48 protein-coding genes, 1 other RNA gene and 1 pseudogene (2 of these 50 cut by a window edge) are annotated in these 57,671 nt (G+C 43.9%); 21 read left to right on the top strand and 29 right to left on the bottom strand.

All coding sequences use genetic code 11. The features are described 5' to 3' along the window. The 4 genes in view from G3R48_RS08450 to G3R48_RS08435 are tightly spaced (at most 8 nt apart) and all read right to left on the bottom strand, a layout consistent with a single transcriptional unit that may run on beyond the window. On the bottom strand, nucleotides 1–2,026 hold the 5' portion of the coding sequence (locus G3R48_RS08450; RefSeq protein ID WP_153664270.1) for a type I restriction endonuclease subunit R. It extends 1,232 nt beyond the left edge of the window; only the first 2,026 of its 3,258 coding nucleotides appear in the window; it begins with the start codon at nucleotides 2,024–2,026; its stop codon lies off the left edge, out of view. After that, entirely contained in the window at nucleotides 2,023–3,075 is a 1,053-nt protein-coding gene (locus tag G3R48_RS08445) for a PDDEXK nuclease domain-containing protein (RefSeq protein WP_153664272.1), read from the bottom strand. Before G3R48_RS08445 ends, G3R48_RS08450 begins: the two co-directional genes overlap by 4 nt. Nucleotides 3,076–3,083: 8 nt before the next feature. Beyond that, the gene (locus tag G3R48_RS08440) at nucleotides 3,084–4,376 is read right to left on the bottom strand and encodes a restriction endonuclease subunit S (RefSeq protein WP_153664274.1); all 1,293 of its coding nucleotides are present in this window, start codon (nucleotides 4,374–4,376) and stop codon (nucleotides 3,084–3,086) included. Beyond that, nucleotides 4,366–6,147 (bottom strand): type I restriction-modification system subunit M, encoded by a 1,782-nt coding sequence (locus tag G3R48_RS08435; RefSeq protein WP_153664276.1) that lies wholly within the window; start codon nucleotides 6,145–6,147, stop codon nucleotides 4,366–4,368. Before G3R48_RS08435 ends, G3R48_RS08440 begins: the two co-directional genes overlap by 11 nt. 136 nt (nucleotides 6,148–6,283) lie before the next feature. On the opposite strand from G3R48_RS08435, the pseudogene G3R48_RS17230 reads away from it, so the two are divergent. From G3R48_RS17230 to G3R48_RS08415, 5 genes and pseudogenes are all read left to right on the top strand, one after another. Beyond that, nucleotides 6,284–6,427, top strand: a pseudogene (locus G3R48_RS17230) (integrase); the annotation flags it as partial. A gap of 9 nt (nucleotides 6,428–6,436) precedes the next feature. After that, a complete protein-coding gene (locus G3R48_RS08430) occupies nucleotides 6,437–6,610 on the top strand; it encodes a hypothetical protein (RefSeq protein ID WP_169731095.1) in 174 nt (57 codons plus the stop codon). A 2-nt stretch (nucleotides 6,611–6,612) separates the two neighbouring features. Then, complete coding sequence (locus G3R48_RS08425) at nucleotides 6,613–7,206, top strand: hypothetical protein (RefSeq protein ID WP_212593275.1); 594 nt, start codon at nucleotides 6,613–6,615, stop codon at nucleotides 7,204–7,206. A 109-nt stretch (nucleotides 7,207–7,315) separates the two neighbouring features. Beyond that, a complete protein-coding gene (locus tag G3R48_RS08420) occupies nucleotides 7,316–7,642 on the top strand; it encodes a hypothetical protein (RefSeq protein WP_153664280.1) in 327 nt (108 codons plus the stop codon). A gap of 48 nt (nucleotides 7,643–7,690) precedes the next feature. Then, a complete protein-coding gene (locus G3R48_RS08415) occupies nucleotides 7,691–8,296 on the top strand; it encodes a hypothetical protein (protein WP_153664282.1) in 606 nt (201 codons plus the stop codon). A 409-nt stretch (nucleotides 8,297–8,705) separates the two neighbouring features. Here the strand turns inward: G3R48_RS08415 and gcvP are convergent, their stop codons facing one another. The 6 genes from gcvP to G3R48_RS08385 all read right to left on the bottom strand — a co-directional run bounded on the left by gcvP (nucleotide 8,706) and on the right by G3R48_RS08385 (nucleotide 17,325). Next, on the bottom strand, nucleotides 8,706–11,594 hold the full coding sequence (gene gcvP / locus G3R48_RS08410; RefSeq protein ID WP_153664284.1) for an aminomethyl-transferring glycine dehydrogenase: 2,889 nt from the start codon (nucleotides 11,592–11,594) through the stop codon (nucleotides 8,706–8,708). A gap of 401 nt (nucleotides 11,595–11,995) precedes the next feature. Then, complete coding sequence (gene gcvH / locus G3R48_RS08405; RefSeq protein ID WP_153664286.1) at nucleotides 11,996–12,385, bottom strand: glycine cleavage system protein GcvH; 390 nt, start codon at nucleotides 12,383–12,385, stop codon at nucleotides 11,996–11,998. Nucleotides 12,386–12,624: 239 nt separating this feature from the next. Then, nucleotides 12,625–13,719 (bottom strand): glycine cleavage system aminomethyltransferase GcvT, encoded by a 1,095-nt coding sequence (gcvT, locus tag G3R48_RS08400; RefSeq protein WP_153664288.1) that lies wholly within the window; start codon nucleotides 13,717–13,719, stop codon nucleotides 12,625–12,627. 215 nt (nucleotides 13,720–13,934) lie between these two features. After that, nucleotides 13,935–15,161 (bottom strand): FAD-dependent oxidoreductase, encoded by a 1,227-nt coding sequence (locus tag G3R48_RS08395; RefSeq protein WP_153664290.1) that lies wholly within the window; start codon nucleotides 15,159–15,161, stop codon nucleotides 13,935–13,937. Between the two features lie 51 nt (nucleotides 15,162–15,212). Continuing rightward, the gene (ubiH, locus tag G3R48_RS08390; RefSeq protein ID WP_228497428.1) at nucleotides 15,213–16,601 is read right to left on the bottom strand and encodes a 2-octaprenyl-6-methoxyphenyl hydroxylase; all 1,389 of its coding nucleotides are present in this window, start codon (nucleotides 16,599–16,601) and stop codon (nucleotides 15,213–15,215) included. A gap of 151 nt (nucleotides 16,602–16,752) precedes the next feature. After that, the gene (locus G3R48_RS08385; protein ID WP_153664292.1) at nucleotides 16,753–17,325 is read right to left on the bottom strand and encodes a UPF0149 family protein; all 573 of its coding nucleotides are present in this window, start codon (nucleotides 17,323–17,325) and stop codon (nucleotides 16,753–16,755) included. Between the two features lie 212 nt (nucleotides 17,326–17,537). Here G3R48_RS08385 and G3R48_RS08380 point away from each other — a divergent pair, with 212 nt between their 5' ends. From G3R48_RS08380 to G3R48_RS08370, 3 genes are all read left to right on the top strand, one after another. Then, nucleotides 17,538–17,846, top strand: a complete 309-nt coding sequence (locus G3R48_RS08380; protein WP_153664294.1) for a cell division protein ZapA — start codon at nucleotides 17,538–17,540, stop codon at nucleotides 17,844–17,846. A gap of 43 nt (nucleotides 17,847–17,889) precedes the next feature. Beyond that, nucleotides 17,890–18,071, top strand: a non-coding RNA gene (ssrS, locus tag G3R48_RS08375) — 6S RNA. A gap of 212 nt (nucleotides 18,072–18,283) precedes the next feature. After that, nucleotides 18,284–19,006 carry a 5-formyltetrahydrofolate cyclo-ligase gene (locus G3R48_RS08370; RefSeq protein WP_228497430.1) on the top strand — a complete coding sequence of 241 codons (723 nt, stop codon included), beginning with the start codon at nucleotides 18,284–18,286 and terminating at the stop codon, nucleotides 19,004–19,006. 158 nt (nucleotides 19,007–19,164) lie between these two features. Here G3R48_RS08370 and G3R48_RS08365 read toward each other — a convergent pair whose 3' ends face one another. Together G3R48_RS08365 and folM are read right to left on the bottom strand one after the other, a co-directional pair. Beyond that, nucleotides 19,165–20,472, bottom strand: coding sequence for an O-acetylhomoserine aminocarboxypropyltransferase/cysteine synthase family protein (locus G3R48_RS08365; RefSeq protein WP_153664298.1), 1,308 nt, complete (start codon nucleotides 20,470–20,472; stop codon nucleotides 19,165–19,167). 142 nt (nucleotides 20,473–20,614) lie between these two features. After that, nucleotides 20,615–21,331, bottom strand: a complete 717-nt coding sequence (folM, locus tag G3R48_RS08360) for a dihydromonapterin reductase (RefSeq protein WP_153664300.1) — start codon at nucleotides 21,329–21,331, stop codon at nucleotides 20,615–20,617. A gap of 216 nt (nucleotides 21,332–21,547) precedes the next feature. Between folM and G3R48_RS08355 the strand changes: the two genes are divergently transcribed. Next, nucleotides 21,548–21,937 (top strand): thiol-disulfide oxidoreductase DCC family protein, encoded by a 390-nt coding sequence (locus G3R48_RS08355; protein WP_153664302.1) that lies wholly within the window; start codon nucleotides 21,548–21,550, stop codon nucleotides 21,935–21,937. A gap of 163 nt (nucleotides 21,938–22,100) precedes the next feature. On the opposite strand, the gene G3R48_RS08350 is transcribed toward G3R48_RS08355, so the two are convergent. The 4 genes from G3R48_RS08350 to G3R48_RS17380 all read right to left on the bottom strand — a co-directional run bounded on the left by G3R48_RS08350 (nucleotide 22,101) and on the right by G3R48_RS17380 (nucleotide 28,388). Next, entirely contained in the window at nucleotides 22,101–25,220 is a 3,120-nt protein-coding gene (locus tag G3R48_RS08350; RefSeq protein WP_153664304.1) for an efflux RND transporter permease subunit, read from the bottom strand. A 12-nt stretch (nucleotides 25,221–25,232) separates the two neighbouring features. Continuing rightward, a complete protein-coding gene (locus tag G3R48_RS08345; protein WP_228497432.1) occupies nucleotides 25,233–26,363 on the bottom strand; it encodes an efflux RND transporter periplasmic adaptor subunit in 1,131 nt (376 codons plus the stop codon). A gap of 569 nt (nucleotides 26,364–26,932) precedes the next feature. Continuing rightward, on the bottom strand, nucleotides 26,933–27,868 hold the full coding sequence (mdh, locus tag G3R48_RS08340) for a malate dehydrogenase (protein WP_153664308.1): 936 nt from the start codon (nucleotides 27,866–27,868) through the stop codon (nucleotides 26,933–26,935). A gap of 286 nt (nucleotides 27,869–28,154) precedes the next feature. Next, nucleotides 28,155–28,388: a hypothetical protein gene (locus G3R48_RS17380; protein WP_380713726.1), complete on the bottom strand. Its 234-nt coding sequence runs from the start codon at nucleotides 28,386–28,388 to the stop codon at nucleotides 28,155–28,157. A 277-nt stretch (nucleotides 28,389–28,665) separates the two neighbouring features. Here G3R48_RS17380 and G3R48_RS08330 point away from each other — a divergent pair, with 277 nt between their 5' ends. Together G3R48_RS08330 and G3R48_RS08325 are read left to right on the top strand one after the other, a co-directional pair. After that, nucleotides 28,666–29,106: a GNAT family N-acetyltransferase gene (locus G3R48_RS08330; RefSeq protein ID WP_153664310.1), complete on the top strand. Its 441-nt coding sequence runs from the start codon at nucleotides 28,666–28,668 to the stop codon at nucleotides 29,104–29,106. A 260-nt stretch (nucleotides 29,107–29,366) separates the two neighbouring features. Continuing rightward, complete coding sequence (locus tag G3R48_RS08325; RefSeq protein WP_153664312.1) at nucleotides 29,367–30,098, top strand: hypothetical protein; 732 nt, start codon at nucleotides 29,367–29,369, stop codon at nucleotides 30,096–30,098. Nucleotides 30,099–30,102: 4 nt separating this feature from the next. On the opposite strand, the gene G3R48_RS08320 is transcribed toward G3R48_RS08325, so the two are convergent. Further along, nucleotides 30,103–30,885 (bottom strand): ribonuclease H family protein, encoded by a 783-nt coding sequence (locus G3R48_RS08320; RefSeq protein ID WP_153664314.1) that lies wholly within the window; start codon nucleotides 30,883–30,885, stop codon nucleotides 30,103–30,105. 439 nt (nucleotides 30,886–31,324) lie between these two features. On the opposite strand from G3R48_RS08320, the gene yjjX reads away from it, so the two are divergent. The 7 genes from yjjX to fliB all read left to right on the top strand — a co-directional run bounded on the left by yjjX (nucleotide 31,325) and on the right by fliB (nucleotide 37,900). After that, nucleotides 31,325–31,867 (top strand): inosine/xanthosine triphosphatase, encoded by a 543-nt coding sequence (yjjX, locus tag G3R48_RS08315; RefSeq protein WP_153664316.1) that lies wholly within the window; start codon nucleotides 31,325–31,327, stop codon nucleotides 31,865–31,867. A gap of 4 nt (nucleotides 31,868–31,871) precedes the next feature. Then, entirely contained in the window at nucleotides 31,872–32,411 is a 540-nt protein-coding gene (locus G3R48_RS08310; RefSeq protein ID WP_228497433.1) for a GNAT family N-acetyltransferase, read from the top strand. A gap of 157 nt (nucleotides 32,412–32,568) precedes the next feature. Next, complete coding sequence (locus G3R48_RS08305; RefSeq protein WP_153664318.1) at nucleotides 32,569–33,609, top strand: NADP(H)-dependent aldo-keto reductase; 1,041 nt, start codon at nucleotides 32,569–32,571, stop codon at nucleotides 33,607–33,609. 87 nt (nucleotides 33,610–33,696) lie between these two features. Beyond that, nucleotides 33,697–34,992, top strand: a complete 1,296-nt coding sequence (locus G3R48_RS08300; protein WP_153664320.1) for an aminotransferase class V-fold PLP-dependent enzyme — start codon at nucleotides 33,697–33,699, stop codon at nucleotides 34,990–34,992. Nucleotides 34,993–35,032: 40 nt separating this feature from the next. Then, nucleotides 35,033–35,482, top strand: coding sequence for a SufE family protein (locus G3R48_RS08295; RefSeq protein WP_153664322.1), 450 nt, complete (start codon nucleotides 35,033–35,035; stop codon nucleotides 35,480–35,482). 20 nt (nucleotides 35,483–35,502) lie between these two features. Continuing rightward, nucleotides 35,503–36,666: a membrane dipeptidase gene (locus G3R48_RS08290; protein ID WP_153664325.1), complete on the top strand. Its 1,164-nt coding sequence runs from the start codon at nucleotides 35,503–35,505 to the stop codon at nucleotides 36,664–36,666. A gap of 58 nt (nucleotides 36,667–36,724) precedes the next feature. Further along, nucleotides 36,725–37,900 (top strand): flagellin lysine-N-methylase, encoded by a 1,176-nt coding sequence (gene fliB, locus G3R48_RS08285; RefSeq protein WP_153664327.1) that lies wholly within the window; start codon nucleotides 36,725–36,727, stop codon nucleotides 37,898–37,900. Nucleotides 37,901–38,115: 215 nt separating this feature from the next. On the opposite strand, the gene cysC is transcribed toward fliB, so the two are convergent. The 5 genes from cysC to cobA form a co-directional block, all read right to left on the bottom strand. Next, the gene (gene cysC, locus G3R48_RS08280; protein ID WP_153664329.1) at nucleotides 38,116–38,739 is read right to left on the bottom strand and encodes an adenylyl-sulfate kinase; all 624 of its coding nucleotides are present in this window, start codon (nucleotides 38,737–38,739) and stop codon (nucleotides 38,116–38,118) included. Nucleotides 38,740–38,777: 38 nt separating this feature from the next. Next, nucleotides 38,778–40,502, bottom strand: coding sequence for an SLC13 family permease (locus G3R48_RS08275; protein WP_153664331.1), 1,725 nt, complete (start codon nucleotides 40,500–40,502; stop codon nucleotides 38,778–38,780). A gap of 3 nt (nucleotides 40,503–40,505) precedes the next feature. Continuing rightward, on the bottom strand, nucleotides 40,506–41,951 hold the full coding sequence (gene cysN / locus G3R48_RS08270) for a sulfate adenylyltransferase subunit CysN (RefSeq protein ID WP_153664333.1): 1,446 nt from the start codon (nucleotides 41,949–41,951) through the stop codon (nucleotides 40,506–40,508). An 82-nt stretch (nucleotides 41,952–42,033) separates the two neighbouring features. Next, nucleotides 42,034–42,942, bottom strand: a complete 909-nt coding sequence (gene cysD / locus G3R48_RS08265; RefSeq protein WP_153664335.1) for a sulfate adenylyltransferase subunit CysD — start codon at nucleotides 42,940–42,942, stop codon at nucleotides 42,034–42,036. An 85-nt stretch (nucleotides 42,943–43,027) separates the two neighbouring features. Beyond that, a complete protein-coding gene (gene cobA / locus G3R48_RS08260; RefSeq protein WP_153664337.1) occupies nucleotides 43,028–43,858 on the bottom strand; it encodes a uroporphyrinogen-III C-methyltransferase in 831 nt (276 codons plus the stop codon). Nucleotides 43,859–44,184: 326 nt separating this feature from the next. On the opposite strand from cobA, the gene G3R48_RS08255 reads away from it, so the two are divergent. Further along, a complete protein-coding gene (locus tag G3R48_RS08255) occupies nucleotides 44,185–45,108 on the top strand; it encodes a phospholipase A (protein ID WP_153664339.1) in 924 nt (307 codons plus the stop codon). 312 nt (nucleotides 45,109–45,420) lie between these two features. Here G3R48_RS08255 and G3R48_RS08250 read toward each other — a convergent pair whose 3' ends face one another. From G3R48_RS08250 to G3R48_RS08235, 4 genes are all read right to left on the bottom strand, one after another. Beyond that, a complete protein-coding gene (locus G3R48_RS08250) occupies nucleotides 45,421–47,133 on the bottom strand; it encodes a hypothetical protein (protein ID WP_153664341.1) in 1,713 nt (570 codons plus the stop codon). Nucleotides 47,134–47,871: 738 nt separating this feature from the next. Continuing rightward, nucleotides 47,872–48,723: a phosphoadenylyl-sulfate reductase gene (locus tag G3R48_RS08245; RefSeq protein WP_153664343.1), complete on the bottom strand. Its 852-nt coding sequence runs from the start codon at nucleotides 48,721–48,723 to the stop codon at nucleotides 47,872–47,874. Further along, nucleotides 48,716–50,407 carry an assimilatory sulfite reductase (NADPH) hemoprotein subunit gene (gene cysI / locus G3R48_RS08240; protein ID WP_153664345.1) on the bottom strand — a complete coding sequence of 564 codons (1,692 nt, stop codon included), beginning with the start codon at nucleotides 50,405–50,407 and terminating at the stop codon, nucleotides 48,716–48,718. Before cysI ends, G3R48_RS08245 begins: the two co-directional genes overlap by 8 nt. 198 nt (nucleotides 50,408–50,605) lie before the next feature. Next, nucleotides 50,606–52,390, bottom strand: a complete 1,785-nt coding sequence (locus tag G3R48_RS08235) for an assimilatory sulfite reductase (NADPH) flavoprotein subunit (protein WP_153664347.1) — start codon at nucleotides 52,388–52,390, stop codon at nucleotides 50,606–50,608. 436 nt (nucleotides 52,391–52,826) lie between these two features. Here G3R48_RS08235 and G3R48_RS08230 point away from each other — a divergent pair, with 436 nt between their 5' ends. Then, nucleotides 52,827–54,353 carry a Re/Si-specific NAD(P)(+) transhydrogenase subunit alpha gene (locus G3R48_RS08230; protein ID WP_153664349.1) on the top strand — a complete coding sequence of 509 codons (1,527 nt, stop codon included), beginning with the start codon at nucleotides 52,827–52,829 and terminating at the stop codon, nucleotides 54,351–54,353. Between the two features lie 11 nt (nucleotides 54,354–54,364). After that, nucleotides 54,365–55,852: a Re/Si-specific NAD(P)(+) transhydrogenase subunit beta gene (gene pntB / locus G3R48_RS08225; RefSeq protein WP_212593274.1), complete on the top strand. Its 1,488-nt coding sequence runs from the start codon at nucleotides 54,365–54,367 to the stop codon at nucleotides 55,850–55,852. Between the two features lie 202 nt (nucleotides 55,853–56,054). On the opposite strand, the gene G3R48_RS08220 is transcribed toward pntB, so the two are convergent. From G3R48_RS08220 to hldE, 3 genes are all read right to left on the bottom strand, one after another. After that, entirely contained in the window at nucleotides 56,055–56,516 is a 462-nt protein-coding gene (locus tag G3R48_RS08220) for a TetR family transcriptional regulator (protein WP_153664351.1), read from the bottom strand. A 124-nt stretch (nucleotides 56,517–56,640) separates the two neighbouring features. Beyond that, nucleotides 56,641–57,528, bottom strand: a complete 888-nt coding sequence (locus tag G3R48_RS08215; RefSeq protein ID WP_153664353.1) for a hypothetical protein — start codon at nucleotides 57,526–57,528, stop codon at nucleotides 56,641–56,643. After that, nucleotides 57,529–57,671: the final stretch of a bifunctional D-glycero-beta-D-manno-heptose-7-phosphate kinase/D-glycero-beta-D-manno-heptose 1-phosphate adenylyltransferase HldE gene (gene hldE, locus G3R48_RS08210; protein WP_153664355.1), read on the bottom strand. 1,285 nt of this gene lie beyond the right edge of the window; only the last 143 of its 1,428 coding nucleotides appear in the window; its start codon lies off the right edge, out of view; the stop codon is at nucleotides 57,529–57,531. It abuts the gene before it with no gap.

The following is a 57,671-nucleotide window of genomic DNA, read 5'->3' as shown; positions in this document are numbered from 1 at the left end:
CGCGAACAATCACCAACTGAAGCTCATCGTCAGTATCTTTATAACGCTTCTCAAATAACTTTTTGGTTTTCTTATCATGAATGTGAGGCTGCATCTTCTCTTTGTCTGATGCGCTGCCTGTCATCACAACCTTTATTGCGCCCTTATCTGTATCTGGGTGATGCCATTCAGGTTTAATCGCTACGATGGCGTTATAAAGGTCAACACAGATTTCACGGCTCATCGACACAATCATGGCTTTTCCAGGAAATGTCGATGTTCGAGTCGTAAAGTGTTCAACCAGATCTTTTGCAACTTGGTCAATACGGGGCTGTGCACCAACAAGCTTTTCAAGCGTCGCCCATTGTGATTTCACCTTTTCGCGAGTTTCAGTTTCTTCATCTTCACCAATCTCATCTTCAACTTGTTCGTTAAGCTGTTCAATTTCATCTTGATTAATATCAAGCTTAGCTAGACGAGATTCGTAATAAATTGGAACAGTGGCACCATCATCAACGGCATCTTGAATATCATAGATAGAGACATATTCACCAAAAACACCACGCGTGTCTTTGTCATCCATTGCAATCGGTGTTCCTGTAAAGCCGATGAACGAAGCATTAGGTAAAGCGTCACGCATATACTTGGAATAGCCATAAACATACTTATGACCCGTTACCGTGCCGTTTTTGTCCTTCACTTCCACCATCTTTGACTTATTGCCGTACTGGCTTCGATGCGCCTCATCCGACACCACTACGATATTACTTCTTTCAGATAGCCTGGGGTGCTCTGTCTCTTCATCTAATAGAGCAAACTTTTGAATCGTCGTGAAGATGATGCCGCCAGATTGGCGATTAAAAAGCATCTCTCTAAGAGAATCACGGTCATCAGCTTGCTGAGGTATTTGTTTTAACGTCTCTTGCGCCATCCCGAAGGTATTGTAAAGTTGACCATCTAAATCATTTCGGTCAGTCACCACAACAATCGTCGGATTATTCATTGAGGCTTGCTGTAACAACTTACTTGCGTAGCAAACCATAGAGATACTTTTACCACTACCTTGAGTGTGCCAAACAACTCCAGCCTTACCAGAACCGGCCTTAATTTTATCAAGCCCTTTTGTCGTCTGAACTTGGTACTTAGCAATATTATCTGCCACCATTGGCAGTTCATTATCGAACTGTTTTGCTTTCACAGTCGCCTCAACAGCTGCTCTCACCGCATGGAACTGATGATAGCCTGCAATTTTCTTGATAATGTTATCGTTGTCAGTTTCAAACAAAACAAAGTAGCGAATGTAATCAAGTAATAAATCTTGTTTGAAAAAACCACGAATCATGGTTTCTAATTGAAAGTCTAATAGCGGTCTGTCATCTTCTGTAGCGACAGTTTTCCACGGTAAGAATCGCTCTTTATTAGCAGTTAAAGACCCAACACGCGCCGTCCAGCCATCGCTGACAATCAAAGCTTCATTGAAAACAAACAGATCTGAAATTTCATCTTTATAGGTTTGAAGTTGATTAAAAGCATTCCAAATATCGGCATGTTCATCTGCTGGATTTTTTAACTCAATAACAGAGATGGGTAGGCCGTTAATAAACACCACAACATCAGGGCGGCGATTAATTTTTGTGCCAGTGATGGTAAATTGATTTACAACTAAAAATTCGTTGTTATCTGGATTCGCAAAATCCATTAAGCGAGCATGGGTGTGTTTAGAGGTCGGCTGACCATCTTCAATCACAGTGTATTCAACAGGTACACCCTCAATCAAAAGCTTATGGAATGCTTGGTTATTTTTGATAAGCACTGGAGTTTCAGGTGTGCTAACGGTGTTCACTATCTGATTGAGCGTTTCTTCTGGCAATTCAGGATTCAAAATCTCTAGTTGATTAAGCAAACGTTGCTTCAGCACCACCTGGTGATAGTCATCACGTTCGGGCGAGTCTCCATCCGGTGCGATATCATAGCCACTCTTGTAGAGGTAGCCTTGGTCTATGAACCAATCGAGGCATTGCTGTTCTAGTTGGTCTTCGGTGATCATGCTGAGCCCTTGCCTCCCTCACTAATGTCATTTGATAGTGTTGCTTCTATATCTTGTACCGATGGTAACTGACCTTGAATCTCACTAGGGAGAGTTTCGGCAAGCTTGTACTCTGCAATGCCTATTGGTGAAGTCTTATTGCGAACCGCATATTCCGCTACGATTCGGTTACGCTCTTTGCAAAGCAACAAACCAATGGTTGGAGCATCATCTTCACGCTTTAGTTCGCCATCTACCGCAGATAGGTAGAAGTCTAATTGCCCGATATCTTTTGGGGTGAGCTTGTCGGCTTTTAATTCAATCACCACATAACATCTCAGGTTTAGATGGTAAAAGAGCAGATCGATAAAAAAGTCATCACCACCTACATTCAAGTTGTATTGCTGACCAACGAGAGCAAAGCCACTGCCCAGTTCGAGCAAGAAAGCTGTGATATGTTTCATCAACGCATTTTCAATATCTCGCTCTTTAGCTTCAACCTTCAGATCGAGAAAATCGAAGTTATAAGGATCTTTAAGAGTTTGCGCGGCTAACTCTGAGTTAGGTTGTGGCAAAGTCATCTCAAAATTATTCACCGCGTTGCCTGAGCGTTGAAGTAAGCCACTCTCAACTTGGTGAGTCAGCACAGCCCTAGACCAACCATGCTTAACCACTTCACTGGCATACCATAATCGCTCTGTTGGCTCTTCAAGCTTTTGAATCAACGCAATATTGTGGCCCCAAGGAATTTGTCCAACAGCTTGTTGGACAATTAGATCAGATTTAAAATCAGGCCAAGCTAACGCGAATGCACGCATATTCATCAAGTTACTTCTCGATAGCCCTTTCATGGCCGGAAAGGCATGCTTAAGATCTTGAGCAAGCTGTTCAATAACCTTTGTTCCCCAGCCTTGATTCTGTTGCTTACTGGCAATCTGATCGCCAATAGACCAATAAAGCATAATTAACTCAGCATTAACGGCAAGTGACGCTTTCTGCCGTGACTGCTGTACTTGTTGTTTTAGTGCTAAGAGCCAATTCTGATAATCAAGATTAGTGGTTAAAGTCATGTTGGCCTCTATTTTGTCTCTAACTCGATTTCGCCGGAAAGCAATTTAGGGAGTAGCGTGTCGCGTAACGATTCCAAAGATGCATTCTGTGCTCTATTTTGAGGAATCAACTGATAAAACTTATCGACGATAGCGGAGAAAGCTTCACGTAGCTCAACTGGTGGTACAGCCATTTCCCAGTTCATGATTGCAGTCTTATCACCTCGCGGCATTTTTGCGCCTTTCGAGGTTCTAGTCATGTACTCGAAGAATGTATCTTGATAGAGCAAGTTCATCAGGTATGAGTCAGTATTTTTACTGACTGATTCAAAACCAAGAACATCATTGGAGCGACCACCACTTCCCTCAGCCAGCCAGATCTTCTTAAAGTAAGGACGGATGTTTGAAACTAAGATGTCTCCCGACTTATATGCTGCGACAGTTTTAGCTGTTGGAAGCTTAGATGCAACGGTTACACCTTTCTTTTCAGCGAGCATATTCTCTGTAGAAATATAATTTTCAAGTGTAATTGTGTCGATGTTGGTTCTTGCTGAACAGTATTTTGCTACGTTGCTCAGTGTGCCTACACCCCAGCCTTCAGGAATCAAACCTAACTCAGACTCAACGAGCTTTTCTGGGAATAGCGAGGCAGTGGCGGCATCCATACCCTCTGGCAGTTCACCATTCATCTTGGCTTTAACCGGATCGAAATCGACAAACCAAGATTTGAAGATGGCTTGCGCCATTTCTTCAAGAGTTTGGTTAGTTTGTTGATTGTTCGAAATTTTCTTATCAATAGAGGCTAAATGGTTTCCGATTATTTCTCGTTCGAATTCATTTGGGTATTGAAGTTCATAACCATATATATCTTTAAGAGTAATACTAGCCTGACTCGCACTACCTTGAGCAGTAGATACGATATAGTCAGCGAAATCTTGGCTCTTGAGTAAGTAATAAAGAAATGTTTGATCGGATAAACTCTTGTTTTTGACCCTTAATCGAACTGCATTCTGGTTAAGAAGACTACCATCTACACTGTGAGGAACTCGGATTGTTTTACCAACTACAGAAGCTGGGTTAGTTGGCCATGATCCTACTGTTGCAATTACGACATCACTTTCTAACAACGTTACCGTTTTGTTTTTAACAGCTATTTCATCATTAACAAATTTCAAATCACTTGTGTCGATACTGTTTTGCGTAAAGTTACTAACCCTGACAACAGGAGTTCCAGACTCAACGTAATCTTTAGATTTAAAAGCAAAGCCTTTTTGATGTTCAACAATCTCGTTAAGAGTGATGGTCGACCATTTAGATGTCATAACCTAACCCCGCTAGGTTCTTCTTAATCTCGACCTCTAACGTTGCTGATTCAGCAAGCTGCTCTCCCAGCTTAGAAGTCAGTGTTGCCATCTTCTCGGCAAAAGGAACGCCATCGTCTTCTTCTTCCACAGCACCAACGTAACGGCCCGGTGTCAGCACAAAGTCATGTTTGGTGATTTCTTCAAGCGTTACTGATTTGCAGAAGCCTTGAATATCACGATATTCATCGCTTGGGCCGAAAATTGCTCCTGCATTTTCGGCACTTCCGCCATCCATGGCGGTCGTCTTCATAAGCTCTTCACTTTTTTTCATTTTCCAAGCATGGAATATGTCGGCTACTTTCTTAATATCATCAAAGCTAAAGTCACGTAGCACGCGGTCTTTCATGAAGCCAAGGTTACGCGCGTCGATAAATAGCACTTCACCTTTACGTTCACGCAGCTTGCGACCAGCTTTATCAACACGAGGGTTCTTGTTCTTGGTTAAGAACCAGATACATGCAGGAATTTGCGTGTTGGTAAACAATTGACCGGGTAACGCGACCATACACTCAACAAGATCGTTTTCGATAAGTGCTTTACGGATTTCGCCTTCGTTGTTGGTCGTTGAACTCATCGAGCCATTTGCCAACAGAAGCGCCTGAGAGCCTTCTGGTGCTAGGTGGTGAAGCATGTGCTGCATCCATGCGAAGTTCGCATTACCTGCTGGCGGTTGACCGTATTTGAAACGAGGATCGTTATCATCAACACCTGTGTTCCACTCTTTCATGTTGAATGGAGGGTTAGCCATGATGAAATCAGCACGAAGATCAGGGTGCTGCACGTTAGTGTAGGTACTTGCAGGCGCTTTACCGAAGTCGTAATCAAGACCGCGAATCGCCATGTTCATCGCCGCTAGTTGCCAAGTGGTGTGGTTATATTCCTGACCGTAGATAGAGATACGCTGCTTCTGCGTTAACGCATCGACTTGCCTTTCGTTGGCGTGACGCTCGATAAATTTTTCCGACTGCACAAAGAAGCCACCACTGCCCATAGCTGGGTCATAAACTCGCCCTTCATATGGCTCAATCATCTCAACGATAAGGCTAACGATAGAGGCTGGTGTATAGAACTGACCACCTTTTTTACCTTCCGCGAGGGCAAACTGACCAAGCATATATTCGTACACATGACCAAGAATATCTTTACTGTTTAGATTCGCATGAACAAACGGAATTGTCGCAATCAGGTTGATAAGCTCGTTTAGCTTTGCCTGATCGATCTTCAAACCTGAGTATGATTTGTTTAGCACGCCTTTAAGTTTAGGGTTATCACGCTCAATGCCTTCTAGGGCATTATCAATCAAATGACCAACGGAGGTGATCTTCTTCGTCACTTTCTTGTTATTTGGGCCATCAATCTCAAGATCTGCGCCACCAATAACCAGTGGTGCGTTATCTTGCAAGAACTGCCAACGAGATTCGGTCGGTAGCCAAAATACGTTCTTCTCGGTGTAAAAATCACGCTGCTCAAGCTCGATAGCGATCTCTTCGGCTAGCTCTTCTGCGCTGAAAGCGGCAGGATCGAGATAGTAGTCATGATCGGGGTTAGCAAGATCGGCCTTAATCTCATCTTGACGCAATGTAAAGGCATCTGAAACGTATTTAACGAAGATTAAGCCCAGTACAGCGTGTTTGTAGTTGGCGGCATCAAGTGTAGAGATAAGCTTATTGGCGGCTGTCCAAAGCTTGCTATTAAGGTCTTTTAAGAATTGCTGTTCTGTTTGTTTCATAATGTTTTTTTAATTAATTTTCTTGTATTAAAAGAATTGCCTACAGCATATCACTCAATGCTCAAAAGTCTTTGATTTATGCCTTACTTAATAGTGGATTTTTGAAGTAAGGAGCATGAAATTGAAGCTTGGAATAAAGGCTTCTTTGATCTACGCTAAGACGAAGAATCTTAGAGCTATTCAGTTACTTCTGGGTCATGCTAAGCTCGAAAGCACGATTGAATACCTTGGTGTCGAGATTGAAGATGCACTAAGGATTTCTGAGAGTTGTGAGACGTGAGGAACCGCTATGCAATGCCCTGAATGTGAGAATCATTTTGGTTGGGATTGGATTGAAGATGAATGCATCGAGCCAAATGAAACCTTTGAATGCCCTAGTTGTGGGGTGATGCTGCGTTACACCATCGATGAAGGCACCTATTACGGAGCTCAACATAAAACCGTTGAAGTGGTGGATGATTAATTATGATGAATTCACTACCTGATGATAAAGAACTGTTCGTTGAGTGCCCTCGATGTAAAACTGAGATCAAACAGAAGAATCTTAAGCGCCATTTAAGGAAAATACATGGCGTGAGCAAGGCATCTATAAAAATCACTTCAATCCCAGGCACCACTGCAACTGTATCAAGATCTGAACGTATCGCGGCTCTATTCTCTAAAATAAATCAAGGGCAATACGATACAGAAGGTAGTCTCATGACACTGATGAAAAATGCAGAGACTAAAGGTGAAGATAAAATATTGAAAGCCGTGCAACAACGTTTAAGGAAAGTGTTTCCGAAACTATATCGTAGATATGTTGGCCCAATAACATTACGTGACCCATTAGGCAGTAAAAGTTGTTACTGCACTAAGCCTATATCACTCCATAGTATTGCACATGACATTTTAAGTATGAGCATTCCAACAGAGGCATTGCAGTGCGATCTTTGTTGGGACGAGGACATTTCAGTTGCTTGGGGCATCTATGGGCCGTTTGGGGCAAAAATGATTGATAAACGAACATGGACCGCTATTTGCCATGAGCGTGGTGATGTGAAGTATGCTACTCATTAGCATAACTGTAATCAAACCGTACCATATAACCCAAATAGCTGTGGATATCAGGCTATATTTAGATACATTCGCTAAGACACTTTAAGTTAAAAAATTGGAAACATAAAAAATGAAAATGCTATCTGTATTCTTCTTTTTAATTGCATCAACTGGCGCATTAGCGTCTACCGTAATAACTTGTAACGATGCTATGTCAGTTGGCGGTGAAGCAAGAACTGTTTTACATAAGCAAGCCCAACAAAGAGCGCAACATGAAATTGAGAGCTTTATGGAAAAAGCTCTGATGAAGCCGTATGTAGATGTATTTGGCCTGCAAAGCTCTGCTGATGGGATGGCTGATTTAATTGAGATTTACTGGTGTGAAACAACTAATACTCCGCTTCACTCCGCTTATTATCGATTTTACTCATCAAATAAGAGTGTATTTAATAAGTAGCGTCACCTGTTTGGCTATTCACTCTAATGACCTTAAACAAGAAAAAATATGACCACCTATAACGTTAAACGCACAACAGACGCATCAGACTTAACAGTCTACAATATCTGCTTGGGGGATATCGAATTACATACTGAATACAGTAAAAATTCCGCAAACGCTGTTAAGGAGAGGCTTGAAGGCGGAGAAAAGTTATCAAGTATTTTAAGTGACTTCTTTGACAAACAAACGAGAGCCTTTCACTCTGAAATAGAAGCTTTAAAGTGCTCACAACAAGAGTGGGCACAAGTGGAAGCACAGTTAAAAAATACTATCGTTCAGCTAAGAGCAACTATTGAAACTCTAGCTTCACAGAAACCTCTCATTCAGCATAGGTTGTCGTCTATGTCATCCTTCACACTTGCTGAAGTTCGGGAGTTAACTGCTTATTGTGGGTTATTCATAAAACATGGTTTTCAGCGTCACTGGGATGTTAACGAATACCTCGACAAGACTAACGGCTGGGGTAATTTTCCTACAATCCGCTCACTAAACACACATGCTAACGGATACACCGTTAATGGAATACTCAAACGTTACTATGCTATTGTCTGCGAAATATTAGAGATAGGCTCTGATAACGGGACACCATTGATTAGTTCTGACCATTACTAAAGTTACCGCCCAACTTTCCCTAACTTAAAATATTGATTTTGTGTATCCAGCTCATAAAAGACCCTAAGGCGCTTTTGTCCCAAAGCAATTCAGCAAAACTTAAACCCTGATAAAATTTAAGCCAACAAAAAGGCGAATCATTTCTGATTCGCCTTTAGCTTGTTTTGTATTCTACTCAGTCACAAACTTAATTCCCGACTTACATCAACGCCTGAAAAAAAAACGACCCTAAGGTCGCTTTTTCTCTTTATAAGTTTCTAAACTTCAATGAAGCAAGCTACCTCGATAATGGCGTTACTGCCGATGATAAGACAAGGAAGTTTGAGGTTTTCACCGCGGAGTTGACTGGTGTCAATGAGCAGCGAAAAGCTTAAACTGAAGCCGTATTATCGAGGCCAAGTAGCCATTATTACTCGTAATCAGAGATAGGGACACAACTACACATTAGATTGCGGTCTCCGTACACATCATCAATACGATTCACCGTCGGCCAAAACTTATTCGCCTTAACTGCTGCTGTCGGGAAAACGGCTTCTTCACGGCTGTAAGGGCGTGAATCAAACTCGCTGTCCATAATGTCGGCTAGGGTATGCGGCGCATTGTGCAGTGGGTTGTTGTCCGCTGGCCACTCGCCTGCTTCAACTTTAGCGATTTCGCTGCGAATTGAAATCATCGCTTCAACGAAACGGTCTAGCTCAACTTTTGACTCGGATTCTGTTGGTTCAATCATCAGCGTGCCCGCGACGGGGAAGCTCATGGTTGGTGCGTGGAAGCCATAGTCATTAAGACGCTTAGCAATGTCCATTTCGGTCACGCCGGATGACTCTTTAAGCGGGCGCAGGTCGATAATACATTCGTGCGCCACGCGGTCGTTACGGCCAGTAAATAATACTGGGTAATGGCCTGATAGCTTTTTCATCACGTAGTTGGCATTTAACAGTGCCATTTGCGTAGACTGTTTCACGCCTTTAGTACCCAGCAGTTTAATGTACATCCAGCTGATTGGGAGGATGCTAGCACTGCCGTATGGCGCGGCTGATACTGCGCCATTGTTGTCGCTTTCACGACCGGGTTTAACGATTTGGTGACCTGCAACAAACGGCGCTAAATGCTTTTTAATGCCGATTGGGCCCATACCTGGTCCACCGCCGCCATGAGGAATCGCGAAGGTTTTATGCAGGTTAAGGTGCGAGACGTCTGCGCCGATAAAGCCCGGTGAGGTTAAGCCCACTTGAGCGTTCATGTTGGCGCCATCAAGATACACTTGGCCGCCATGTTGATGCACTATTTCACAAATTTGAGCAATTGATTCTTCATACACACCGTGGGTTGATGGGTATGTCACCATGATGCACGACAAGTTATCAGCAAGCTCTGCGGCTTTGGCTGTTAAGTCATCAAGGTCAACGTTGCCTTGTTTGTCACAGGCCGTTACCACAACTTTCATGCCAGCAAGCTGCGCAGAAGCGGGGTTGGTACCGTGAGCAGATTGTGGGATTAAACAGATGTTTCTGTGCCCTTCCCCGCGTGACTCGTGGTATTTTTTAATCGCAAGTAAACCTGCGTATTCGCCCTGTGCGCCTGAGTTAGGCTGAATACATACAGCATCGTAGCCGGTGATGTTAACTAAAAAATCAGATAACTCATCAATTAGCTGAGTGTAACCTTGAGCTTGCTCAAGCGGGCAAAATGGATGCATGTTGGCAAATTCTGGCCAGCTTACCGGCAGCATTTCAACAGCGGCGTTGAGCTTCATGGTACAAGAACCAAGCGAAATCATTGAATGATTAAGGGCTAAATCTTTGTTTTCTAGACGCTTGATGTAACGCATCATTTCAGTTTCGCTTTGGTAGCGATTGAATGTTGGGTGAGTCAAGATAGCGTCTTTACGCTCAAGTTCTGCTGGAATTGAGCGTGAACCGTTAACAATGATGTCAGCATCGATTGCTGCAACGTCTAACCCGTGACCGACGCCGATAATCACCTCAAATAACTGCGCGATATCTTCGCGTGTGGTGGTTTCATCTACGCTGATCCCCACTGTGCCGTCTGCATCAATACGTAGGTTAAGTTCAGCTTTAACTGCGCGAGCAGTTACTGCCGCCACGTCTAAGCCTTTAACACTAACGGTGTCAAACCAAGTACTGTTGACTAACTCAACGCCTTTAGCGGTTAAGCCATTGGCTAGAATGTCAGTTAAACGGTTAATACGACTTGCAATGGTTTTAAGCCCTTGTGGGCCATGAAATACCGCGTAAAACGATGCCATATTGGCGAGTAAGATTTGCGCAGTACAAATGTTTGAGTTGGCTTTTTCGCGGCGAATGTGTTGCTCGCGCGTTTGCATTGCCATACGCAACGCTTGGTTACCACGGGTGTCTTTTGACACCCCGATAATACGACCCGGCATTGAACGCTTGTGCGCGTCACGGGCAACAAAGAAGGCGGCGTGTGGTCCGCCGTATCCCATTGGTACGCCAAAACGCTGCGCACTACCAAATACGATGTCGGCCCCCATTGAACCTGGCGACTTAAGCAGTACCAGTGACATAATATCAGCGGCAACGGTAACAATGGCTTTCTTGGCTGCTAGCTTGGCAAACAACTCGGTGTTGTCGGTGATTTCACCATGGCGGTTGGTGTATTGAAACAATGCGCCAAATAACTCGTAGTTTACGGCATCTTCAGCAGGCCCAACAATCACGTCAAAACCAAAACATTCTGCACGGGTTTGCACAACATCTAATGTTTGTGGGAATACGTCATCTGCCACAAAGAAGATATTGGCTTTTTTGGCTTTAGAAACACGCTTGGCCATGGCCATAGCTTCAGCAGCGGCGGTTGCTTCATCAAGTAAGGATGCCGATGCAAGGTCAAGGCCGGTTAGGTCCATCGACATTTGTTGGAAGTTTAAAATGGCTTCTAAACGGCCTTGGGCGATTTCAGGCTGATATGGCGTATACGCTGTGTACCAACCCGGATTTTCAAACACGTTACGTAAAATGACGTTAGGCACATCAGTGCCGTAGTAGCCCATGCCGATGTAGCTTTTGAATACTTTGTTTTTATCGGCAATGCTGCGAATGTAAGCCGTACCTTCGGCTTCACCACATGAATCACCAATGGTTAATTCTTGCGGTAAACGGATGGCACCGGGCACAGTTTGCGCGGTTAAATCTTCTAATGACTCAGCGCCAACAAAGTTGAGCATATCTTGTTGCTGCTGTTCATTGGGGCCAATATGACGAGTCAAAAATAACTCGTGCTGCTCTAATTGTGTCAGTGTTTGCTTAGTCATGATCAATCGTATTCCCAATTACCCGGTTTTCATGCTGTAGGGCACAGAGCCGGTAAAGTGTTATTTTTTATTGAAGGTCAATTCACGCGTTAAGTGAGGTCTTTGCCCGATATTGTTATACGTGAAAATCACCCACATGGTTTGCCGCTGTAGGTGGAAAACCATTCATTGCCATTGAGTGCTAGCATTACGTTACTGCGGTTATGGTTACCTGCATTACCACAAGGTTGCCATAAGCACTTATGTGTTGCGTTAACTGCAACGACAATAGTGATAACAGCTATTGGTGATAATGGTTAAGCGCTAATGCCTACAGTTTACTACTTTGAAATAAGGGCTGGCGCGACAATGGATGCCATAACAAAAAAAGCTCCCTGAGGAGCTTTTAGCGGTTCGACAAATTAATCTTCGTCAATAACTTCTTGGTAGCCTTCAGCGTTAAGCAACGAATCTACTTCAGCTTCATCACTTGGCATCACGCGGAAGAACCAACCGTCGTCAAATGCGTCGCTGTTTACCAATTCTGGTGAATCTTCTAGTGATTCGTTAATTGCGACGACTTCGCCTGAAATTGGCGCATAAATGTCAGATGCCGCTTTAACAGACTCAGCTACTGCGCAGTCTTCACCAGCGGTAACGGTGTCGCCAACTTCTGGTAATTCAACAAATACCATGTCACCAAGCAATTCTTGAGCATGTTCAGTAATGCCCACGGTGTAGCTACCGTCAGCTTCTTTACGGATCCACTCGTGTGAAGAAGCATATTTTAATTCTGCTGGAATGTTGCTCATTGTCATAATTCCTATATTGATAAATTTAAAGCGCAATTATTATTCGGGTTAATGGTACACGTATTGAGTCATCAACTATGACTGATATTATCTAATTACGGGCGGTACCAAAATATGTAAGTGGCAAAAATGTGTCGTAAAAGCGATTGTATTGCATCCCTGTTCTGGCACTGATGCTTGTTAATGATTCACAAGCCCATCAATGCAAAAGACAATAGCGTTAACCGATACCACTCACATTAGAATGCTTGTTTGCCATTACGTACAAAGCTAGGCGCAATCACTTTTACTGCCACACGCTTTTTACGCATTTCAACTTCGGCCACCTGACCAATACCATTAGGCACACGCGCCATGGCGATTGAATACCCTAATGTTGGCGAGAACGTACCACTGGTAATGCGACCTTGGTGCTCAACGCCGTTTTCGTCAGTAAAAAATACTGCCATATCGTGGCGGAGTACGCCTTTTGCTTCCATCACTAAGCCCACCAGTTTGTCGGTGCCGGCTGCTTTTATTTGGCTTAGCGCTTGGCGGCCAATAAAGTCACGCTCGCTTGGTTCCCATGCGACAGTCCAGCCCATGTTCGCGGCAAGTGGATTAATGCTTTCGTCCATGTCTTGGCCGTAGAGGTTCATACCTGCTTCTAAGCGTAAGGTGTCACGCGCCCCTAAACCACAGGGTTTAACTCCCGCATCTAGCAAGGCTTGCCATAGGTCTTGCGCCTGCTCTTGTGGAACAATAATTTCGTAACCCGCTTCACCGGTATAACCTGTTGTAGCAATAAATAATGAGTCTGCTTGCACGCCAAAGAACATTTTCATGCCTTCAATTGCGCTATTTTGTTCGGCGCTAAATACGGTGGCAGCTTTGGCTTTGGCATTAGGGCCTTGTACGGCAATCATGGCCAGTTCAGGGCGTTCAGTCACGCTAACATCATAAGCACTGGCTTGTTTATTGATCCACGCAAGGTCTTTTTCGCGCGTTGCCGAGTTCACTACAATGCGGTAATGGGTGTCTGACAAATAATACGTGATCAGGTCGTCAATCACGCCTGCGTTTTCATCTAACATACCGCCGTAAAGGGCTTTGCCTGTTACGGTTAACTTAGCAACATCGTTGGCTAACAATTTACGCAAAAAGTCACGCGCTTGGGAGCCAGTTACATCAACTACAGTCATGTGAGAAACGTCAAACATGCCTGCGTCTTGGCGCACTGCGTGGTGTTCTTCTATTTGAGAGCCATAGTTAATTGGCATTTCCCAACCGTGAAAATCCACCATTTTGGCGTTTGATGCTAAGTGCTTGGTATAAAGAACAGTTTTGCTAGCCATTGTTATGCCTTCATTGGGTATATCGCGTCGAAACGTGATCTAGGTATTTGATAAAATGCGCCAAAAATTATACCCACCCTTAGTGAATTGTATATAAAAAAATTTTCTAATCTGACGTTTAATACATTAGTTTTGCTAATGCATTAAATACGGGCTTTTTTGTAACAAAAACAGTTATGTTATTGGAACAGTTGATATATAACTGTTTTATCACATTATTGGGTTGGTTTTGTGCTTTGGCATAGCTTAGGTAAACTGGCTTTATTACCCATGGCTTGTTTGATGAAAACTGTTTTCAGACTAGCGACATTATCAAGCAATGATAATCCCACATTTAACAGGGTATTTTTAAGCGGATTTGTACCTGCAAATAAACGTTTAAAGCCTTCCATTGCCGCGATCATTTCCATCGCATCGGCTTTACGCCAGCGCTCTAATGCACGTAAGTGGCGATAGTCGCCGACATCTTTGCCGTTTTCATGCAGTTCAGCCACCATTTGCACAATACTCGCGGCGTCTAAAAAGCCAAGATTAACGCCTTGACCTGCAAGAGGATGAATGGTGTGTGCCGCATCGCCTGCCAGTACTAAACGGTGGCGCGCAAAATGGCGCGCATAACGCATCCTTAATGGGAACGCATGGCGTTCGCTAACCACTTCGCACAGCCCTAAACGGCTTTCAAAGGCGCAAGTCAGCGCTTTATTAAATTCGTTGTCATCAAGGGCAAGTAGTTGCTCAGCTTGTGCGGGTGATACCGACCACACAATCGAAGATAAATTATCTTCATATAACGGCAGCATGGCTAGCGGGCCGTCAGGTAAAAACGCTTGGCGAGCCGTTTTATCATGACGAACCTCTGTGCGCACAGTCGCCACAATGGCGTGATGGCCGTAGTCCCAAAAGGTCAACGGTATTTGGCACTGTTGGCGTACCCAAGAGTTAGCGCCGTCTGCGCCGACCACTAATGCGGCACTGACATTGTCACCGCTTGCTAATGTGAGCCACGCTTCACGCTCACCAAAGGCGGCGCGTTCAAGGCGTTGCCCTTGTATGTGGGTAATGTTGTCAAATTCGCTAGCACGCTGCGCCAATGCGTAATTGATCGCTTGGTTTTCAATGATGGTGCCAAGGGTTGGTTGGTTAATGCTGTTAGCGTCAAAGTTAATTTTACCCAGGCCATCTTTCGTCCACACGGCCATTTTTTGGTATGGCCCGATGCGGTCGGTGTCGATATATTGCCACGCCCCTAAATTGCTTAATAATTGCTGGCTAGCTTGGTTAATTGCGCTGACTCGTAGTTTAGGATCACCTGTGGCGGCTTCAATCGTGTTTGCGTCAATCACCACCACTGACATATCAGCTTGGGCTAAGCCTATCGCGGTTGCGAGGCCAACCATACCACCGCCAATAATGGCTACATCATAGGTTTGGGTCTGATACATAGGTGTTCCTTTATCTTGTTATTATTGATTTTTATTGATAAAAACTTGCGTCTAACGCCAACCCATTGCCACTTCAGCCACGGGACGTTTCAATGGTGGCAACCATGACAATAATCTTAAGCCGATATTACGCCCTGCCACTAATGGATAATATTGATTTGAAAAGCCACGCACTAAACATTCAATATGGTTAATGGTGCGGTCTCGGTCTACTTGGCGCTGTTGATAATAAGCATGGATCAGCGCATGAGCACCAATATCAAACGGCTCTTTGAGGTGATTAGCCTCAACGTTGCCTGTTGTTGCTTGATGAAGTGTGGCATGAGCGCGCTCAGATTGAGTACTATTAACTTGATTGCTATTAACTTGATTGCTTCTAGCTTGATTACTTCTAGCTTGATTACTTCTAGCTTGATTACTTCTAGCTTGCGTCAACACATCAAACAAGGTGCTGATATCACGTAGCCCTAAATTAAACCCTTGGCCAGCTATCGGATGCAGGGTTTGCGCTGCATTGCCGACAAATACGCAGCGATGATAAATCGGCCGTGGCATGTATGACATCACTAATGGGTAACTGCTTAATTGCCCTATATCGGTAAAACGCCCACAACGGTATCCAAATGCCTGTTGCAGTTGTTGTAAAAATGCTTCTTTAGGTAAGGCTTTACGTGATTCAACCTCATTAGGCGGCATCGCCCACACTAACGATAACCGTTGCTGGCCCTGACAATCAGCCATTGGTAATAAAGCAATGGGGCCGTGCTCGGTGAAACGTTCATACGCCCAGCCTTGGTGAGCGCTATCGGTTACCACGTTAGCGACAATGGCGGCTTGGTTAAAGTCGACTTGTTCAGTGGGTTGTTTAAGCTGTTGGCGCACTTTAGAAAAGCCGCCATCTGCAGCGACAAGTAACTTAGCATTAAGTTGCTCTTGGGTTGTGAGCTGTAATTGATGATGACCTTCATGTGCTGTAATACTTGCAACACTTGCGGGGCAAAATAGCGTTAACCAGTGTGGATATTGCTTGGCATAATCTTGTAACTGCGCCATTAACACTTTGCCAACGCTGGCAAGTTCAACCACTTGGCCAAATGCGGCGAGATTTAACGACTCGGCATCGAGTGTGGTCATACCAAAATGGCCGCGATCAGACACATGAATATGTTTAATTGCGCTACCCAGTGGCTGAATGTGTTGCCATATACCTAACCGTTTGAGTTCACGTATCGCGCCGTCAGCAATCGCAATCGCGCGGGCGTCAAACCCGGGGTGAGCCGCATCAACGGTTTTAGCTTCAACTAAGGCAATACGGAGAATCTTATCGGGGTTTTTACGGTTGTATTCACAAAGTGCCAGTGCCAACGTTGCCCCAGCCATCGCGCCGCCAACAATCACAATGTCAAATTCAACTTGGGGTGAGTAAGAAGATACTGGCATGTTTCAACGTCCGTCCAATGGCTATTGCTTATTGATAAATTAACTAATCGCTACCTAACTAAGGGCGTTATTGTGCGCTAAGTTTGCAGGCATTAGGTTGTGCCTACAACAGGATTAACGCACTCAAAGGCGCTTAAAATGGCGAATGTAATTAGTGAATCTTTGGCGCTTTATCATCATTTGGCGCTTGTTCTTGGCCAAATTCTGAATAGCATAAAATAGCCGCCATTTTCACAAATTCTTGCAGTTCGGTATAGGCCGCTTCAGACTCTTCATCATCAGCAACGTCAAATTCAACTTGTGCAATTTCGGCCAAATCTTTAATGACTTCTTTAACATCTTTTGAACTACTATTGAGTTTTGGCTGAATCACTGCAATCGCGGTTAAAAAGCTTTGTGTCCACAATGCTAATGCTTCAACCCGATGGCTTAATGACACTTCTTCTTCAGGTAACAATATCGTGAAACCAAACTCAAAATCAGCAAGGCGAGTCACAGTATCTTGATATAATTCATTGATAAGTTGCTGTAAATTTACATCTAAACTTTGGCCGTCATTAACCAGTTCGAGCAACGGCTTTTGCCACGCATTGTTAGCTTGCGTTACACCACCACAAATTAGCCCCACTAAAGTACCGTGCACTTCAACCGGATGTTGGCCAATTTCAGCCGCATCAAGGGCTTGTTTTAATTTTTCGATACATAACGAAGGTGGGGTTGCCATAGTCTTTTCCTGCTTACAAATTAATGCCTCAATGCTAACAGAGTTGCAATGTAGCACCAAATAATCCCCCTCATGTTGTCGGATAAAAGTACCGATTTGCTCAGACAAACAGCAAATAGCTAAAAACAGACAGCTGCGCCTTGCGCTTTTAAATTGGTCGCTATATAGTTCGCCAACATCGTGAATTAATTAAACAACTGGTAGCAAACGTTATGAGTAATAGTGCAGTAGAAATCACCCTTCTCGGTCGCACGTACTCAATCGCCTGTCCTAAAGGACGCGAGGACGCCTTGCGCTCAGTAGCAAGTGGCGTTGAGAACCAACTGAGTACGCTGAAAACGCGCACTAATAATTTAAGCCGTGAAGAATTAGCCATTATGGCTGCACTCAATATCGGTAATGAACTGTTTGAAGAGAAACAAAAAAATAAACAGTATATGGCGCAAATGGATGAGCGCATTTCACTGCTACAATTGACGCTTGAAAACGCGTTAATTGAACGCAGCAACAAGGACGACTAAACTTCAGTTTCTGATAAACGCCAACGCGGTTATCAACCCTATTTGCTCCCTGGGATATGCGTTGATTGGTAATGTCCCTGTGCCGATATTTACAAACCCAGGGTGAATGCTTTCGTTGACATTGTGTATGCTCGGCTTGTACCGAGAAACCTTAGGAAATGAACGTTTACCCGCCTTGAACCTACGGTTCAAGGGCTACACCGGCAACGGTGTCTCGGGGAGCAATCTTAATCTATTGGGTGGCACGTTCGTGCGCACTTTCCTGCTCAGTCATTTTGTCATTCAACACCACGTTAATCAGCAATGGGCTTAATTGCTTGCAAATATGCCTTAGCACGTTACTCTCAATTAACGGCGTTTGTGCACTGTCACCTGCGCGTATTTTGGGGTATTTTTGAAGGATGGAGAACGTAAAAACAATGACAATGAGCCGTTTTATGGTTAATTCAATTTCGTCAAATACCGTGGGTGATAAGCACACTCAAGTGAGTTATTTTACGGCCACCAATACCCCTTCTCTTGAGACGCCTCAACACACGGTGTTTGATAGCAGTAATATGAGCCGAGACTGTATTCGCCGCCATATCCGCCAACAGCGTAATGCTCTTAGCCATACAGAGCAGCAACAGCTAGCCACCACGGCATGTCAGCATTTATTAGCCGAAATAGTGGCGCGAAAAGCAACAAAAGTAGCACTATATTTAGCTTTTGACGGCGAGCTAAGCACTCAACCATTAATTGACGCCTTATGGCAGCAAAATATCGCCGTGTATTTACCGCGCATTCACCCTTTTGCTAAAGGTCATTTGTTGTTTGTACACTACACCCCAAGCACGCCGATGGTGCACAATCGATTTAATATTGCCGAACCTAAGCTAGATGTACGCCGCATTGTCACCAGCAGTCATTTAGACATGATTGTCACTCCGTTAGTGGCGTTTGACGTACATGGCAATAGAATGGGCATGGGTGGCGGCTTTTACGATCGCACCCTAGTACAAATTAAAGCAAATAACCCCATCGCGATTGGTTATGCCCACGATTGCCAGCAAGTCAGTCAAGTGCCAACCCAATATTGGGATATCCCATTACCACTGCTTTTCACGCCGACAAAACGCATTGCTAGTAGCCATTTACGCGATACACATAACAACAATTAATCCCTTAGCGATAACATAACAACAGCTAGCCTCTGCCAGAGACAACAGCAGTTAAGCGGACACAAAAAAACCGTTATCTCGATAACGGTTTTTTTATTTGTCGCTGATGACAACCGGACTCCGGCATGTGTCAGTTATCTCAATACACCGCTAGGCATTTATGCCGTCGCGGCGTCTAACGCTTGAGTGATATCAGCAATGATATCGTCAATGTGCTCAATGCCAACTGAGATACGGATTAAGTCTTCAGACACACCTGCACTGGCTAGCTCTTGCGCGTTAAGTTGGCGATGGGTGGTTGTCGCAGGATGACACGCCAGCGATTTAGCATCGCCGATATTCACTAAACGTAGCACCAATTGCAGTGCATCAATAAACTTACCACCCGCCACTTTACCCGCCTCAGCATTGTCAGCTTTAATCCCAAAACTAATAATGCCAGATGCTTTACCTTGGGTAATTTTTTGACAACGTTCATATTGCGGGCTGTCAGGTAATGCCGCGTAGTTTACCCAGCTCACTTTAGGGTGGTTTTGTAAAAACGTGGCTAATGCTAGGGCGTTTTCACAGTGACGTTCCATCCGCAAACTTAATGTTTCTAAGCCTTGGAGTAATAAGAATGCACTTTGTGGTGACAAAGCCGCCCCTGTATTACGCAGAGGACCTACGCGGCAACGGCCAATAAAGGCAGCAGGGCCAAAGGCTTCGGTGTAGACCACGCCGTGATAAGACGGATCGGGCTCATTTAAAATCGCAAAACGTTGTTTATTAGCGACCCAGTCAAACTTACCAGAGTCAATAATCACCCCGCCAACGGTCGTGCCGTGGCCACCAATGTATTTGGTTAATGAGTGAATAACGATGTCAGCGCCATGCTCAATTGCGCGGCACAATACAGGCGTAGCAACGGTGTTATCAACAATTAACGGCACCCCATGTTTATGGGCGATTGCGGCTAAACGTTGTAAATCAACCACATTACCGGCTGGATTACCAATGGATTCACAAAATAAGGCTTTAGTGTTGTCGTCTATTAGGGCTTCAAGGCCAGCATAGTCGTCATAATTTGCCATACGCACATCAATGCCTTGGCGCGGAAGCGAATGGGCAAATAAATTATAAGAGCCACCATAAAGCTGGCTGGTACTGACAATGTTATCACCGACCTGCGTTAACGCTTGCAGCGCATAAGTAATGGCCGCCATGCCTGAGGCAACAGCTAATGCCGCCACACCACCTTCAATAGCAGCAAGGCGCTGCTCAAGTACGTCCGTGGTTGGGTTCATAATGCGGGTATAAATATTGCCTGGCACTTTTAAGTCAAATAAATCGGCACCGTGTTGGGTGTCATCGAAAGTATAAGAGGTAGTTTGATAAATAGGCACGGCAGCGGCTTTGGTGGTTGCTTCTGATTGATAACCATGGTGCAAAGCGAGAGATTCTAGTTTTAAATTGCGCGTTGTCATGTGGCTTTCCCTTTATCTTAAATGTTCGATGAAAAATAGCGTGTATTGAAACTAACAAATAGCCATCTAGATGTCCAAATGTTTTTTATCTCTTTTTCTATTAACCCATTCTCTCGTCACGTTTATGACCGCAAATAGGCTATTAACGTAAATGTCGGCCACCATCAACGGCATAACTTCGACCTGTCACATATTGGCTATTACGCAGGTACTCAACCAATTGAACGATCTCTTCAAGGCCGGCCTCTTTAGGTAAAATAGCTTTGGCTAACGCGTTAACTTTATAAGCATCATCGTCGTGCTCGTTAAATAGAATCATCGCAGGCGCAATTGAATTAACAGTAACTTGCGGTGCTAATAAGCTAGCAAACGACAATGTGAGATTATGCAGCGCCGCTTTACTGGCCGCATAAGCCATGTGTTTTTTACTGCCCTTTTCGGCCACATAATCAGTAAAATGAATAATGCTACTGCCGCCAATATCATTGGCATCTTGTTTTAGTTTGGCGGCTAAAGCTAAGTTAATTTGGTAAGGCGCGCCAACATGCACTTGCATCATTTGCTGCATAATTTGGCTTGGCGACATGTTGTGCGCGTTGTCGGGTAACCAGTCTGAAGCGTTATGAATAATGGTATCGAGGTTATCCATTGTTTGTGCCTGCTTGATTAACGCGGCAATGGCATTATCGTCGGTTAGCTCACATTGGATCAGCGTTGCCCCGCGCTGCGCTAATTGCTCAATACTTGGATAATGGGTGCGATAAGTCCCTAATACCTTATGCCCTTGTTCAAGGAAGTAACTTGCCAATGCAAAGCCAATGCGCTTACCCACGCCCGTAATTAAAATTGTTCGACTCATACCTGCCTCTATATTGTTGTTTTGTTTTCATATAATGGCGTAATCAACCTCAATAAACCATGCTAAATACAGCAATCATCGTCACTTTATTTGCGATTAGATTTATCTAGGCCAATTTCGATTTGTAGGCGATCTTTTTCGTTAAGCCCGCCGTATAGGTAATAATCACAAGCCAATAAGTACACATGAGTGACTTGTAATCAGTAAGAGGTTTTTATGGAATTAACCATTTTTTATGACAGCGCGTGTCCGTTATGCAGCAATGAAATGGCGCAACTTAAAAGCCATGACAGCGAAGGTCGCATTCAACTAGAAGACTTAAATGCTGATGATTTAGCTGAACGTTACCCGATGCTCGATATTGAAAAAGCCAACACCATTTTGCACGGCTTAACCCACAAAGGTGAGATGTTACTTGGGCTTGATGTCACTGCCAAAGCCTGGTCGTTAGTGGGTAAACATTGCTGGGTTAAATTGTTACGCCTACCGCTGGTGAAACCATTTGCCGATAAAGCCTATACCGCCTTTGCAAATAACCGTTATAAAATTTCATATCTACTGACTGGCCAGCAGCGCTGTGACAGCGGCCAATGTAATATGAAATAAAACCGCTGCTAAAGCGGCCTTATCACCCAGCTTTTAACACTCATCTATAAACAGCAAGTGCCAAATGCATCCTAATTAAGCAATAAAAAAGCCCTGAATATTCAGGGCTTGTTATCATTATTAATGTCTAGATAGCATTGCGTTCGATACCATCACAACGTGCTTATGACTCAATAGCTTTAGCTTTAAGTCGCTCACGCATTTTTTGCATCATCACATAAAATACTGGCACTAATAAGGTCCCCACTAAGGTTGCAGCTAACATACCACCAAACACTGAGTAACCTAAGGCGCGGCGGCTACCAGAGCCTGCCCCAGTGGCAATAATTAACGGTAATACCCCAAGTAGAAATGAGAATGCAGTCATTAATACGGCTCTAAAGCGCAGCCTTGCAGCGGTTTCACCCGCCTCAAGTATGCTTTTACCTTCTTCACGCAATTGCTTGGCAAATTCGACAATCAAAATGGCATTCTTACATGCCAGACCAATCAGCAACACTAAGCCAATTTGCGCATATAAGTTTAAGTCGCCGCCCATCAATAATATGTTGGCAAACGCACCAAGTATAGCAATTGGCACTGCCAGCATCACCGCAAATGGAATGCTCCAGCTTTCATATTGCGCCACCAAGAATAAATAGGTAAATACCAGCGCTAAACCAAAGATTAACGGGGCTAAGTTACCCGCTTTAATTTCTTGATAAGTTTGCCCTGTCCATTCAAAGGTATAACCTGATGGCAAGCTTTCATTCGCGGCGCGTTCCATCGCTTTAATGGCATCACCGGAACTAAAACCTTGGGCAGGAAAACCGTTAATGGTGGTGGAATTGAACATGTTGTAACTGTTCATTACGTCAGGCCCTAAAATGGGCGTCACCGTCACTAAGGTGCTTAATGGCACCATCTCGCCATCAGCTGAGCGCACATAGAATTTAGCAATATCCCGGTCTGAATTCCTAAACTCGCCTTCTGCTTGCAGCATAACCCGAAACACCTTACCAAAACGGTTAAAGTCGTTTACGTACATCGACCCCAACATGGTTTGCATTGTGGTAAAGATTTCGTTTAATGAAATGCCCATGGCTTTGGCTTTGTCTCTGTCAACATCAACAAACATTTGCGGCACGTCAGCCCGAAAGTTACTGAACGAAAATGCAATTTCTGGTTGCTCATTGGCTTTCATAATTAACGCGCGCATAACCGACGACAACTCTTGTGGCGAGCGTCCTTGGGTGTCTTGCAGTACAAATTCAAAACCGCCGACACTACCGACGCCAGGAATAGGCGGTAACGAGAACGCCATCGCTTTCACTGACGGATTAGCGCTGTATTTGGCCTGCAATTTAGCCACAATGGCCGCTTCGGCTAAATCCTCGCGCTCACGCTGTGCCCAGTCAGCCAATGTCACAATCATTAGGCCGCCATTTGATGACACCGAACCAGTTAAAATACTAAAGCCACTGGCATGAATGACATTCTCAACCCCTTCTTCTTGCAGTGTCAGGGTCACTAACTCACGCATGACATCTTCGGTACGATTGAGCGAGGCGCCATCTGGCAGTTGAATATCGACCATAAAGGCTTTTTTATCTTCCATTGGCACAAAACCTGACGGCAATATTTTAGCCGCACCAGCTGTCAGGCCAATTAACACCACATATGCCACCCCAACTAAAGCTAATTTACGCACCAAGCCTGACACTAAGGTCATGTATTTACCGGTGGCGATAGTAAAGTAGTGGTTAAATTTGGCGTGAAAACCTTGTTTATGCGCTTTAGGACGACGCATAACGGTGGCACATAACGCTGGGCTTAACGTTAATGCATTAATGGAAGAAATCAGTACTGAAATACAAATCGTCACCGAAAACTGAGCATACATTTGCCCGGTAATACCCGGCATTACCGCTGTTGGCGCAAACACCGCCAACAGAACTAATGTGGTAGCAATAATAGGGCCGGTAACTTCTTTCATGGCTTTTGAGGTTGCTTCTTTGGCCGATAAACCTTCATCTTGCATTAACCGAGTGACGTTTTCGACCACCACAATGGCGTCATCCACCACCACCCCGATAGCCAAAATAAGCGCAAATAACGACACGGTATTAATGCTCATACCAAACAACAATAAAAACGCAAACGTACCAATTAATGACACCGGAATCGCAATTGCTGGCACTAAGGTTGAGCGCGCATCTTGCAAGAAGATGTACACCACAAAAATAACCAACAAGATTGAAATAACTAAGGTTTGAACCACTTCTTTAATTGAGGTTTCAACAAATGAGGTGGTGTCGTATAACACGTCATATTTTAGGTCTTTCGGGAAGTTAGCCGACAAGTTTTCCATCTCGGCTTTGACTGCTGCAGCGACTTCAAGCGCGTTGGCGTCGGGTGATTGATACACCGCAATAATCGCTGACGGTTTATTATTTAACTTGCCTTGAGCATCGTAAGTTTGCGAGCCAAGCTCAATGCGAGCAACATCAGCAACGGTCACTTTTGAGCCATCATTATTAGCGCGGATCATCACCCGGCCAAATTCATCTGGGTCTTTTAAGCGCCCTTTGGTTTGTAAGGTATATTGAAATTGTTGATTAGGGTCTACTGGTGCAGCGCCAATTCGTCCTGCGGCCACCTGAATATTTTGCTCTTGCAGCGCAGCAATAACATCTGTTGCGGTAACGCCTAAGCTAGCCATGCTATTAGGGTCTAACCAAATACGGATGGCGTAATCCATGCCACCAATAACTTGAACTTTAGACACCCCACCTTGACGCGCCAAGGCATCTTTTACATTTAAGCCAGCATAGTTAGTAATAAAAAGTGAGTCGAATGATTCGTTAGGCGAAAAGAGGTTTACCACCATCAACATATTCGGGCTTTGTTTTTCAACTTTTACCCCTTGGCGTTTCACTTCTTCAGGTAAGCGCGGCATGGCTTGTTGCACGCGGTTTTGCACTTTCACCTGCGCCATGTCAGGATCGGTGCCCACTTCAAAGGTGACACTTAACGAATAACTGCCGTCATTGGCACTTTTCGATTCCATGTAAATCATGCCTTCAACGCCATTAACCTCTGCCTCAATTGGCTGAGCAATGGTGTCTTTAACAATGTCGGCACTAGCACCAGAATAGCTAGTTGACACATTCACTTGTGGCGGTGCCATTTCTGGAAACTCGGCCACCGATAACACGGGAATAGCAATTAAGCCAACTAACGTCAGTACAATTGAAATAACAAAGGCGAACTTTGGTCGGTTAATAAAGAAATCACTAATCATAACAATCTCCTATTAAGCGGCGTTGGCGTTAGATTTTTCCAATTCGCTAAACGGTTTAAGCTGTTGCTCTACCGCATTAACTTCAATTCCAGCACGGATCTTTTGCAGACCATCAACAATGATTTTTTCGCCGACTTCAATGCCTGACAAGACTCGCCAATCGATGCCAAAACGTTCACCTAAAGTGACAATGCGCTTCTCAACTAAACCTTGTTGATTAAGCAGCATGACAAAACGGCCTTGCTGATCTTCTTGTACCGCAGCTTGGGGAATTAAAATGGCTTGTTCAACGACAGGAGACTCAATCATTAAGGTCACAAACAGCCCAGGTAACATTAAGCTTTCAGCATTATCAAAGGATGCGCGTAATGACAATGTGCCTGTGGCGGCGTCAACGCGATTGCTCACAAAGTCAATTTTGCCCACTTCATTAAAAATGGTGTCATTAGGTAAGCGCAATTTAATCTGCACATCTTCAACTTTTAATTGGCGCTCAGGATTTTTAGCCAACTCTTGCTGAAATGAAATAAGCGAACGTTCAGCGACTTGAAACCCAACCCACATGGGTTGCAGTTGTACCAAATTAGCCATTTCAGTTTGCGGGCTAATAATGTCACCTAGGCTCACTTTAGAGTTGCTTATACGTCCAGAAATAGGGGCGTAAACTTTGGTATAACTCAGTTGTAATTCTGCGGCCTTCACTGCGGCTTGCGCTTCAACAACCCCGGCTTCGGTGGTGAGTTTACGACTGGTTAGTTCATCCATGTCTTGCGCGCTTATCATGCCATCGGGTAAGAGTTTTTTACCGCGTTTCCAGTTCATAATCGCAACATCTTTAGAAGCAAACGCTTGCTTTAATACCGCTTGATGCTGAGCTAATGTGGCAAGATACGTCGCCGGGTCGATTTCAAACAGTAAATCACCAGCGGCAACATCTTGACCTTCGTTAAATGCCCGTTTGAGCAACTGCCCTTGTATTTGCGATTTAATCACCACATCTTCAGAAGCTTGCGTTCGGCCAACAATTTCAGACATCGGCTTAATTTCTTTTAGTTCAGCAATGTTAATCACGACACTCGGCACGCTTTTTTGTGCTTGCTGTGGTGCGTCAGAACAAGCACTTAGCAGCATGAATAGGCTCATGACTATTCCTGTTTTTACCCAAAGATGATTTAAAACCAACATCGCACGCCTCCAAGAAGTTTAATTTAGAAATCAATATGATATCTGTGAAGTAATTGAACCATCATTACATTGCAATAACAACAAATTTACACAAAACACACTTCATACCCGATAAAGCACTTTAAGAGGCTGAAAATCCCCATTATTGCTCTGTGAAATCGCGATTGAAGTCAGTAAAAATAGACCAATGGGAAATCACCAAGCGCGGATGTGATTTACGTGTGCTAGTGCCTGACGCTCGTTAGGGGAATATTGCGCGGTTTTACTACTAATGAGCAGCACAAGAAAACCTAAAATACCTTGAACACGATATGAAGTTGATTTGACGACAGTTAAGCACAAAGCGATTAAGGCTATTTATACTGCCGATAGGCCCTAGAGGTGAATAAATAAGATGTTAACTGGGTAAGTGAAATGACAAGATGAAATAGCAGGGGAAGCCCATGAGATGCGAGGTAATCATGTCATCATAGGCATAAAAAAACGCGAAGCCTTAGCTTCGCGTTTTTAATGACATTGGGCAGTATTTATTTTACAAATTCAACGCCAATGTTAATGTCACCTTGTAAGGTTGCTAGCATTTCGTCACGGGCATTGGCTTCAAATGCACTGACTTCGCCGTAAGCTAATACTTGCTCTACGCCGTTTTTGCCAAGTAGTACTGGTTGGGCGAAAAACTGCGCATGTTCACTGCCGCCATCAACATAAGCACATTCAACCACATTCGCTTCACCTTGTAGGCCGCGCACTAATGATAAACCAAAGCGACAAGCAGCTTGTCCCATTGATAATGTTGCGCTGCCGCCACCGGCTTTAGCTTCAACAACTTCAGTACCTGCATTTTGAATGCGCGTAGTAAGTGAAGCTACTTCTTCGTCAGTAAATGACACGCCTTCTACTTGAGAAAGTAGCGGTAAAATGGTCACGCCACTGTGGCCGCCAATCACGTTTAGTTTAACGTCGGCTACATTTACGCCTTTTAGTTCAGCAATAAATGTTTCGCTGCGGATAACATCTAATGTGGTCACACCGAATAAACGGCTTTTGTCATAAACACCTGCTTTTTTAAGCACTTCAGCAGCAATAGCAACCGTAGTGTTGACAGGATTTGTGATGATACCCACTAATGCTTTAGGACAAGTAACCGCCACTTTTTCAATTAAGTTACGTACAATGCCAGCATTAATATTAAATAAGTCAGAACGATCCATACCCGGCTTACGTGCAACACCTGCTGAGATAAGAACCACATCAGCACCTTCTAGCGCAGGCGTTGGGTCTTCGCCGCCAAAACCTGTGACTTCAACAGCAGTTGGGATATGGCTTAGATCAACAGCAACACCAGGAGTCACTGGCGCAATGTCATACAGAGACAACTGAGAGCCCGCAGGCAATTGAGTTTTTAACAATAAAGCTAACGCCTGGCCAATACCACCAGCAGCACCAAGTACAGCAACTTTCATAATCATCTCCATAATATGCAGTTTGTGACATAGATCTTGTTTCTACGGGCGTCACATTACTTTAATGTCGGCGCAATTTCAATTATCCATTGGCCTGCATAGCAAAATATGAATCTGCTAAAACACTGATTAGCTGAACAATTGAACCCCAGTTAGGGTTTCACCGTTATATTCAAAATTAAACTTGCTTATAAGCAAATAATTAACCTTGGCAGATGTTAAAAACATGAATAGCTACAAATAAACATTACCTCAATATCGTTACTAAAATAAAAGCCAATTAACTTTATGCATCAAATTTTGCTGTTACATCCGCGCCGACTTTGAGTTGATACAAGGCCGCTGGCGGCTGTTCCCGTTCAATTAAGTAACTCCAATAATCATCATCTAACGCGGTGATAAAATTACCCTTACCGCGCGCTTTTAAAATTAACCACCACCAAACTATCGCCCACAAACTTAACGTGAATAAGGTTAAACAAAAATGTAGCGGATGATTAATCCTAGCTTGATGCGCCACAGCGCCTTGGTGATGATGTACTTGATAACATGGGCTGCGTTGATGAAATTGACCCGATGGCAGGCCTTGAGCTTGTTGGCCAATATTAGCTTGCTGATGCTTTTGATAATGTAGCGGCTGTGGATGAAGTGAATTTGCGTTACGATAACGCTGCACTCTAAATTGATACTGACGGGACATGTTTCCCCCCAAAAGCGGCTGTCGAGTTGAACATTAAGCATAGTAGACTTTAGTCGAATACGGCAGCTTGTTAACACCGATAATTGAGCAAATATTTATGCAAATAAGACTAGGAAACGCTAGCGATCTCACCGCATTAGTCCAGTTTAATCAGGCAATGGCATTAGAAACCGAAAACCTGCAACTTGATACTGACACCTTAACAAGAGGTGTAAAAGGGATGCTTGAACATCCTGAGCGCGGATTTTATTTAGTGGCCGAGCAAGACCTGCAAATTTTAGGTTCATTAATGGTCACATTTGAATGGAGTGATTGGCGCGCTCAACAATATTATTGGGTTCAAAGTGTGTATGTGACGCCGCAACATCGCCGTAAAGGGGTGTACGCCAAGCTCTATCAATATGTAAAACAGCTGGCACAAACCAATGGCGACGGCGATTGTTTTAGATTATATGTTGAACACGATAATCATATTGCCCAGCAAACCTATAAAAAACTCGGCATGAGCCAAAGCCATTATTTAATGTTTGAACAATAATCCTATTTGGCGCTTGATGCCGCCTTTGTTGGCATCGCCCCTTGTTTTTTCACCGTTAAACAGGCGCATTATCGCTGATACTGAAAGCTTGAGGCCGGGATGACAGTGCTGACATCACGGCAGCATAAAATCCGTGCCAGCTCACAGATATGAGTCGATTTTATAACCAGGTCGGCTTTTAGGTTGTTTAAGATGCATACATGTTAAAAATCACAGATAATTTCCGTTAGAAATTATCGCCTTTAATCTAAGAGTTGTGCATGTCACTTCGTACTCAAACACGTCAAAGAAATACCACAGACAATACCGCACGAAATGTGGCTAACACGAAGCATAATGACTATTCAAACCACGGCGATACCGCCCCTAAAAACGCCGCTGTTCAACATCAACGGACAGAAGAAGAGAATCAAACTCAGCTTGAAGCGTCGCACACCAGTTTCTCAGATCAACCAGAACATCATCCCCACCTCGCAGCGCCAGAGCAACCTTTAGTTGATATTGAGTCACTGACGCCTGAGAAAATTGCTGAATTAGAGGTGATTAATCAACGCCGCGATCACATCACCTTATTAGCCATCAAAGGGATGAAGTTTGATGACGTTGATTTATTGAATTCATTGGCGCAAAAGTATCACTGCAGCGCCAATGACATCATGGGTGATATGCAGTTACTCACTAATCCTGAGGTGTGGAATCAGCACAAACTGCGCTTAAAGAATGCCCAAGATTCACAAGTGTTCCGCAAGCAACAGCTCAAAGAAAATCGCAAAAACCAAGTCAGCGAATTTATGAATGAATCGGTAAAATTTACTTCTGAATTGCTCGTGGCTTTATCCCAACAATTTGAATGTCAGCCACGTCATATTGTTGAAGATATCATGCACTATAAAACCTTTAAGAACTTACATGAAACCTTTAAACAATCAAACGTGACCTTACCCACGGTGAGAGCCATTTACCGCTGCGCAAAATTAAACATTCAATATTAACGTATTACCCTGCTCGCAGCGCTAAGATTTGGCTTAATTCAAATGGCTGTGGATAAGCGACAAATTCAGTTTGCTGCTTATCTACCGCATAAATTGACATTCTATCGGCCAGCTCATTGCCTTCAATCCCAATATGGGCAGACACATGCTCAATCACTAACTGATCTTTCATGCTGTCATACAAATCGTGAGCAAGTTTAATTAACCCTAAATTGGCAATTTCACCGCTTTTTTTAACCCAGCCTTTGGCTTTCCAGCCATAAGCCCAATTACTGACACAATTAAGTGAATACTGCGAGTCAGTCAGCACTTGTACCGTTTTACCCGCCTCTAACGCTTGCTTGGCCATTAACAACGCTTGGTGCAATGCATTTAACTCGGCGGTGTTATTGGTGCCATTGGGGTTATATAACCCAAACCATAAACTCGACAATTCACCTTGTTGATATACTGCGACACCAGACCCCGCTTTGCCAGGATTAGGCTCACAGCCGCCATCGGTGTAAATCACCACATCAAAGTTATTTAATATGGCTTGGTTATCTGCTTTTTTAGTGCTGGCATCTTTAGTGGTTTTTGCCCCACTTGCACTATTTTTTCGCCCTTGAGGTGCTTTACCGATATTGGCAGATGCAGTTTGAGAAAATGCACTTTTCGCCTCAGCAAAACTTGGAAACGACTTATACTTTGCTCCAGCAAACTTATCGACCTGCTGCTTTGCTTCATTCCAGTTGTCGTAAATTCCCGGTTGACGACCTTGCCAAACAACATAAAATTTCTTTGCCATGCTTTGTTACCTTGAAAATGATGACCGCACAATACGCTAACAATGAATCATATTAGCCGCTAAATAAGAGTCATATTATCAGTTAAGTATGCGCTAACAGCGCACACTGCCAAATGAAGCTTGATGATGCCACGATTTATGCCAAAGCGAAATTATCAATACCTCGCAGCGCCTTAACGGCTTAATTTTACCTCAGTTGTGACACTATTTAACTCAGCGCCAATAACAAGCGAAAGTAACAAGCGAGGATAACAAACGCTTGCAAGCATCATTGGTATTGTTCTCCCAGTTAACTTTAGCGCTGCAAGGCGCTTTTATATTGCCATCATGCTGGTATGATTTAGCCATTAGCCCATTACACGTATTCGTCTTAACGTGACCACAATCTGTTTTTAATCGGTCATGTTTGCTATTACGGCTCATCAAATTAGATAACATTATGCCTGAAAACACTATTAGCCTGATTGTCGGCTCAACCAATCCTGTAAAAATTAATGCCGCAAAACAAACATTAAGCCTGTATTACCCCGACGCCATTATCGATTGCCAATCCATAGCGGCGCCCTCACAAGTTGCCGACCAACCGATGACAGATAAAGAAACTCAACAAGGTGCAATCAATCGGGTTAACTATTGTCAGCAGCAATATCCTAATGCCGACTTTTGTATTGCAATGGAAGGTGGAGTGGATTTATTTGATCACGGCGCGGCGACGTTTGCTTATATGGCCATTATCCACCAGCAACGCCTTAGCGTTGGCCGCGGAGCATTATTGCCACTGCCTAAGCAGGTTTACCACGCCCTGACTGAAGGTGAAGAATTAGGCCATGTGATGGATAGGCTGTTTAAAACCGACAACATTAAACAAAAAGGCGGCGCAATTGGTTTGTTAACCCAAAACCTTGCCACGCGTACCAGTAATTATACCCAAGCATTGGTGCTTGCAATGGCCCCTTTTGTTAACCCAGAACTGTACGATTAACCTTATGAGCAAACTCAATAATCATGCTGCCATGTTATTAGCACGCCAGCAAAGTAGCCTCAAAGCCAATGGCCTTATTCGGCCCATTACTTTGGCGGATAATCCCGCTATTGCCAACGTTATCCGCCAAGTGTCAGCCCAATACGGGTTAACCGCTGATAAAGGCTACGGCGTGAGTGACCCAAGCCTTGATTGCATGATGCAAACCTATGACAAAACTAATGCTCAATATTGGGTGATTGAACGCCAACAATGCGTTGTTGGCGGCGCAGGCATTGCGCCGCTAAGTGGTCATGTTGATACCGCTGAACTACAAAAAATGTATTTTAGTGATTCTATTAGGGGCCTAAAAATGGCGCAGCCCTTATTTGACACTTGCCACACGTTTGCCAAAGCCGCTGGGTATACCCGTATCTACCTTGAAACCACTGCGGTATTAGTTGAAGCTTTGGCCTTTTATCAACGTCTCGGGTTTCGCCCTTGTGCGCACTTAGGCGATACCGGTCATGATGCTTGCGAAATTGCAATGTCATTAACGTTATGAACGTCTATTCGTTTCTCGTGCTAATTCTAAAAAACGATGCTTTTAAACTGCTATTAATTTCAAGCAGTTAATCTGTGGCCGCGCTCACACAGGTTTAGGCTTTTAAAATGTCACAATCCTTGTTAGCCTGAAATTATCGCCAATACAGGAGCCTGCCATGGAATATCAACAACTCGGCCATTCTAATCTTCAAGTCAGTAAAATCTGTTTAGGCACCATGACATGGGGCGAACAGAACACCCAAGCAGACGCATTCCAGCAAATTGATTATGCCCTTAGCCAAGGGGTGAACTTTATCGATACCGCAGAAATGTACCCCGTACCGCCGCAAGCAACAACCCAAGGCGAAACAGAGCGTATTATCGGTCAATATCTCAAAGCCAAAGGCAATCGTGACCAGCTCATCATTGCCACTAAAGTTGCCGCACCTGGAGTAAAAGGAGATCCATTACGCCCAGATATGGCGCTAGATTGGCGTAACATTCATCAAGCTGTTGAAGGCTCGCTGTCACGTTTAGGCATTGATACCATTGACCTTTATCAGGTGCATTGGCCTGAGCGTCAAACTAACTTTTTTGGTCAGTTTATGTACGAACATGACAATGACGACCACAGCACACCGATTTTAGAAACCTTAACCGCCTTGAGTGAATTGGTGAAGCAGGGAAAAGTGCGTTATATCGGTATTTCAAACGAAACCCCATGGGGGGTAATGAAATACCTAAAATTGGCAGAGAAACACGATTTACCCAAAATTGTCAGCATTCAAAATCCATACAACCTACTCAACCGCAGTTTTGAAATGGGTGGCTCTGAGATTAGCTTACGTGAAAACGTGCCATTATTACCTTATTCACCCTTAGCGTTTGGCGCGTTAACAGGCAAATATGAAAATGAGCAATGGCCACAAGGCGCTAGAATGACAGTGTATAAACGCTTTGCCCGTTATAACAGCACCCCAATGGCACTTGAAGCCACTCAAGCTTATGTCAACTTAGCCCGTGAGTTTTCGCTATCACCTGCTCAAATGGCATTGGCCTTTGTTAATAGTCGTCAATTTGTAGCTGCTAATATTATTGGCGCAACAGGGCTTGAACAATTACAGCAAAACATTGCCAGTCATCAGCTAATTTTGTCTACAGAGCTACTAAAACGCATTGATGAATTGTCATTGTTATACCGTTTTCCTTGTCCTTAATAATCAAAGCCAACAGATAGACTTGCAAAGGGCAGCAATTTACTCGAAGATCGCCACTATATTGATGCCCTTTTTAGTTGCTAACCAATGACAAACACACCTAATACCCAGCCAAGCAAAGCGCTTAATCAACCGTTTGACCACCGCGCTATTCGTGAACAGTTTCCGTTATTGTCGCAGGCGCATCAGCCCTCTATTTGTTATTTGGACACCGCCGCCACTAGCCAAAAACCACATTCAGTCATTGAGGCAATGAACCATTACTATCAACAAGGTAATGCCAATGTTCATCGCGGCGCTTATCAATTGTCAGCACAAGCCACCCGCGACTATGAAGCGGTTAGAGATAAGGTGCAGCAGTTTATTCACGCCAACAATCGCCAACAAATAATTTTTACTCACGGTACCACGAGCGCCATCAACATGGTGGCGCACGGGTTAACTGAGCAGCTCAATTGCAATGACATTATTTTAATCGATGGCGCAGCACATCACGCCAATATTGTGCCTTGGCAAGCACTTGCTAAGCGCACTGGTGCTAAAGTGATGCCAATTAAACTCACCAGTAATGGGCTTATAGACCAAAGCGATTATGACGCTAAACTTGCTATGCAGCCCAAAGTCGTCGCCCTTGCTCATGTCACTAATGCATTAGGCACGGTTAATCCGGTTCAGCAAATGGTGAGTAAAGCCAAAGCAAAAGGCGCGATAACCTTAGTCGACGGTGCCCAAGCTATCGCTCACATAGCGGTTAATGTGGCCCAAATTGATTGTGACTTTTATGCTTTTTCTGGGCATAAAATGTATGGCCCTACAGGTGTTGGCGTACTATATGGCAAGCTGGCCGCGTTAGAACAATTAACCCCAATGCTTACCGGCGGCGAAATGATCAAAACCGTGAGTTTTCAGCACACCACTTATGGTGAGCTGCCCAACCGACTCGAAGCCGGCACCCCGCCCATTGCTGAAGTCATTGGCTTGGGCGCCGCCATTGATTTTATTCGCTCACAAGACTCAGAGCACATAAAACACCATGAACAGCAATTAGTCTGCTATCTTCAGCAACAGTTAAGTTTATTAAGCAATATTGAACTCTATGGGGTTGAATTAACTGATATAAACTCAACAGCTATGCCCAATAACAGCCGGCACAATATTGGGGCTGTGGCCTTTAATATTAAAGGCGAACATCATCAAGATGTGGGGATTTTATTAGATCAGCAAGGTATTGCGGTACGCTGCGGCCATCATTGTGCCATGCCATTAATGACCCACTTAGGGCTTAAAGGCTGTTGCAGAGCTTCGGTTGGAATGTATAGCAACCACGATGATATTGACCGTTTTATTACGGCCTTAAAAGAAGTCATCAACATTTTGGTATAAAATAGCCTTACTGTTTTTATCCGTTAACGAGACCCGTTTCATGTCACTGACAGCTTCACCAGCCGCCGCATTATTTACGCCTTTACCTCAAGCGATTACTGAAGGTGTTGCACATATCCAACGCGCCAGCAATTGGCAAGAAAAGTACCGCCAAATAATGTTATTAGGTAAACAGTTACCTGAATTTCCCGCACATTTACAACAAGATGCTGCGCAAGTAAAAGGCTGTGAAAGCAATGCATGGCTCTACCACCAAGCCCAAGACAATCAACACTACTTCATTGCCAGTAGTGATGCGCGAATTGTCAAAGGGCTCATTGCAATTATTTTAAGCGAAACCCAAGGCAAAAGCCGTGTTGAAATAAGCCAATATGATCTCAATAAACACTTTCAGCAGCTTGGGCTCAGTGGTCAATTAAGTCCGTCACGTACCAATGGAATAACAGCCTTAGCTAACGCGATTCTCGCTTTTAGCCAGCAAGGTTCATAACAGCAAATTAAGGATATAGAATGACAACAACCGTGTGTAATCCAACTCGCCGCCACCTACTAAAAGGCCTTGGAGCAGCCACGTTAATGTCACCCTTTGCTTCCTTACCCAGCATGGCTAAATCTCAACCGTTATACATTGATGGTTTGAGCTTTTTGCCCAACGATATTAATGACGTTCGTGCATCTAAGCTCAATGCTTTTATTGCCGATATTTCTGATATTGAAGCCATCACTCGCCCCGACGGCAGCACCAATTACAAACGCACCTACAATGCCTGTATAAAAAGCATTGCCAAAGCCAACGCCACGATTGAGGCGCACCCAGAAGTGTACCGTAAAGGCTTAATTGGCGCAGACATTGAACTGGCCGTTAAACAGCAACAAACCGCGGTGTTTTTCCAAATTCAAGGGGCTGATTGCATTGAAGGTGATACAGCCCTTAACCATTGGCAACAACTAGAAGCGTTTAAAGAACAAGGGCTGCGAATTTTGCAGTTAACCCACCATTTTGGCAATGAATTTGCTGGCGGCGCACTAGATAATAATGGTGAAACCAGCCTTAACTTGCCGCTTAGTGCAAAAGGCCATACGTTAATTGAGGCGCTAAACCACAAAAACATGTTAATTGATGTCAGCCACTCTAGCGCTCAAACGGCATTAGATACCGCTAAAGCCAGCCAACGTCCAATTGTACAAACCCACGGTGCTGCGCGCAGTATTGTGAATAATGCCCGTTGCTCACCCGATGAAGTTATCCGCGCCATCGCGGATACTGGCGGCGTCTTTGGGGTATTTATGATGAGCTTTTGGTTAACCAATAACAGCGAACCAACCCTTAAAGATTATATTCGCCACATTGAACATATAAGTCGTGTAGGCGGTGTAGAAGCCGTTGCGATTGCTAACGACTTCCCACTTCGTGGCCAAAAAAATCTATTAGCACTAGATAACAACAATAGCGAAGGAGTAAAGGAATACCTTGGTTGGTGGCATAGTATGCGTGCCAATAATGTATTGGGCTTTGAAATTGAACCCCAACATGTGGTGATCCCTGAATTAAATGATATTGATCGCATGAGCCGAATTGATGATGCACTGCGCAAAGCGCGTTTTAAATCATCAGATCGCGATCGTTTCCTTGGCGGTAATTGGGCGCGGGTTTTGCATGATGTGCTAATCTAGTCAAAAATCTATCTTTACAGCGAACAGTGATACGCGGTAGGCCTAAGCAAGGAACAAAATGGAAAATTCAATCATCAAACCCAGTTTTGTCAGTTTATTTAATTGTATAGGCCCAGAATGCGCGGACAGCTGTTGTAATGACTGGCGAATAACCTTTGATAAACAAGGCTACAAAAAGGCTGTTGAAGTGCCTTTTTTAGCTGACATTGCCAAATTTGCACTCACAGAGATTAAAAAAGATGCCGCCAACTGGGCGGTAGTCAAGTTAGATGAAAACGGCGCCTGCCCTTTTTTAAATGAACAGAAACTGTGTCATATCCATGCTCACTCAGGCCCACAAGCATTAAGTTATACCTGTAAGACCTACCCCCGTAATGACAAAATATTAGCGACAAATAAGTACATGAGCATGTATTTATCATGCCCTGAAGTTGCTCGTATTGTGCTATTTGATGACGCATTCCAATTTTCATCAACCGCAAGCGGCTCAAAGACGGTAGCCAAAGCCTTACCTATTTGGCTAGAAAAAACCTATGACTACAGTTTAGACCTGTTAGTGAACAGCAATAAACCGTGGCAACAAGCCTTATTGGCCATTGGTTTTTTATTAAAAACCGCTACCCAAGCCAAAAATAATCAACTTGAGATTGCACAAATAGACATCCGCCATCAGCAACTTGTCACCATGAATAACAATGATATGTTGTCTAAAAGCTATCAAGAGTTGCCTTATAATGTCATGCCGCAAACCCATACTTTTATTGCAGTACATAAAGAAGTTTGCAAAGTACATTCTCGAGGGGCACGTCCGCGCTTTAATGCATTAAACCAAGCTATTGAAGCTATTTTTGACCAACAACAGACTCACGCAATCGATGAGATGAACAAGCTGTGGAATGAACGTGTGGTGAAAGTGATTGACAACCACGACGAGCTATTCACCCGGTATATTTTGTATTCAATGTACACCGACCATTTCCCAATGAGCGACACACTTGAGCCTGAACAATTATTACAACAGCTTATTATTGATTGCTTTATGATCCGCTGTTATTTATCGGCGATGTACCATCATCAACAAGGCTTAAGCCAGCAAGATGTTATCCTTTGTTTCCAGACCTACAGCATTGTAAGGCAGCACAAAAAGAAGTTTATCGAGGGTGTTAAACACATTTTAAGCGAATACGACCTCACCTCGTTACCTGCAGCGATTTCGTTACTGAAAACAGCGTAAACACGAGCAGTAAGATGAACAATAAAAACGCGATCACTTGATCGCGTTTTTTACTGGCTTATTGGCGCTAAATGACAAGCAAACAGGCTTAAGCGCCAAGATTGCTCAATGCCCTCAGCCGGTTAAATCCATCCAGGCAAGGTGCGAGCTAAAGTAAACCTAAACAAGCAAACTCATTGGTATATGAATCAAAGCCCATCTAATTTAGCCCGACTTTAAATGCCTAAGCCATTATCAACATGGTCGGTGTCTATCACTTGGATAGCATTTAAATAACTCATCAACGCATTCACCTGCAAGCTTAGATCGCCTTTACTGGTATCAATGGTTAACTCCGCCGCTTCAGGCGCTTCATAAGGAGAAGATATCCCAGTAAAGTTTGCAATCTCGCCTTGGCGAGCTTTGGCATATAAACCTTTGGGATCGCGCTGTTCACAGACCTCAAGAGGTGTAGAAACATGCACTTCAATAAACTCACCGTCGCTAAACAGTTCCCTGACTCGGTCACGTTCTTGCTTAGTCGGTGAAATAAATGCCGACAACACCACAAGGCCAGAGTCGACCATCAATTTAGCCACCTCTCCCACGCGGCGGAGGTTTTCATCACGGTCTTGCATGCTAAAACCTAAGTCTTTGCATAAACCATGACGCACATTGTCACCGTCGAGCAAATAAGTATGAAAGTTAGCGCTAAACAGGGCTTGCTCTAATGCACCTGCAAGGGTTGATTTGCCAGAGCCTGACAAACCAGTAAACCAAAGTAATACAGGCTTTTGACCTTTTTGACGACCGCGCGCTAGTTGATCAATTTCATGCTTATGCCACACGATATCTGTCATGAATACTCCATCATGCCGAACCCTTTCGGCAATTCAATTTAAAAAGGAAAAAAGTACGGTACTGCCATAATCACCACCGCGGAATACACCAACGATAGCGGCAAACCTAAACGCACAAAGTCAGACCATTTATAATTGCCGGCGTTATACACCATTAAATTAGTTTGATAACCGTATGGTGAAATAAAGCTGGCACTGGCACCAAACACCACCGCCATAATAAACGGTCGCGGATCAACACCAAAACTACTGGCAATGGCAAACGCAACCGGAAACGCCAAGGCAGCCGCAGCATTGTTAGTTACAATCTCAGTCGCTAATAGCGTAAGAAAATACACCCCTACAAAAGCGGCAAACACACTATGGCCGTTAAACACGCTAATTAAACTGTGGGCAATAATGTCGGCGAGTCCGGTTTGCACCATCAAGCTGGCAATACACAACGCACTGCCGACAATCACCACCAGTTCGATAGGAAAGCGGCGTTTAATTTCGGTCATATTAAGTGCGCCAATAGCTAAATAACTTAGCAGTAATAACACCAACCCTTTTGCCAGTGGCATGATTTCTAACACGCTCAATAAAATGGTGACAGCAAATGCCCCAAGCACAAAATGACCGCGCTTATTATCAAGACGTACATTTAAATCAAGGCCGCTAATGGCAGCAAATTCTGAGCGTTCTTTGGCGGCATGACTAAAGCCATCACCTGGCGCAATAAGCAATATATCACCCGCGTGTAATTGAATATCACCCAAACCGCCTTTTAGTTGCTGATTACCGCGGCGAATGGCCATCACGGCTGAGTCGAAAATTTCTCTAAATCTGACATGTTTTAAGGTGCTGCCCACTAATGATGCCGATGGGGCAAGTACCGCTTCAACTAAGTTTTGACCTTTGGCTTGTTGCTTACCAAACCATTCAAGGCCGTCAAACTGATGTAATAGCTCCACCGATTCAACCGCGCCGCTAAAACGCAGCATGTCACCGGGTTGAATGACCATGTGCGGCGGCACAGGGCAAATACGAATACCACTGCGTTCAAGCTCAACCAAATACAGCTTTTTTAATGCTCTTAAGCGGTTTTCAACCACGGTTTGACCGACTAATTGTGAGTGCGTTGCGACATGTGCTTCAAGCAAATAAGGCAATGACTCATCGGTTTGTGCTTCACGTCGGTCAGGCAGGCTATAAGCCAGTAACACAATGGTTGCCCCGCCAAATAACACCAACAACATGCCCACTTGCGTAAACTCAAAAAAGCCCAACGCTGGCAGCCCTGCACTTTCTACAAACGAGTTAACAATTAAGTTAGTTGAGGTGCCAATAAGCGTTAATGTGCCGCCAAGAATAGCGGCAAAATTTAACGGTAATAATAACTTAGCAGGAGCATGAACTTGGTTGCGCCGCACCACGCCAATTAATGACGCCACGACCGCGGTGTTATTGGTAAACGATGACAACAATGCGGTAGAAACCCCCAGTTTGGCAATCGTGCTGGCTAAAGTGTTTTTACCAATATCGCCACTTAACTTGCCCACTAATGCGGTTTTCTCTAGCGCAGAAGCGGCGAGTACCAGCAGCACTAATACGATTAACCCCGTATTAGTGAAGCTGGCTAAAGCAGTATCAAGTTGTACTAACCCCAGTAAATAACAACCGAGCATGGCACTGAAAAACAGGGTTGCAGGCCGAGCAATGCCACTGACAAGCCCGGTTATCATGACAACTAATATGCATGCCAATAGGCCAATATCGCTCATCAATTATTTGCCAAGTAAGCTCAAGTCGCGGGCATTCCAATGAGGAAAATGCTTACGAACCAAGGCATTTAGCTCAAGTTCAAATTCACTAAACTCACTGTTGCAGGCGCTATCTTGTTGCACACTTGCACTCACGACCATAGCGGCGGCAACGGTCACGTTACTGAGTCGGTCAATTAAAATGAGTCCACCGGTGTCACGGTTAACGGTGTAAGGGTCAACCACGATAGATTCCGTGAGCTCTAATTGCACCCGCGCAATGCTATTAAGGGGTAAGCTGGTTGCTTGACTTTTGTCTAAGGTGTTGACGTCGGTGACATACTCAATGGCACTGACAATGGTTTGGGTTTTCTTGCCAGCCACTTTTAAGTCGTACATTTGCCCAACGGCCAATGGCTTTTCGTCCATCCAAACTAAGTCAACGCTGAGCTTGTTGGCGACACTGGGCTCGTTGCCCACCTTGGCAATAAGATCGCCACGTGAAATATCAATTTCATCTTCAAGGGTCAACGTAACCGCTTGTCCCGGAATAGCTTGCGCTATGTCACCATCAAAGGTCACAATGCGTGCAATTTTGCTGCGCTTGTTTGATGGCAGCGCCACCACTTCATCGCCCACATCAATAATGCCTGATGCCAACGTACCTGAAAAACCACGGAAATCGAGGTTAGGTCGCTGAACATATTGCACCGGAAAACGCACCGCTTGTTGTGATAATTCACGTTGAGTATCAATACTTTCAAGTAATTCCAATAACGTTTTACCTTGGTACCAACTACCTTGCTCACTTTTATTAACCACGTTGTCGCCATTTAATGCTGACAGCGGCACATAGTGAATATCAAGGTCGCCAAAGTCTTTGACGAACTCGGCGAATTCTTGGCTAATATTGTCAAATGTGGCTTGTTCAAAACCCACTAAATCCATTTTATTCACCGCCACCACAAAGTGGCGAATGCCCAATAACGAGGCAATAAAGGCGTGGCGTTTGGTTTGAGTCTGCACGCCGTAACGAGCATCAACTAAGATAACCGCCAGTTCACAGGTTGATGCACCTGTAGCCATATTACGGGTGTATTGTTCGTGACCAGGGGTGTCAGCAATAATGAATTTGCGCTTTTCACTGGAGAAGTAACGATAGGCCACATCAATGGTGATGCCTTGTTCACGCTCAGCTTGTAAGCCGTCAACTAACAACGCTAAGTCAATCGCTTCGCCTGTTGTCCCCATTTTGGCACTATCGCTTTTTAGGCTGGCTAATTGATCTTCGTAAATTTGCGCGCTGTCGTGTAATAGACGCCCTATTAAGGTCGATTTACCGTCATCGACACTGCCACAGGTTAAAAAGCGCAATAAACCTTTATTTTGTTGTAAGGCTAAATATTGTTTCACGCCGTGTTGTTCGATTTCGGCGGCTAGACGGGTGGTGTTATTCAGTGCTTGGTTCATGTTATTCACCGTATTGAAGATGGTCATATTAATGATTACGTTAAGTGCGGCTGCTTTTAGCTGTCAGCCTACATGTCATGGGTTAGAAATAACCTTGGCGTTTTTTCTGCTCCATTGAGGCAGATTGGTCAGAATCAATCAGCCTGCCTTGACGCTCACTTGAACGGGTCAATAACATCTCTTCGATGATTTTTTCTAAATCATCCGCTTCACTTGGCATCGCTGCCGTTAATGGATAACAGCCTAGTGTTCTAAATCGAACGCGCTGAGTTGTGACTTGCTCGCCTGCTTCAATTGGCATGCGCTCGTCGTCTTTTAAAATCAATTGCCCGCCTTTGTTAACCACTTGACGATCGGCGGCAAAATACAATGGCACTAATTCAATGTTCTCTTGGTAGATATATTGCCAAATATCTAATTCGGTCCAATTTGATAATGGGAATACTCGAATACTCTCGCCCTTATTTACTGCGCCATTGTAGGTGCGCCATAATTCTGGGCGTTGGTTTTTCGGATCCCAACGGTGATGTTTATCGCGAAACGAATACACGCGCTCTTTTGCGCGTGACTTCTCTTCGTCACGACGAGCACCGCCAAAAGCTGCGTCAAAGCCGTATTTGTTTAACGCTTGCTTTAAACTTTGGGTTTTCATGATGTCGGTATGTTTAGCGCTGCCGTGGGTAAATGGGCCAACACCTTGTTCTACACCCTCTTGGTTGGTGTGAGTTAATAACTCAAACCCAAACGCTTTGGCTTGAGCGTCACGAAACTGGATCATTTCTTTGAATTTCCAGCCGGTGTCGACATGCAATAACGGGAATGGAATTTTACCCGGGTAAAATGCTTTCCGAGCTAAGTGCAGCATCACTGACGAGTCTTTGCCGATAGAGTACAGCATAACTGGGTTATCAAACTCAGCTGCCACTTCGCGAATGATTTGAATGCTTTCAGCTTCCAACTGTTGTAAGTGGCTTAATGAACGACTCGCCATGATTACTCTCCATATATGTTATCTTGCTCAATGTGTTGAGCCGGTAATATCAAACTGATTATTTAAATGATGCTGTTGTATTAGGTTAGTTCGCCTTCATGGTGCGCTGCGGTTGATCATGGGTTTGATTAAGCTGCTCATCTGCTTGCGGGTTAAACCAATTCAAACTGTCAGCCAACGACACCACTTCACCAATGATCATTAATGCTGGCATTTTCAATTGCGGCAAACGTGCTAATTGATCAAGCTCACTAAGCTTGCCAATAAAGCATTGTTGATGCGGGGTTGTTGCTTGCGACACAATGGCTACTGGCGTAGTACCGCTACGACCTGCCTCCATTAAGCCTTGGCTTATTATGTTGGCGTTTAACACCCCCATATAAACCACTAAGGTATTGTCTTTATTAGCATAACTTTGCCAATCCATCGGGCGATTCTCAAGTTGGCAATGACCTGTCATAAAGGTCACGCCTTGGGCATAATCGCGATGGGTTAATGGAATGCCTGCATAGGCAGATGCGCCGCTAGCAGCAGTAATGCCGGGGATGACTTCAAATTGCACGCCTGCAGCCACTAAAGTTTGTAACTCTTCACCGCCGCGGCCAAAAATAAACGGGTCACCGCCTTTTAAACGCACCACGTTTTTACGGGTATAAGCTTTAGTAACAAGCAATTGATTAATTTGATCTTGGCTAGCGCTATGCTTACCGGCGCGCTTGCCTACGGCTATCTTTTCAACATGCTCTGGGATCAACGCTAAAATCTCAGGACTAACCAATGCATCAAACAGCACGGTATCGGCTTGTTTAAGTTGCCGATAGGCTTTGATGGTCAACAGATCAACATCACCTGGACCTGCTCCAATAAGCCAAACCTTGCCTTTTTGTCCTTGATTAGGGATTGAGACCAATTCCATTGCACTGTCCATACTCGTTAATGTTGATTAAATATAGCGGCTTACATATTCCATATATAATAGTTAATAGTTAGTTTTTATAACTTTTTTGAATATAGAGAAATGAACGAGTGATAAGTTGCAATGACGGATCAACCAATAAAGAAATAACAGCGAGTGAATTCGGTTAAACATTCGCCGTCATTGGCTTGTTTTCGAGGCTGTTTTTGCTTGTATAAGTGCAAAAATGACGAGTTCACTTTGTTACATACATTTATTCGACAAAGCAATTCTTTTTTGATAACAATGAATGAACAAAAACACAACACCAAGATGATGAATACATAATGAAAAAAACGCCAAATCGTAAAAAAAACTCCATTTCTTCTTATGCATGTTGTCTATTAACTGGCATATTTTGCTTCATTAGCGGTAACACCTTTGCAGATGATTCATTATTAGAGCAGCGGGTAAAGGATGAACTTGAAACCTCAAACCATGCATTTGTTATCACGCCGCATAAAGCCAACTATATTTTACCTGCTACGTATCAAACGCGTACTCATTCACAACCTTTTGAAGATATGTATCCTGATGAAGTGGGTGAAATAGATCAGGTGGAAGCTAAGTTTCAAGTCAGCTTTAAATTCCCTTTGTGGTACAACATATTTGGTGACAATGGTCATTTATTTTTTTCATATACCAACCAATCATATTGGCAGGTATATAACAAAGACGTGTCTTCGCCTTTTAGAGAAACCAATCATGAACCGGAAATGTTTTTATTATTTAATAACGACTGGAAAGTGGCTGGATTAACCAACTCGTTCTGGGGCGTTGGTGCATCCCATCAATCCAATGGCCAAGCCAGTTTATTGTCGCGTAGTTGGAATCGTCTGTATGCAAGTATGGTGTTTGATAAAGGCCCATTTGCAATAGGATTTAAAGCTTGGTGGCGCTTACCTGAAGATGAAAAAACCAGCCCCAATGATCCTCGTGGCGATGATAATCCTGATATTAACGATTACATGGGTAATGTTGAAATCACCTCTGTTTACGGGTTAGATGACCACCGTTTTACCATGTTATTGCGTAATAACTTATCTACCAGCGAAAATCGCGGCGCGGTTGAGCTGACCTGGAGTTACCCCATTATGGGCAACTTACGAATATATACGCAATACTTTAATGGTTACGGTGAAAGCTTGATTGATTACAACCATCATAACCAACGCTTTGGTATTGGTTTGGCATTAAACGACATTCTGTAATAGCTAGGTTTCGTACAACTAGATTTATTACAACTAGATTTATTACAACTAGGTTTATTACAACTAGATTTATTACAATCATCGACAAAAAAACGGCAAAAACTAATTAAAAGTGATTGCCGTTTTCATTTTTCAAGCCACTTGGTTTTTCATCATTTCTTGCCGCATTATCTGCTTTCAAGCGCTTTGACTGATAAATAAAGCATGTTTTGGCCATAAAAAACGCCAATAGTTAATTCTATTGGCGTTTGGTGCAGGTTATCTCAAACGCTCTTTTAAGCGCAAGCTCACTCAGTTAAGCAACTAACTGAGTTAATTTTTATCACCGTAAGTCATTTGTGTACTTAATATCAGTCCTTGTGAGTTAATGTCGAAATCAGCGCCAATTTTAATATTATTGCCCTCAAACATTTTCAATTCTGGCGGAATGGATTCACCACTTTGCTCAATAAAATCAAATAACGGACTCAGTGCTTTAACGTAATCAACATGGGTTGATACTAAGCCATTAGTACTGAGTTTTTGTTTACCTAATGCATTTGCCATTGCCTCGCCTTTGTCGCCACTAAACAACACTAAATGTTGGCCTTTAATGGCAAGTTTGGCCTTAATGCCGTATTCAGGTGGCAGCATTAATAACGAAGACACATCAACAGGCGCAGAATCAGCCGTTAAATTTAGCTGTGCTAATGGTGGATACAATGGTGCAGCCAAACTCAATAATGCGTGTGGATCTTCAGCGCTAATCGCCACAACGGCATCAAGGTTATCTACTTTAGGCTCACCGTGTTGCTCAGATAATTGATAGCCATTAACCGCAACACTCACTCCTTTAACACCATCAGCCATGCTGGTCATCATGCCAAGCATCATTGGGTTTTGGCTGGTAAGTTCTTGTTGTAACTCCGCCAGTGGCGCACATTGGTAACTCGGCGCTTGTAGCTCTGTCCATATCGCACTCAGTGAAGAAGATAGCTTGCCCACGTCGCTACCCAACGCAAAGCTGAACAAGTTGCTGTTTTCATCAATAGACGGCACAAAGCCGCGTAATTTATTTAACGCCGCCAAAATGGGGGCATTTTTAGACTCAACGACTAATTGATTGCCTATTTTGCTGTAGTTAGCGCTGATATCAAGCTGGTTAAAGCCCATCACTGTCATCGGCCAATTATCACTAATAGAGGTGAGTTCTTGATGACACACAGGGGTTTGCAGTAACTGCACGTCTTGATTGTTTTGCCACTGCTCTAACTTGGCTAACTGCTTAGCAAGGGTGTTGCCATCTTGCGTGGTCAGCCCTGCCACTAATGCTTTATGATTGAAAAAGCTGAGCGCGTCTTTGACAAAACCGTGGCGCTTAAAAATATCTGTCAATAATGACGTTTCAGTGATGGGGTGAGTCACCTTACGAGCCCCAAGCGCTTGCGCGGTAAACTCGTCATCAATTAGCGATGTTTTAACCGTAAAAGTAAACCAGCCATTATGCTCGGCAATCACCAGATCGAAGCTTTGTCCTTGTTGCGGCGCAATAATGGCATATGAGCGGAAGGCTTGGCCGTCAAGTTCGCCTTGCTGATGTTTCACGCCACTTTGCGCTTCCGCGTTATCAATTTGTCCCCAAAATGCCTTGGCATCGGCCACTTCAATTTTAACGACCGGTAACGCGCCAATGAAGTAAGCGTAGCTTTTCATTTCGTCCGCTAGGCCGAATGAGGCTAATAGTTTTTCAGGTTGGTGCGCTAAGCTCATCACATGATTAAGCAAGCTGATGGTAAAAGGCTCAATCAACAACGGACTGTCTTTTTCAAGGGGTAAAGGTTTAGCATCTTGTTGCTGGTAGTTTTTTGAAGTCGATAATAAGTAATTCTTAATTGGAAATGGCTTTAGCTGACCACTAAAAAACACCGTGTCTGCAGGGACATTAGCTAATATACTATCGGCTGCGACTTGCGATGACTCATTCATAGCAACGTACCCAGCAGCGGCAACAGTCACCAAACCTGCGCTGACGAAAAACTTGTTCATTATCTACTCTCCAAAAAATCGACCGCGACAATCAAAGTGGCGTATCAATAGGTGTTTCTTAAACGAATAACGCAATACTATAACCGCGAAAAAAACATAAAAACATAGTAAAACAGCTATTTATCTACGCTTTAAATTAAAACTATTGTGAACTAAACCCAAGCAATTACCTAGCGCAATTTAAGCCTGTGCGCGTAAAATTTGTGCTTATCATCTTGGCAGGAATGAATGCTTGAAAAGCATTCACACTCATACAACAAGCTCGTCAACATTTTCATCATTAATGACAATAATGACGTAGCACAGCGCTAATAAGCGGGTTAACTGAATGTTGACGAAGAAAACATGCGGGTTTAAAACGTGAAATCCCCAGCAAAACAAACGTTTTGCTGGGGATGACGGATATGATTGCTTATACGCTAACAAGTCAATCAGAGTGCTCGTGGATGCGAGCAGGTTTTTGGAGGGACTTAGGTTGCAAAAACAACCTTAAAAAGTATCGACAAAAACCATCTACGGGAACTTCTTAATTTAGACTAGCTTCAATTAATTTGCATGATTTTTTAACAAAAATTCATTCAAACGACTGACTCTAGCTAAATATTCTGTTAATAACTATTTAAAACACCAAAATGTATACTTAGTTAATAGGTTTTAGCATATTAATCTGAGATGACACTTTGATGACAGTCGAGGCCCTGTTGATGATTAAACCCAAAACTCATTCTTTAGTATTAATTAGATTTCTAGGTGCAATCCACATTCACGCTTCATACCGTTAAAGCGGCTGTCCTCTTCACTCATCCCGACCTCTAACGGCTTAGATGAATGCGTGTCGCCAACAGACACATAACCTTGCTCCCATAATGGGTGATAAGGCAATTGATGCTCAACAAGGTATTCATGTACGTCTTTATTGCTCCAATCAATAATGGGCAATATTTTAAAGCGCTTACCGTGAATAGCTAATATCGGCAACGCTTCTCGAGTACTAGATTGGCTTCTACGCAACCCGGCAAACCATGTCCCAACGGCTAACTCTTCCAATGCTCGCTGCATCGGTTCAACTTTGTTGATGCGGTTATATTGTTCAAGCTCGGCTAAACCTTGCTGCCATAATTTACCGTAGCGTGCTTCTTGCCATTGCGGGCTGTGCTGGGCACGGTATACCTTCAAGTTAAGTGTTAACCTTTGCGTGAGCTGGTCAATAAACTGATAGGTTTCAGCAAACAAGTAACCGGTGTCCGTTAAGATAATCGCAATATCAGGGTTAACTTGCGTCACCATATGCAGCATGACCGCTGCTTGAATGCCAAAGCTTGATGATAGCGCTTGCTCAGCGGGTAAAAATGCCATTGCCCAAATCATTCGCTCTTGCGCGCTCAACCCTGACAAAAAAGCATTAATACGTTCAAGCTCTGTTGCTTGCTGCTCTGGCGTAGCATCAAGCAGTGCTAATAGCTGCTCGGGAGTGATTAATGCCTCAACGGATTGCGCAGCTAATGATGCGCGTAAAGTTGCGCTAGCTGGAGCTGCTTCTTCTGTTTGAGACGCTGTTTGCGCTGGTGTTGCACTGAGCTGATTAACCATGAAAATCCTTAGCGGCGTCGTGTACGGCCTTAACGATACCGGTGCGAACCGTAAAGTTGCCGAATGTTTCACCTGCATTTCGTTGCTGTGCATATTGTTCAAATAACTGATCCAGTTCGGACAATATTTCAGCTTCTTGAATGTTTTCTTTGTGCATTTTATTAAGTCGAGTGCCTTCAAAACTGGCACCTAAATATAAATTATAACGCCCAGGCGCTTTTCCGACTAAACCAATTTCAGCGGCAAATGGTCGTGCACAACCATTAGGGCAACCGGTCATGCGGACAACGATGGCTTGCTCCGCAATGCCGTGTTTTTGCTGCAAACGGTCAACATGGTCAATAAAGTCAGGGAAGTAACGTTCTGCTTCAGCCATGGCTAATGGGCATGTGGGCAATGCAACACAGGCAATAGAGTGGCCACGAGTTTGGCTGATCACTTTCCCAAAGAATCCATGCTGACGCGCTAACCCTTCTATTTGATCTTTGTCGGCGGCATCTACCCCTGCGATGATCATATTTTGGTTTGAGGTCATACGAAAATCGCCTTTATGTACTTTGGCAATTTCACGTAACCCAGTTTGTAGCATTTTTCCTTCGACATCTTTAATGCGGCCGCTTTCGATATACAGCGTTAAATGCCATTTACCGTCAATCCCTTCAACCCAGCCATAACGGTCACCGCGGTCGCCAATAACAGCTTCACGCATCGGTTCAAACTTAACACCTGCACGGCTTTCTACTTCAGCTTTAAATTTGTCAAAGCCGTTATCAACAATCGTGTACTTCAAACGTGCGCGGCGACGATTAACACGGTTGCCCCAATCACGTTGGATTTTCATAATCGCTTCGGCGAATTTAATCACATCTTTAGTATAAATAAAGCCCAAGTTGTCAGCTAAACGCGGAAAGGTTTCTACGTCACCATGAGTTGACCCCATACCGCCGCCGGCGGTTAAATTAAAACCGACTAGCTCACCGTCTTGTGCAATAGCAATTAACCCCAGATCATTGGTGTAAACATCCACATCGTTATCTGGTGGCACTGCAACTGCCATTTTAAATTTACGAGGCAAATACGTATGACCATAAACCGGCTCACGCGTTTGGGTATCAACTAATTTATCTTTATCTAACCAAATTTCAGCATAGGCATGAGTGTGTGGCAGCAAATGATCAGAAAGTTCTTTCGCTACTTGATAAGCTTGCTGATGTAACTGAGACTGCACCGGATTTGGATTACACATCACGTTACGGTTAACGTCACCACAAGCTGCGATAGAGTCGAGCGCAGTTTGGTCTAACCCTTGGATTAAGGTTTTTAAGTTACGCTTAGGAATCCCATGGTATTGAAAGGTTTGACGCGTAGTTAATCGAATACTGTTTGAAGTGGTTAAGGTTGACGAGATACGGTCAACGTCTAACCATTGTTGTGGCGTACATACCCCGCCTGGCACACGTGCGCGCAACATAAAGCTGTGCAGCGGCTCAAGTTTTTGCGCTTTACGCTCATTACGTAAGTCGCGGTCATCTTGTTGGTAAAAACCATGAAATTTAATTAGCTGTTGGTCGCCTTCGCAAAATGATCCGGTGACTTGGGTGGCCAGCCCTTCTTTAATCGTACCGCGCAAAAAATCACTGTCGGTTTTTAAATATTCATTTACTGCTAACTTTTGCTCGCTCATGTCACACCTCTAAACAGGGTAAGTTACTTTGCTGACGTTATTTTTTATGTTGTCTAAGTAACGAAAAATTTGATGCTTTATTGATTGCCTGTTTATCTCAATCATTGTTTTACACTCATCACCTAAGCACTGTGGCTAGGTCGCAGGTTATATCGATTTACGCGATGCAAAACACAAGATAAACAGGGCGTAGCACACTTAGTAGACGTCTTTTTGATAACGTTTATCGGCACGCAGCGTATCTAAATAGGCTGCTGCGTCGTCTGCACTGAGCGCACCGTGCAACTGGGCAACATCAATGAGTGCTTGATGCACGTCTTTAGCCATGCGCTCGGCGTCACCACAGATATACAAATGCGCACCATCTTGTAACCATTGCCAAATTTGAGCGCCTTGCTCAGTAATGCGGTGCTGAACGTAAACTTTGTCAGCTTGATCGCGTGAAAACGCCACATCTAATTGGTTTAATTCCCCATTTTTGAGGTATTGCTGCCATTCAGTTTGGTATAGAAAATCTTGTTCAAAATGTGGATTACCAAAGAACAACCAATTATTGCCGCTTGCACCATCAACACTGCGTTGTTGCATAAAGGCTCTAAAGGGCGCAACTCCCGTACCGGGGCCAATCATAATGACATCGGTGTCTGGGTTTTCTGGTAAGCGGAAATGCTTGTTAGGTTCAACATAGACTTTCACTTGTTGGCCTTCGGTTGCTGAAGCTAAAAAGTGCGACGCCCCGCCAAAGCGAGCTTGGCCTTGACGTTCATCCTCAACTAAGGCCACCGTTAAGTGCACTTCGGTATCAACTTCAGCTTGGCTAGAGGCGATGGAATATAACCGCGGAGTCAGTGGACGTAACAAGTCAACAAATGCTTGAGCGGTGGTACTTGCAGGGCTAGATTGAATTAAATCCACCACTTGATGCTTAAGCATAAACTGGCGCGTTTGCACTTTATCTTCAATAAGGGCTAATAAATTGTTATCTGCACTTAATTGCGCCCATTGCTCGATAAAGCCGGGATAAAGCTGAGTCAGTTCTTTCACGTTCAGCAGTGCATCACGCAGTGTCATTGACGCGTTTTTAACTTGTACTTGTTCATCGCCACTTAAGCTTAGGCTTGTCAGCACTTCATTGACCAGTTGCGGGTTATTGCTAAACCAGATACCTAATGCATCGCCGACTTGGTATTGAATCCCCGAGTCAGCTAAATCGATTTCAACATGGCGCACGTCACGATCAGAATCTCGCCCGGTCAGCTTTTGGCTCACAAGAATTTCAGCCGTATATGGGGCTTGTTTGCTATATTGGCTGGTTGCACTTTGCGCTTGTGAAATCGGCACCACACTGGCGCTAGATGTCTGTAGTAATGGTTTCACCGCATCGATAACTTGGGTTTGCCATTGCTGCGCTTGCTCTTCATAGTCCACATCACACTCAATCAGCTCAGTTAACGCATTAGCACCTAACGCGCGTAAACGCTGGTCAAAATCTTTACCTGTTTGGCAAAAAAATTCGTAACTTGAGTCACCTAAGGCCAAAACTGAAAAATGCAGTTGCTCGAGTTTTGGGGCACGTTTTGAGGCTAAAAATTGATGTAATTCAATCGCATCATCTGGTGCTTCACCTTCACCATGTGTGCTGACCACAAGCAGCAATAACGACTCTTGTTTCAATTGGCGAACGTTATAGTCTCCCATTGAGCTTAAGTTCACCGCGTAACCTTGTGACTGGGCTTTTTCAGCCAACGATTGCGCAATACCGTGACCATTACCCGTTTGGCTGCCATAAAGAATGGTAAGAGTGGGACTGCTGTCTGCTTGGGGCAAATTAACATCCGCGTTTGCTTGGTTGGCATTAGCAGCAAGATAACCGCTTACCCAAGCTTGTTGAACTGGGGTTAATTGTGCGGTGAGTTGCTTTAGCTTTTCAACTTGTCCTTGAGATAAGGGAGAGGCTAAAGCGGAAAGTTCTTTTAACAACATAGGGCGGCCTTATTTTATAATAATGCCAATAGCTTACTCGCCATCTAACCTAGCAAAAAAGAATAAAAGATAATTCTTTATTCCTTTATGGAATATGCAAAAAATATTTTTTACGCTACAAAAGTGTGGCCTAGTTAAAGTTTTTATAAAATACGTGGCGCAAAACAACTTTTTATTCTGGTAGGGCTTGTCACCGTTATAGATAATGCTTCAAGCTAAGAAGCTTATTGATTGAACATGTACAACGTTAACCGCTTTAAAAGCACAATCGTCATCACAAACAGGTATTTAAATTAGAACCAAAGCACAAATACTTTTTTATATTGATGCGTAAGTCACACCATGTTTCACGACCTAAATATTGGTGTGCAAATAATGTACCTATGCTGAATTATGTTCAGACACTGGCCTTTTTATTAATCATCAGGGAACAGTCATGCAGATTGGAATACCGAGAGAAAGTATCGAGGGTGAAACCCGCGTCGCTGCGACGCCGGCTACCGTGATACAGCTACAAAAACTCGGCTTTGATGTAGTCATAGAAAAAGCAGCAGGCAATCTGTCTAGCTTTGATGATGCTGCATTTGAGGCTGCTGGAGCAAACGTCGTAGAAAGCGCGTATCAAGCGGATTTTATTTTTAAAGTTAACGCGCCTAGCGACGAAGAAATTGACAAAATGAACGCCGGCACGACCCTAGTCAGCTTCATTTGGCCAGCCCAAAACCCAGAGTTAGTTGAAAAACTGGCTCAAAAAAATATCACCGTAATGGCCATGGACATGGTGCCACGTATTTCACGTGCACAATCATTAGATGCCTTGTCGTCAATGGCTAACATTGGTGGTTACCGTGCGGTTGTAGAGTCGGCACATGAATTTGGCCGCTTTTTTACTGGACAAATTACTGCGGCAGGTAAAGTGCCACCAGCCAAAGTATTGGTGATTGGTGCCGGTGTTGCGGGTTTGGCCGCCATTGGCGCTGCGGGATCACTTGGGGCGATTGTCCGTGCATTTGATACTCGTCTTGAAGTCGCTGAACAAATTGAATCAATGGGCGGTGAGTTCTTAAAGCTTGAGTTTGATAATGAAGAAGGCGGGTCATCTGATGGCTACGCTAAAGTCATGTCAGATGAGTTTATTGCCGCTGAAATGGCGCTTTTTGCTGAACAAGCAAAAGAAGTCGACATTATCATCACTACCGCACTTATTCCAGGTCGCCCAGCGCCTAAGCTTATTACCAAAGAAATGGTGGATAGCATGAAAGCGGGCTCTGTGATTGTTGATTTAGCCGCCGCCACCGGTGGTAACTGCGAATATACCGTTACAGGCGAGAAAATCGTGACCGATAATGGTGTTAAGATTTTAGGTTATACCGATTTACCCGGTCGTCTACCTGCACAATCATCGCAACTTTACGGCACTAACTTAGTTAACTTAATGAAGTTAATGTGTAAAGAAAAAGACGGCAATGCCACGCTCGATTTTGATGACGTGGTTATGCGTAATATGACCGTGACTCGCGATGGCGACATCACCTTCCCGCCGCCAGCTATTTCAGTGTCTGCTGCGCCGCAAAAGCCCGCGCAACCTGTACAAGCTAAAGTCGTTGAAGAAAAAGCGCCGTCTAAATTGAAATACATTTTAGGCGCTGCAGGTCTTGTGGCCTTTGCCATGATTGCCCAAGTTGCACCTGCTGAGTTCTTGTCTCACTTCACCGTGTTTGTGCTTTCTTGTGTTGTGGGTTATTACGTGGTTTGGAATGTGTCACATTCATTGCATACCCCATTAATGTCGGTCACTAATGCGATTTCAGGGATCATCGTTGTGGGCGCATTATTGCAAATTGGTCATGGTTCGGCCTTGGTGACAGCTTTATCATTTGTCGCCGTACTTATAGCTAGTATCAACATCTTTGGCGGATTCACCGTCACTCAGCGCATGCTGAAGATGTTCCGTAAAGATTAAGGGGTATTATTGTGTCTCAAGGACTGGTAACAGCATCGTATATCGTTGCGGCATTGTTCTTTATCCTCAGCTTAGCGGGGTTATCGAAACAAGAAACAGCTAAAAACGGTAATTTATTTGGCATTATCGGTATGGTGATTGCGTTAGGCGCAACCATACTTAACCCTGAAACAAGTGGCGTACAATGGATCATTCTTGCAATGGTTATTGGCGGCGCTATTGGTATTCGCCTTGCATTGAAAGTTGAAATGACTGAAATGCCTGAGTTGGTTGCTGTACTGCATAGTTTTGTTGGTATGGCCGCGGTATTAGTCGGTTATAACAGCTTTATTGACCTGCATGTCATGCCGGTCAATGAAGTGGTTGTCACCATGGGCGATGATATCAACGCCACATTAGCCGCGGCTAAAGTGGCTATTGAACAAGCAAGTCAAACCCCTGCTCACGCTGAGCACATGACTGGCGCAATGCTAAATATTCATTTAGTGGAAGTGTTCTTAGGTATCTTCATTGGCGCAGTCACCTTTACAGGTTCTGTTGTGGCCTTTGGTAAGTTACGCGGCTTAATCCCGTCAAAAGCATTAATGCTTCCGCATCGTCATAAGTTAAACCTTATTGCCGTGTTGGTGTCATTAGCGTTAATGGTCATGTTTGTACAATCAGGTGGTTCATACACACCGGTGATTATTATGACGTTAATTGCCTTTGCTTTTGGTTGGCACTTAGTGGCCTCGATTGGCGGCGCAGATATGCCTGTTGTGGTATCAATGCTTAACTCATACTCGGGTTGGGCAGCAGCAGCGGCTGGATTCATGTTATCCAATGACCTGCTCATTGTTGTGGGGGCACTTGTAGGCTCTAGCGGAGCAATCTTATCTTACATTATGTGTAAGGCAATGAACCGTTCGTTCATTTCTGTTATTGCTGGCGGTTTTGGTAATGACGGCGCAGCACCAACGGGTGACGAAGAAGTCGGTGAGTTCCGCGAAACCAACGCTGAAGATGTCGCTGATATGCTAAAGCAATCAAGCTCAGTTATTATCACTCCAGGCTACGGCATGGCAGTAGCGCAAGCTCAGTATCCGGTAGCTGAAATCACTAAGAAACTGCGCGACATGGGCATTACTGTGCGCTTTGGTATTCACCCTGTTGCTGGGCGTCTACCAGGACACATGAACGTATTACTTGCTGAAGCAAAAGTGCCTTATGACGTGGTATTAGAAATGGATGAAATCAATGATGATTTCTCTGACACAGATACGGTATTAGTCATTGGTGCTAACGACACGGTTAACCCTGCTGCAATGGAAGATCCAAACAGTCCGATTGCAGGTATGCCAGTGTTAGAAGTATGGCAAGCGCAAAATGTCATTGCCTTTAAACGCTCAATGAATACCGGCTATGCTGGGGTTCAAAACCCATTGTTCTTTAAAGATAATACCCAAATGCTATTTGGTGATGCTAAAGACAGTGTTGAAGCGATTTTAAAAGCAATGTAATCGCTAAATTGTATTAAACTTAATACGTTAACTGCGTTTTGAAACAAAAATACCAGCCTGATGGCTGGTATTTTTTTATCTTTATTTGAGCACGGATCTGGCGCTAATTTTAGCGTGAGCTTCGCAAATGAAATGCATAAGCCTTCGTCATAATGGCGCGCAAACTCAACGTACTGATATTAATGCCGCTAATAATGCTAAATTAGCTACGTGAAGATAATAAATACCTAGCGCTATAACCTAATAAATTATCGATACAATCATTTGCATCAAGCTCTAATGCTTTAGCGTTAAACTTGACTTTTTCAATCACACTGCAGTGGGCCTGCACTGATTCAACATTGCCGCATAAATTAAAAAATAAGGTTAACACTGCACAGAATTTTGGCATCGATAAAGCACGCTTCCAAGAAGCATCAAGCTTGGTCAGCGATGAAAAGTCTAACGCTTGAACAAAGTACTCACCAATGGGCTTATCTAACTTAACTAAAAATTCAGTTTTGCGGGGAAAATGATGGCTAATTCCGGTGCGGCTAATGCCCGTCGCATCAGAAAGAGTACTGTAAGACATGGCTTCAAATCCAATTGTCAAAACTTGGTTGAAGGCTTCATCTAAAATGCAGCTGACGGTATGTTCCGTTTCTGCTTTTGAACGCTTGGCCATACAATGGGTCTCTCAAACAAATTTTGCGCTGAGAATACCAGAGCCCATAAGGAATATCCGCTGAATATTTAGTAGGTTAACAGTATTTAACTTTACTGCAGAACAGTTGACCAATATTAACCATTTACAGTGATTTGTGTTGCTCTGGCGTGGCGAATTGTTGCGCTAACCATTGACGTGTATGCCCCTCACCCATCAAGGTATTTAAGGTCGGTGTCAGCACCGAAATTAACACGGGTTGGCGCCAAAAGAGATAACGCGGCAACGGCATTGCTAACGGGTCAGCAAAGGTACGCTGAACTAAACTAGCAAACTCAGCTAAGTCGCTATCATTCCAATTAGGCATTTGTGGATACGCATCGGCGACAAATTGGGCATAACTTGTGTAGGTTTGCATTTTTTCACTTGGAAATAGCGCCAGTAACCGCTGTAATTGTGGTGCACTCCAATGACCAATGTTGTCGCGGTGATTAATCAAAGCGAGATTGCGACGATGCAACTGCTGCCACACCAATTGTTCACCATTCTCAAGCTGAGCTAATCGCCAATATAAATACATATCTGCTAACCATTCATGCTGATAGGCCGATAAGTGCGTTGGCAGCACACTACCTTGTAAATCAATGTTGTGTAAGTGGCCTAGCTCGTGCCAAATAGATAATTGCGTTTGCTGCAATAGCGGCAGCTGATAAGTAATTGAATCAATCATCACCACGCTTTTTTCACGCGATTGTTGTTGATTAAACACCACCATACCAAATAGTTCGCTTTGGCCAATATGCAGCACCATAGCGGTTTTTAGCCCTAAATTATGCCTAATGGTTTGCGGTTGTAATGCCGCCAATGGCCGAAGATTGGCCGGAATAACATTGAGACAAGCCACAAGCTCAGTAACAGGACAAATAACAACAGGCTTAGTGTCAACCGCAACCCATTTGGGCTGTGCAATTGCAGGCAAACTTAACCAGCTTGCCGCAATCAGTATTACCACTCGAGGCCAATTAGCAGCCAACTATTTTGCCATAATCTGTTCAATGATAGCGGTGGTTGATACACCATCTTCAAAACCTAAGACTTTGACTGCTCCGCCCGCCTCTATTACCTCTTTACCGCCGGCAATGTCTTCAACCTTATAATCTCCACCTTTAACTAATA

This window comes from Shewanella intestini (assembly GCF_018221465.1).
GTDB classification, from domain to species: domain Bacteria; phylum Pseudomonadota; class Gammaproteobacteria; order Enterobacterales; family Shewanellaceae; genus Shewanella; species Shewanella intestini.
Note: the sequence above shows the minus strand (reverse complement) of the source record. Positions and strands in the feature narration are given on the sequence as shown.

Coding starts and splice junctions, on each gene's coding strand:
- G3R48_RS08420 (WP_153664280.1), top strand. CDS start 7,316: ATGAAAATGCTATCTGTATTCTTCTTTTTAATTGCATCAACTGGCGCA.
- G3R48_RS08435 (WP_153664276.1), bottom strand. CDS start 6,147: ATGAAACAAACAGAACAGCAATTCTTAAAAGACCTTAATAGCAAGCTT.
- G3R48_RS08295 (WP_153664322.1), top strand. CDS start 35,033: ATGTCACTGACAGCTTCACCAGCCGCCGCATTATTTACGCCTTTACCT.
- G3R48_RS08350 (WP_153664304.1), bottom strand. CDS start 25,220: ATGATTAGTGATTTCTTTATTAACCGACCAAAGTTCGCCTTTGTTATT.
- gcvT (WP_153664288.1), bottom strand. CDS start 13,719: ATGGCTAGCAAAACTGTTCTTTATACCAAGCACTTAGCATCAAACGCC.
- cysC (WP_153664329.1), bottom strand. CDS start 38,739: ATGACAGATATCGTGTGGCATAAGCATGAAATTGATCAACTAGCGCGC.
- G3R48_RS08345 (WP_228497432.1), bottom strand. CDS start 26,363: ATGAGCCTATTCATGCTGCTAAGTGCTTGTTCTGACGCACCACAGCAA.
- G3R48_RS08330 (WP_153664310.1), top strand. CDS start 28,666: ATGCAAATAAGACTAGGAAACGCTAGCGATCTCACCGCATTAGTCCAG.
- G3R48_RS08235 (WP_153664347.1), bottom strand. CDS start 52,390: ATGTTGTTAAAAGAACTTTCCGCTTTAGCCTCTCCCTTATCTCAAGGA.
- G3R48_RS08220 (WP_153664351.1), bottom strand. CDS start 56,516: ATGGCCAAGCGTTCAAAAGCAGAAACGGAACATACCGTCAGCTGCATT.
- ubiH (WP_228497428.1), bottom strand. CDS start 16,601: ATGCCAGTATCTTCTTACTCACCCCAAGTTGAATTTGACATTGTGATT.
- cysI (WP_153664345.1), bottom strand. CDS start 50,407: ATGAGCGAGCAAAAGTTAGCAGTAAATGAATATTTAAAAACCGACAGT.
- G3R48_RS08255 (WP_153664339.1), top strand. CDS start 44,185: ATGAAAAAAACGCCAAATCGTAAAAAAAACTCCATTTCTTCTTATGCA.
- G3R48_RS08430 (WP_169731095.1), top strand. CDS start 6,437: ATGCAATGCCCTGAATGTGAGAATCATTTTGGTTGGGATTGGATTGAA.
- G3R48_RS08415 (WP_153664282.1), top strand. CDS start 7,691: ATGACCACCTATAACGTTAAACGCACAACAGACGCATCAGACTTAACA.
- gcvP (WP_153664284.1), bottom strand. CDS start 11,594: ATGACTAAGCAAACACTGACACAATTAGAGCAGCACGAGTTATTTTTG.
- G3R48_RS08310 (WP_228497433.1), top strand. CDS start 31,872: ATGAGCAAACTCAATAATCATGCTGCCATGTTATTAGCACGCCAGCAA.
- G3R48_RS08250 (WP_153664341.1), bottom strand. CDS start 47,133: ATGAACAAGTTTTTCGTCAGCGCAGGTTTGGTGACTGTTGCCGCTGCT.
- cysD (WP_153664335.1), bottom strand. CDS start 42,942: ATGGCGAGTCGTTCATTAAGCCACTTACAACAGTTGGAAGCTGAAAGC.
- G3R48_RS08425 (WP_212593275.1), top strand. CDS start 6,613: ATGATGAATTCACTACCTGATGATAAAGAACTGTTCGTTGAGTGCCCT.
- G3R48_RS08300 (WP_153664320.1), top strand. CDS start 33,697: ATGACAAACACACCTAATACCCAGCCAAGCAAAGCGCTTAATCAACCG.
- G3R48_RS08445 (WP_153664272.1), bottom strand. CDS start 3,075: ATGACTTTAACCACTAATCTTGATTATCAGAATTGGCTCTTAGCACTA.
- G3R48_RS08305 (WP_153664318.1), top strand. CDS start 32,569: ATGGAATATCAACAACTCGGCCATTCTAATCTTCAAGTCAGTAAAATC.
- G3R48_RS08385 (WP_153664292.1), bottom strand. CDS start 17,325: ATGGCAACCCCACCTTCGTTATGTATCGAAAAATTAAAACAAGCCCTT.
- G3R48_RS08245 (WP_153664343.1), bottom strand. CDS start 48,723: ATGGTTAATCAGCTCAGTGCAACACCAGCGCAAACAGCGTCTCAAACA.
- G3R48_RS08440 (WP_153664274.1), bottom strand. CDS start 4,376: ATGACATCTAAATGGTCGACCATCACTCTTAACGAGATTGTTGAACAT.
- G3R48_RS08325 (WP_153664312.1), top strand. CDS start 29,367: ATGTCACTTCGTACTCAAACACGTCAAAGAAATACCACAGACAATACC.
- G3R48_RS08395 (WP_153664290.1), bottom strand. CDS start 15,161: ATGTATCAGACCCAAACCTATGATGTAGCCATTATTGGCGGTGGTATG.
- folM (WP_153664300.1), bottom strand. CDS start 21,331: ATGAGTCGAACAATTTTAATTACGGGCGTGGGTAAGCGCATTGGCTTT.
- cobA (WP_153664337.1), bottom strand. CDS start 43,858: ATGGAATTGGTCTCAATCCCTAATCAAGGACAAAAAGGCAAGGTTTGG.
- yjjX (WP_153664316.1), top strand. CDS start 31,325: ATGCCTGAAAACACTATTAGCCTGATTGTCGGCTCAACCAATCCTGTA.
- G3R48_RS08370 (WP_228497430.1), top strand. CDS start 18,284: ATGGTTAATTCAATTTCGTCAAATACCGTGGGTGATAAGCACACTCAA.
- G3R48_RS08275 (WP_153664331.1), bottom strand. CDS start 40,502: ATGAGCGATATTGGCCTATTGGCATGCATATTAGTTGTCATGATAACC.
- G3R48_RS08365 (WP_153664298.1), bottom strand. CDS start 20,472: ATGACAACGCGCAATTTAAAACTAGAATCTCTCGCTTTGCACCATGGT.
- G3R48_RS08355 (WP_153664302.1), top strand. CDS start 21,548: ATGGAATTAACCATTTTTTATGACAGCGCGTGTCCGTTATGCAGCAAT.
- G3R48_RS08290 (WP_153664325.1), top strand. CDS start 35,503: ATGACAACAACCGTGTGTAATCCAACTCGCCGCCACCTACTAAAAGGC.
- G3R48_RS08320 (WP_153664314.1), bottom strand. CDS start 30,885: ATGGCAAAGAAATTTTATGTTGTTTGGCAAGGTCGTCAACCGGGAATT.
- G3R48_RS08380 (WP_153664294.1), top strand. CDS start 17,538: ATGAGTAATAGTGCAGTAGAAATCACCCTTCTCGGTCGCACGTACTCA.
- cysN (WP_153664333.1), bottom strand. CDS start 41,951: ATGAACCAAGCACTGAATAACACCACCCGTCTAGCCGCCGAAATCGAA.
- gcvH (WP_153664286.1), bottom strand. CDS start 12,385: ATGAGCAACATTCCAGCAGAATTAAAATATGCTTCTTCACACGAGTGG.
- mdh (WP_153664308.1), bottom strand. CDS start 27,868: ATGAAAGTTGCTGTACTTGGTGCTGCTGGTGGTATTGGCCAGGCGTTA.
- fliB (WP_153664327.1), top strand. CDS start 36,725: ATGGAAAATTCAATCATCAAACCCAGTTTTGTCAGTTTATTTAATTGT.
- G3R48_RS08230 (WP_153664349.1), top strand. CDS start 52,827: ATGCAGATTGGAATACCGAGAGAAAGTATCGAGGGTGAAACCCGCGTC.